Source organism: Amycolatopsis sp. NPDC114484, assembly GCF_055633755.1.
Map to the genome: position 1 here is coordinate 78,620 of NZ_JBVKDQ010000021.1, position 56,010 is coordinate 134,629.

At 69.9% G+C, this 56,010-nt stretch carries 51 protein-coding genes (1 of these 51 running past the window's edge); 24 read left to right on the forward strand and 27 right to left on the reverse strand.

Going from position 1 to position 56,010, the window contains the following annotated elements:
• Positions 1-76: 76 nt before the first annotated feature.
• The 5 genes from ACZ7SW_RS36495 to ACZ7SW_RS36515 form a co-directional block, all read right to left on the reverse strand.
• Complete coding sequence (locus ACZ7SW_RS36495) at positions 77-2,446, reverse strand: glycoside hydrolase family 65 protein (protein WP_470234920.1); 2,370 nt, start codon at positions 2,444-2,446, stop codon at positions 77-79.
• Entirely contained in the window at positions 2,443-3,174 is a 732-nt protein-coding gene (locus tag ACZ7SW_RS36500) for an HAD family hydrolase (protein ID WP_470234921.1), read from the reverse strand. The genes ACZ7SW_RS36495 and ACZ7SW_RS36500 overlap by 4 nt, the downstream gene beginning before the upstream one ends.
• A gap of 221 nt (positions 3,175-3,395) precedes the next feature.
• Positions 3,396-4,553 (reverse strand): ROK family transcriptional regulator, encoded by a 1,158-nt coding sequence (locus ACZ7SW_RS36505; protein ID WP_470234970.1) that lies wholly within the window; start codon positions 4,551-4,553, stop codon positions 3,396-3,398.
• A gap of 228 nt (positions 4,554-4,781) precedes the next feature.
• Positions 4,782-6,086 carry a carotenoid oxygenase family protein gene (locus ACZ7SW_RS36510; protein WP_470234922.1) on the reverse strand — a complete coding sequence of 435 codons (1,305 nt, stop codon included), beginning with the start codon at positions 6,084-6,086 and terminating at the stop codon, positions 4,782-4,784.
• A 4-nt stretch (positions 6,087-6,090) separates the two neighbouring features.
• Positions 6,091-6,648: a hypothetical protein gene (locus ACZ7SW_RS36515; protein ID WP_470234923.1), complete on the reverse strand. Its 558-nt coding sequence runs from the start codon at positions 6,646-6,648 to the stop codon at positions 6,091-6,093.
• A gap of 89 nt (positions 6,649-6,737) precedes the next feature.
• Between ACZ7SW_RS36515 and ACZ7SW_RS36520 the strand changes: the two genes are divergently transcribed.
• Both ACZ7SW_RS36520 and ACZ7SW_RS36525 read left to right on the forward strand, forming a co-directional pair.
• Complete coding sequence (locus ACZ7SW_RS36520; protein ID WP_470234924.1) at positions 6,738-7,262, forward strand: PadR family transcriptional regulator; 525 nt, start codon at positions 6,738-6,740, stop codon at positions 7,260-7,262.
• Entirely contained in the window at positions 7,226-7,822 is a 597-nt protein-coding gene (locus tag ACZ7SW_RS36525) for an NUDIX domain-containing protein (RefSeq protein ID WP_470234971.1), read from the forward strand. The genes ACZ7SW_RS36520 and ACZ7SW_RS36525 overlap by 37 nt, the downstream gene beginning before the upstream one ends.
• Before the next feature lie 28 nt (positions 7,823-7,850).
• On the opposite strand, the gene mgrA is transcribed toward ACZ7SW_RS36525, so the two are convergent.
• Both mgrA and ACZ7SW_RS36535 read right to left on the reverse strand, forming a co-directional pair.
• Positions 7,851-8,879, reverse strand: a complete 1,029-nt coding sequence (gene mgrA / locus ACZ7SW_RS36530; protein ID WP_470234925.1) for an L-glyceraldehyde 3-phosphate reductase — start codon at positions 8,877-8,879, stop codon at positions 7,851-7,853.
• A gap of 405 nt (positions 8,880-9,284) precedes the next feature.
• Complete coding sequence (locus tag ACZ7SW_RS36535; RefSeq protein WP_470234926.1) at positions 9,285-12,185, reverse strand: S53 family peptidase; 2,901 nt, start codon at positions 12,183-12,185, stop codon at positions 9,285-9,287.
• 228 nt (positions 12,186-12,413) lie between these two features.
• Here ACZ7SW_RS36535 and ACZ7SW_RS36540 point away from each other — a divergent pair, with 228 nt between their 5' ends.
• Positions 12,414-13,295 (forward strand): AAA family ATPase, encoded by an 882-nt coding sequence (locus ACZ7SW_RS36540; protein ID WP_116203827.1) that lies wholly within the window; start codon positions 12,414-12,416, stop codon positions 13,293-13,295.
• On the forward strand, positions 13,292-14,665 hold the full coding sequence (locus ACZ7SW_RS36545; protein WP_470234927.1) for a vWA domain-containing protein: 1,374 nt from the start codon (positions 13,292-13,294) through the stop codon (positions 14,663-14,665). The genes ACZ7SW_RS36540 and ACZ7SW_RS36545 overlap by 4 nt, the downstream gene beginning before the upstream one ends.
• On the opposite strand, the gene add is transcribed toward ACZ7SW_RS36545, so the two are convergent.
• The gene (gene add, locus ACZ7SW_RS36550; RefSeq protein ID WP_470234928.1) at positions 14,643-15,626 is read right to left on the reverse strand and encodes an adenosine deaminase; all 984 of its coding nucleotides are present in this window, start codon (positions 15,624-15,626) and stop codon (positions 14,643-14,645) included. The two genes, ACZ7SW_RS36545 and add, sit on opposite strands and share 23 nt — an antisense overlap.
• Positions 15,627-15,745: 119 nt before the next feature.
• Here add and ACZ7SW_RS36555 point away from each other — a divergent pair, with 119 nt between their 5' ends.
• Positions 15,746-15,949 carry an antitoxin gene (locus tag ACZ7SW_RS36555; RefSeq protein WP_378406111.1) on the forward strand — a complete coding sequence of 68 codons (204 nt, stop codon included), beginning with the start codon at positions 15,746-15,748 and terminating at the stop codon, positions 15,947-15,949.
• 664 nt (positions 15,950-16,613) lie between these two features.
• On the opposite strand, the gene recQ is transcribed toward ACZ7SW_RS36555, so the two are convergent.
• Positions 16,614-18,461 (reverse strand): DNA helicase RecQ, encoded by a 1,848-nt coding sequence (gene recQ / locus ACZ7SW_RS36560; protein ID WP_470234929.1) that lies wholly within the window; start codon positions 18,459-18,461, stop codon positions 16,614-16,616.
• Positions 18,462-18,703: 242 nt separating this feature from the next.
• Here recQ and ACZ7SW_RS36565 point away from each other — a divergent pair, with 242 nt between their 5' ends.
• On the forward strand, positions 18,704-19,138 hold the full coding sequence (locus tag ACZ7SW_RS36565; RefSeq protein ID WP_470234930.1) for a DUF6314 family protein: 435 nt from the start codon (positions 18,704-18,706) through the stop codon (positions 19,136-19,138).
• Positions 19,139-19,206: 68 nt separating this feature from the next.
• Here the strand turns inward: ACZ7SW_RS36565 and ACZ7SW_RS36570 are convergent, their stop codons facing one another.
• On the reverse strand, positions 19,207-19,356 hold the full coding sequence (locus ACZ7SW_RS36570) for a hypothetical protein (RefSeq protein ID WP_344284989.1): 150 nt from the start codon (positions 19,354-19,356) through the stop codon (positions 19,207-19,209).
• 251 nt (positions 19,357-19,607) lie between these two features.
• Between ACZ7SW_RS36570 and ACZ7SW_RS36575 the strand changes: the two genes are divergently transcribed.
• Complete coding sequence (locus ACZ7SW_RS36575; RefSeq protein ID WP_470234972.1) at positions 19,608-20,114, forward strand: mycothiol transferase; 507 nt, start codon at positions 19,608-19,610, stop codon at positions 20,112-20,114.
• A gap of 651 nt (positions 20,115-20,765) precedes the next feature.
• Here ACZ7SW_RS36575 and soxR read toward each other — a convergent pair.
• Positions 20,766-21,233 carry a redox-sensitive transcriptional activator SoxR gene (gene soxR / locus ACZ7SW_RS36580; protein WP_470234931.1) on the reverse strand — a complete coding sequence of 156 codons (468 nt, stop codon included), beginning with the start codon at positions 21,231-21,233 and terminating at the stop codon, positions 20,766-20,768.
• 94 nt (positions 21,234-21,327) lie between these two features.
• On the opposite strand from soxR, the gene ACZ7SW_RS36585 reads away from it, so the two are divergent.
• Positions 21,328-21,888, forward strand: coding sequence for an NADPH-dependent FMN reductase (locus tag ACZ7SW_RS36585; RefSeq protein ID WP_470234932.1), 561 nt, complete (start codon positions 21,328-21,330; stop codon positions 21,886-21,888).
• 563 nt (positions 21,889-22,451) lie between these two features.
• Here the strand turns inward: ACZ7SW_RS36585 and ACZ7SW_RS36590 are convergent.
• Positions 22,452-23,687 carry an FAD-dependent oxidoreductase gene (locus ACZ7SW_RS36590; RefSeq protein WP_470234933.1) on the reverse strand — a complete coding sequence of 412 codons (1,236 nt, stop codon included), beginning with the start codon at positions 23,685-23,687 and terminating at the stop codon, positions 22,452-22,454.
• A 56-nt stretch (positions 23,688-23,743) separates the two neighbouring features.
• On the opposite strand from ACZ7SW_RS36590, the gene ACZ7SW_RS36595 reads away from it, so the two are divergent.
• A complete protein-coding gene (locus ACZ7SW_RS36595) occupies positions 23,744-24,343 on the forward strand; it encodes a TetR/AcrR family transcriptional regulator (RefSeq protein ID WP_470234934.1) in 600 nt (199 codons plus the stop codon).
• On the opposite strand, the gene ACZ7SW_RS36600 is transcribed toward ACZ7SW_RS36595, so the two are convergent.
• The 3 genes from ACZ7SW_RS36600 to ACZ7SW_RS36610 all read right to left on the reverse strand — a co-directional run bounded on the left by ACZ7SW_RS36600 (position 24,340) and on the right by ACZ7SW_RS36610 (position 26,922).
• Positions 24,340-24,822 (reverse strand): hypothetical protein, encoded by a 483-nt coding sequence (locus ACZ7SW_RS36600; protein ID WP_470234935.1) that lies wholly within the window; start codon positions 24,820-24,822, stop codon positions 24,340-24,342. The genes ACZ7SW_RS36595 and ACZ7SW_RS36600 overlap by 4 nt on opposite strands.
• A complete protein-coding gene (locus ACZ7SW_RS36605; RefSeq protein WP_470234973.1) occupies positions 24,819-26,165 on the reverse strand; it encodes an ATP-binding protein in 1,347 nt (448 codons plus the stop codon). The genes ACZ7SW_RS36600 and ACZ7SW_RS36605 overlap by 4 nt, the downstream gene beginning before the upstream one ends.
• A 76-nt stretch (positions 26,166-26,241) precedes the next feature.
• Positions 26,242-26,922 (reverse strand): response regulator, encoded by a 681-nt coding sequence (locus ACZ7SW_RS36610; RefSeq protein WP_470234936.1) that lies wholly within the window; start codon positions 26,920-26,922, stop codon positions 26,242-26,244.
• 112 nt (positions 26,923-27,034) lie between these two features.
• Between ACZ7SW_RS36610 and ACZ7SW_RS36615 the strand changes: the two genes are divergently transcribed.
• Complete coding sequence (locus ACZ7SW_RS36615; RefSeq protein ID WP_470234937.1) at positions 27,035-27,946, forward strand: phosphatase PAP2 family protein; 912 nt, start codon at positions 27,035-27,037, stop codon at positions 27,944-27,946.
• A gap of 44 nt (positions 27,947-27,990) precedes the next feature.
• Here ACZ7SW_RS36615 and ACZ7SW_RS36620 read toward each other — a convergent pair whose 3' ends face one another.
• The 3 genes from ACZ7SW_RS36620 to ACZ7SW_RS36630 all read right to left on the reverse strand — a co-directional run bounded on the left by ACZ7SW_RS36620 (position 27,991) and on the right by ACZ7SW_RS36630 (position 30,986).
• On the reverse strand, positions 27,991-28,965 hold the full coding sequence (locus tag ACZ7SW_RS36620; RefSeq protein ID WP_470234938.1) for a pirin family protein: 975 nt from the start codon (positions 28,963-28,965) through the stop codon (positions 27,991-27,993).
• 109 nt (positions 28,966-29,074) lie between these two features.
• Positions 29,075-29,893: an alpha/beta fold hydrolase gene (locus tag ACZ7SW_RS36625; protein ID WP_470234939.1), complete on the reverse strand. Its 819-nt coding sequence runs from the start codon at positions 29,891-29,893 to the stop codon at positions 29,075-29,077.
• Positions 29,894-29,903: 10 nt separating this feature from the next.
• Positions 29,904-30,986, reverse strand: coding sequence for a peptidase dimerization domain-containing protein (locus ACZ7SW_RS36630; RefSeq protein WP_470234940.1), 1,083 nt, complete (start codon positions 30,984-30,986; stop codon positions 29,904-29,906).
• A gap of 72 nt (positions 30,987-31,058) precedes the next feature.
• On the opposite strand from ACZ7SW_RS36630, the gene ACZ7SW_RS36635 reads away from it, so the two are divergent.
• The gene (locus ACZ7SW_RS36635; RefSeq protein WP_470234941.1) at positions 31,059-31,979 is read left to right on the forward strand and encodes a hypothetical protein; all 921 of its coding nucleotides are present in this window, start codon (positions 31,059-31,061) and stop codon (positions 31,977-31,979) included.
• Positions 31,980-31,985: 6 nt separating this feature from the next.
• Here the strand turns inward: ACZ7SW_RS36635 and ACZ7SW_RS36640 are convergent, their stop codons facing one another.
• The gene (locus ACZ7SW_RS36640) at positions 31,986-32,453 is read right to left on the reverse strand and encodes a MarR family winged helix-turn-helix transcriptional regulator (protein WP_470234942.1); all 468 of its coding nucleotides are present in this window, start codon (positions 32,451-32,453) and stop codon (positions 31,986-31,988) included.
• A gap of 134 nt (positions 32,454-32,587) precedes the next feature.
• On the opposite strand from ACZ7SW_RS36640, the gene ACZ7SW_RS36645 reads away from it, so the two are divergent.
• The 5 genes from ACZ7SW_RS36645 to ACZ7SW_RS36665 all read left to right on the forward strand — a co-directional run bounded on the left by ACZ7SW_RS36645 (position 32,588) and on the right by ACZ7SW_RS36665 (position 38,313).
• The gene (locus ACZ7SW_RS36645; RefSeq protein ID WP_470234943.1) at positions 32,588-33,769 is read left to right on the forward strand and encodes an FAD-dependent monooxygenase; all 1,182 of its coding nucleotides are present in this window, start codon (positions 32,588-32,590) and stop codon (positions 33,767-33,769) included.
• A gap of 87 nt (positions 33,770-33,856) precedes the next feature.
• Positions 33,857-35,689 (forward strand): FUSC family protein, encoded by a 1,833-nt coding sequence (locus ACZ7SW_RS36650; protein WP_470234944.1) that lies wholly within the window; start codon positions 33,857-33,859, stop codon positions 35,687-35,689.
• Between the two features lie 72 nt (positions 35,690-35,761).
• Positions 35,762-36,529 carry an NPP1 family protein gene (locus tag ACZ7SW_RS36655; protein ID WP_470234945.1) on the forward strand — a complete coding sequence of 256 codons (768 nt, stop codon included), beginning with the start codon at positions 35,762-35,764 and terminating at the stop codon, positions 36,527-36,529.
• A 128-nt stretch (positions 36,530-36,657) separates the two neighbouring features.
• The gene (locus ACZ7SW_RS36660) at positions 36,658-37,851 is read left to right on the forward strand and encodes a CaiB/BaiF CoA transferase family protein (RefSeq protein ID WP_470234946.1); all 1,194 of its coding nucleotides are present in this window, start codon (positions 36,658-36,660) and stop codon (positions 37,849-37,851) included.
• Between the two features lie 33 nt (positions 37,852-37,884).
• Entirely contained in the window at positions 37,885-38,313 is a 429-nt protein-coding gene (locus ACZ7SW_RS36665) for a MarR family winged helix-turn-helix transcriptional regulator (RefSeq protein ID WP_470234947.1), read from the forward strand.
• A gap of 56 nt (positions 38,314-38,369) precedes the next feature.
• On the opposite strand, the gene ACZ7SW_RS36670 is transcribed toward ACZ7SW_RS36665, so the two are convergent.
• The 4 genes from ACZ7SW_RS36670 to ACZ7SW_RS36685 form a co-directional block, all read right to left on the reverse strand.
• Positions 38,370-39,296 carry a LysR family transcriptional regulator gene (locus ACZ7SW_RS36670; RefSeq protein WP_470234948.1) on the reverse strand — a complete coding sequence of 309 codons (927 nt, stop codon included), beginning with the start codon at positions 39,294-39,296 and terminating at the stop codon, positions 38,370-38,372.
• Between the two features lie 292 nt (positions 39,297-39,588).
• A complete protein-coding gene (locus ACZ7SW_RS36675; protein WP_470234949.1) occupies positions 39,589-41,961 on the reverse strand; it encodes a CaiB/BaiF CoA-transferase family protein in 2,373 nt (790 codons plus the stop codon).
• A 23-nt stretch (positions 41,962-41,984) separates the two neighbouring features.
• Positions 41,985-43,178 (reverse strand): acyl-CoA dehydrogenase family protein, encoded by a 1,194-nt coding sequence (locus tag ACZ7SW_RS36680; RefSeq protein ID WP_470234950.1) that lies wholly within the window; start codon positions 43,176-43,178, stop codon positions 41,985-41,987.
• 2 nt (positions 43,179-43,180) lie between these two features.
• Complete coding sequence (locus tag ACZ7SW_RS36685; RefSeq protein WP_470234951.1) at positions 43,181-44,251, reverse strand: acyl-CoA dehydrogenase family protein; 1,071 nt, start codon at positions 44,249-44,251, stop codon at positions 43,181-43,183.
• A gap of 220 nt (positions 44,252-44,471) precedes the next feature.
• Here ACZ7SW_RS36685 and ACZ7SW_RS36690 point away from each other — a divergent pair, with 220 nt between their 5' ends.
• The 6 genes from ACZ7SW_RS36690 to ACZ7SW_RS36715 all read left to right on the forward strand — a co-directional run bounded on the left by ACZ7SW_RS36690 (position 44,472) and on the right by ACZ7SW_RS36715 (position 50,933).
• Positions 44,472-45,653, forward strand: a complete 1,182-nt coding sequence (locus tag ACZ7SW_RS36690) for a thiolase family protein (protein ID WP_470234952.1) — start codon at positions 44,472-44,474, stop codon at positions 45,651-45,653.
• 14 nt (positions 45,654-45,667) lie between these two features.
• Positions 45,668-46,081, forward strand: a complete 414-nt coding sequence (locus ACZ7SW_RS36695) for a Zn-ribbon domain-containing OB-fold protein (RefSeq protein WP_470234953.1) — start codon at positions 45,668-45,670, stop codon at positions 46,079-46,081.
• Entirely contained in the window at positions 46,071-46,865 is a 795-nt protein-coding gene (locus tag ACZ7SW_RS36700) for a crotonase/enoyl-CoA hydratase family protein (RefSeq protein ID WP_470234954.1), read from the forward strand. The genes ACZ7SW_RS36695 and ACZ7SW_RS36700 overlap by 11 nt, the downstream gene beginning before the upstream one ends.
• A 153-nt stretch (positions 46,866-47,018) precedes the next feature.
• On the forward strand, positions 47,019-49,670 hold the full coding sequence (locus ACZ7SW_RS36705; protein ID WP_470234955.1) for an ABC transporter permease family protein: 2,652 nt from the start codon (positions 47,019-47,021) through the stop codon (positions 49,668-49,670).
• Complete coding sequence (locus tag ACZ7SW_RS36710; protein WP_470234956.1) at positions 49,657-50,319, forward strand: ABC transporter ATP-binding protein; 663 nt, start codon at positions 49,657-49,659, stop codon at positions 50,317-50,319. Before ACZ7SW_RS36705 ends, ACZ7SW_RS36710 begins: the two co-directional genes overlap by 14 nt.
• Entirely contained in the window at positions 50,316-50,933 is a 618-nt protein-coding gene (locus ACZ7SW_RS36715; protein ID WP_470234957.1) for an ABC transporter ATP-binding protein, read from the forward strand. The genes ACZ7SW_RS36710 and ACZ7SW_RS36715 overlap by 4 nt, the downstream gene beginning before the upstream one ends.
• 1 nt (position 50,934) lies before the next feature.
• On the opposite strand, the gene catC is transcribed toward ACZ7SW_RS36715, so the two are convergent.
• The 4 genes from catC to ACZ7SW_RS36735 are packed head-to-tail and all read right to left on the reverse strand — an operon-like array spanning position 50,935 to position 54,112.
• Positions 50,935-51,213 (reverse strand): muconolactone Delta-isomerase, encoded by a 279-nt coding sequence (catC, locus tag ACZ7SW_RS36720; protein WP_406634616.1) that lies wholly within the window; start codon positions 51,211-51,213, stop codon positions 50,935-50,937.
• A gap of 15 nt (positions 51,214-51,228) precedes the next feature.
• On the reverse strand, positions 51,229-52,071 hold the full coding sequence (gene catA / locus ACZ7SW_RS36725) for a catechol 1,2-dioxygenase (protein WP_470234958.1): 843 nt from the start codon (positions 52,069-52,071) through the stop codon (positions 51,229-51,231).
• A gap of 32 nt (positions 52,072-52,103) precedes the next feature.
• Positions 52,104-53,207 carry a mandelate racemase/muconate lactonizing enzyme family protein gene (locus ACZ7SW_RS36730; protein WP_470234959.1) on the reverse strand — a complete coding sequence of 368 codons (1,104 nt, stop codon included), beginning with the start codon at positions 53,205-53,207 and terminating at the stop codon, positions 52,104-52,106.
• Positions 53,204-54,112 (reverse strand): LysR substrate-binding domain-containing protein, encoded by a 909-nt coding sequence (locus tag ACZ7SW_RS36735; RefSeq protein WP_470234960.1) that lies wholly within the window; start codon positions 54,110-54,112, stop codon positions 53,204-53,206. The genes ACZ7SW_RS36730 and ACZ7SW_RS36735 overlap by 4 nt, the downstream gene beginning before the upstream one ends.
• A 226-nt stretch (positions 54,113-54,338) precedes the next feature.
• Here ACZ7SW_RS36735 and benA point away from each other — a divergent pair, with 226 nt between their 5' ends.
• Together benA and benB are read left to right on the forward strand one after the other, a co-directional pair.
• Positions 54,339-55,709: a benzoate 1,2-dioxygenase large subunit gene (benA, locus tag ACZ7SW_RS36740; protein ID WP_470234961.1), complete on the forward strand. Its 1,371-nt coding sequence runs from the start codon at positions 54,339-54,341 to the stop codon at positions 55,707-55,709.
• On the forward strand, positions 55,706-56,010 hold the 5' portion of the coding sequence (benB, locus tag ACZ7SW_RS36745) for a benzoate 1,2-dioxygenase small subunit (RefSeq protein WP_470234962.1). It continues 205 nt past the right edge of the window; the window shows 305 of its 510 coding nt (coding positions 1-305); the start codon lies at positions 55,706-55,708; its stop codon lies off the right edge, out of view. Before benA ends, benB begins: the two co-directional genes overlap by 4 nt.

Consider the following 56,010-nt stretch of genomic DNA (forward strand, 5'->3'; position numbering starts at 1 on the left):
GTCCGGCGGGATTCGGGCGGATGAGCACAGTGGACGAACTGTCGGGCAATGGCAGGTCGCGACCCTCACTCACGAGTCAGCTTCGGTCGAACTGCCGCACCTTCGACGCGTCGCGGCGCGCCGGAGCCCGGCCGATCGGCTGGACCGGCGCGGGGCCCGGGTCCAGCTTCGGGATCGGCAGCTCCACCGGCTCCTCGGCCACGGTGAACCGCTCGCCGTGGTGGACCAGGTCCAGCGGCGGCCCGTTGAGCACCTGATACGTCGCCGCGCCGGGCCGGATCGACACCTGGAACCGGGTTTCGCGGAAGGCGAGGCGGAAGGTGAGGCCGCCGAGTTCGTCCGGCAGCCGCGGCGCGAACGACAGCTGGCCGCCGTAATCGCGCAGGCCGCCGAACCCGGCCACCGCGGCCTGCCAGGCACCGGCCAGCGACGCCATGTGCAGGCCGTTGCGGACGTTGTTGTGCACGTCGTGCAGGTCGGTGAGCGCGGCTTCGGCGAGGTAGTCGTAGGCCAGCCGCAGGTGCCCGACCTCTGCCGCGATGACGGCTTGGGTGCCGGCGGAGAGGGAGGAGTCGCGGACGGTCCGTGCTTCGTAGTAGGCGAAGTCGCGGGCTTTCTCCTCCGGGCTGAACGAATCGCCGCAGAGGTGCAGGGCCAGCACGAGATCCGCCTGCTTGACGACCTGCTTGCGGTACAGGTCGAAGTACGGGTAGTTCAGCAGCAGCGGGTAGAAATCCTCGTCGGTGGCGGCGAAGTCCCACTCGTCGTGCTGCAGGAAGCCTTCCGACTGCGGGTGCACGCCGAGTTCCTGGTCGTAGGGCAGCGCCATCGCCTCCGCCGCGGCGAGCCAGGAATCGATCTCGACACTGTCCACGTCGAACCGTTCGGCGACGTCCGGATGCCTCCGGCACACCTCCGCCGCGGCGAGCAAGTTCTTGCGCGCCATCAGGTTCGTGTAGACGTTGTTGTCCGCCACCGCGGAGTACTCGTCAGGTCCGGTGACGCCGTCGATGCGGAAGTGCCCGTGGTGGTCGAAATGCCCGAGAGACGCCCACAGCCGCCCGGTCTCCAGCAGCAGTTCCGCGCCGCAGGTGCGCTCGAAATGCTCGTCCTGGGTGGCGTTGACGTAGCGCACGACGGCGTCGGCGATGTCCGCGCTCACGTGGAACGCCGCGGTGCCGGCGGGCCAGTACGCGGAGCATTCGGCGCCGTTGACGGACCGCCACGGGAACGCCGCGCCGCGCAGGCCGAGCTGGGTCGCGCGTTCTTTCGCTTTGTCTATGGTGGAGTGTCGCCAGCCGAGGGCGTCGCGGGCGGCGTCCGGCATCGTGTACGTCAGGACCGGCAGCACGAAGGTCTCGCTGTCCCAGAACGCGTGCCCGTCGTACCCCGGCCCGGTGAGCCCTTTCCCGGCGATGGCGCGGGTTTCGCCGCGGGCGCCGGCCTGCAGGAGGTGGAAGAGCGCGAACCGGACGGCCTGCTGGAGTTCCGGATCGCCGTCGATCTCGATGTCGGAGGTGGCCCAGAAGTCGTCGAGGAACCGGCGCTGCTCGGCGGCCAGGCCCTTCCAGCCGGTCTGCCGGGCGCCGGCGAGCGCGGCTTCGACCTGCGCGCGCAGCGCCGGGGCGGAGCGTTGCGCGGACCAGCCGTAGGCGAGGAACTTGGTGACCCGCAGCCGTCCGCCCTTGGGCACGTCGACCGCGGCGGTGAGCCGGGCGAGGTCCTCCTCGGCGTGGATGCGGGTCCGCAGGCCGTCGTCGACCTCGATCTTGTGGTCCATCGCGGCGGCGACCCGCAGCCCGGACATCCGGGTCCGGTGCACCAGCACCGCCTGATAGCCCGCGGCGTGGCTGAACTCGCCGACCAGCGGCGCGTCGAGCGCGGCCGCCACGCGCGGGTCGTGGGTGTCGGACTCGACCGGTTCGTTGGCCAGCAGATCGGACTGCACCACCAGCTGCAGATCCTCGTCCAGCGGTTCGACCTCGTAACGGATCGCGGCGACCGCGCGCTGGGTGAACGACACCAGCCGCTCGGTCGTCACCCGCACCCGCCGCCCCGTCGGGGACGACCACTCGGTGACACGGCGCAGCGTGCCGCGACGGAAGTCGAGCACCCGGTCGTGCGCGGTCGCGATCCCGTAGCGCATGTCCAGCGGCTCGTCCTCCACCAGCAGCCGGATGATCTTGCCGTCCGTCACGTTGACGACGGTCTGGCCCTCCTCCGGATAGCCGTAACCCCCCTCCGCGTAAGGAAGCTCGTGCTGCTCGTAGAAACCGTTGAGATACGTGCCGGGCAGCCCGCGCGGCTCGCCCTCCTCAAGGGTGCCCCGCAGTCCGATGTGCCCGTTCGACACCGCGAAAGCAGACTCGGTGCGCTGCAACGCATCCACGTCGAGGCCGCGCCAGCGCAGCTCCCACGGGGAGCATTCGTAACCGGATTCCGTCACTTGTCCTCCAGCAGGTCGGCGAGGTCGTCCACCACGACGTCGGCGCCGTGCGCGCGCAGGGCGTCCGCCTGGTTCTCGCGGTTCACGCCCACGACGTAACCGAAGCCGCCGGCTTTGCCTGCTTGGACGCCGGATTGTGCGTCCTCGAACACTGCCGCCTGCTTCGGGTCCACCCCGAGTTCCTTGGCCCCGGCCAGGAACGAATCGGGCGCTGGCTTGCCTTTCAGGTGGTCGCGGCGGATGACCAGGCCGTCGACGCGGGCTTCCACGAAGCGGGAGAGGTCTGCTGCGTCGAGGACCTTGGCTCCGTTCGCCGACGAGGTCACTACGGCGATCCTGAGTCCGGCTTCCTTCGCTGCTTCCAGGTAGCGCACGGAACCCTGGTACGGGTTTACGCCGCGTTCGTCGATGATTTTCAGGACGAGTTCGTTCTTGCGGTTGCCGATGCCGTTCACGGTCGGCGCGTCGACGGCGTCGTCCGGGGTGCCTTCGGGGAGTTCGATTCCGCGTGAGCGAAGGAATTCCCGGACGCCGTCGGCCCTTGGGCGGCCGTCTACGTAGGTCGCGTAGTCGGCGTCGGTGAATTCTTGGAAGTCGGCGGCGTCGCGGGTGTGGAGGTATTCGTCGAACGTCCGTTTCCACGCCTCGCGGTGGAGCACGGCCGTCCCGGTCAGTACGCCGTCCAGGTCGAAGAGGCAGGCGGTGATGGTGTCGGGCAGTCCGATCATGCCTGCAACGTACCGGTCGGGGGGCGGGTGGGCTCGTCGCCTGGCGGCGACATTGCGCCTCGCTTGGTTGCGTGGGGCACCCCGAAGCTTGATTGTGCTGACGGTTCGGGGGTGCGGGGGAGGGCTGGGCGCCTCATGGGTGGGGTGCGTTGGTGGCGGTTTAGGGCTGTGAGGGGAACCCTGAGGGAATCAGATTCCGTGAGGGTTCCCCTCACGGAATGTCAGGCGGCGCCTACGCGGCGGTCGAAGACCAGGCGTTCGGCGGCGCGCAGGCCGACGCTGATCGCGCCGGTGAGGACGCCGTCGTCGCCTAGTTCGCCTTGCACCACAGTCGTTGTGAGCGGGGTGAACGCGCGGAGCGCCCGGTCGATCGGTTCCAGCAGCAGATCCGCCGCCGTTCCGACGCCGCCGCCTAGCACGATCAGTTCGGGGTCGATCACGGCGGCCACCGAAGCGACTGTGTACGCGAGCCGGTCGGCCTCCGCGGACACCGCGCGCTGCGCCAATTCGTCACCCTCTCGGGCGAGGCGGAAGACTTCGCGCGCGGATCTCGCTGTGCCCAGGCCGAGTTCGCGGGCACCTCGGACCACCGACTGTGCGGCGGTGGCTTCCTCCAGGTGTCCGCGCGCGGGCGGTTCGCTGGGTTCGTCGGCGACGTGCGTGCGGCCGTAAGGCAGGTAGCCGATCTCACCCGCGGCTCCGGTGGCTCCGCGGAAAACCCGGCCGTCGACCATGAGTCCCATGCCGACGCCGGTGCCGATGGTGATGCAGCCGACCACCGAAGCCCCCCGCGCGGCGCCGCTTTCCCATTCGCCGACCGCGGTGAGGTTCGCGTCGTTCTCCACGACCAGCTCCGGCCCGAGAACCTGCTCCAGGTCGTCGAGCAGGCCGGGGCGGCCCCAGCCGGGCAGGTTCGGCGCGTGCCGGAAGCAGCGTTTCACCGGGTCCGCCACGCCGGGGGAGCCCAGCACGCGGACCACGATGTCGTCGTTCGTCAGGCCCGCCTCGGCCACGATGTCCGCGGCCAGTTTGCCCAGCGCGGAGATCAGCGCGCTGCCGGAGCGGGCCGTGTTGCGCACGTCGCGCCGGGCGACCGTGGTGCGGCCGAGATCGGCGACCGCGACCCGGATGTGCTCGCGGCCGATGTCCAGGCCCAGCACGTATCCCGCGGTCGGGTCCGCCTCGTAGAGCACTGCCGAGCGGCCGGTGCCGGTGGACGTGTGCCCGGTCGCCCGCGCGAGCCCGGCGGCCTCCAGCGCCAGCAGCGCCTGGCTCACCGTGGGCTTCGACAGCCCGGTGTCCTTCGCCACCTGCGGCCGCGTCGCGGGCCCGCCGCGGCGCAGCAGGTCGAGCACCGCCCGCTGGTTGATCATGCGCATCCCGGCCGGGGTGCCGACCGGTGGTGTACCCGACCCTGCCACCTGCTGAGTTTCCTTCCCGTTCGGACTTCCGTCCTGCCACGGTAACCGGATTCGCCCCGCTTTGGCAGGAAAGTTTCTTTTCTTCCGGCTCGGGAGGGGCAGGCGGAGGTCTCAGTCCGACGATACGGGCTGAGCGCGCGGAACCCGGGGACGGCGCGCAGAGTTCGCCCTCCGCTGGTTGACGGCTCAGGCGTCGGGCAGCCAGTTGCCGTGGAAGCCGGCGGGCACGCGGCCGGGCAGATGGACGGTCGCGACCGGATCCGCCTCGATGTCCTGCGCGTCGAGCACCACCAAGTCGCTGCGGTCGTTCGGTCCGTCGTAGACGTACGTGAGCAGCCAGCCGGCGCCGCCCGGACGGTCGTCCGCCGGAACGAACGCCGCCTCGCCCGGGATGTGTCCTTCCGGGAACAGATGCTCGCGCGCGGCGTTCGTGCGCAGGTCATAGCGACGGAGCACGAGCGGGCCCTCCGGACTGTGCCGTCCGGTCACGTGCCCGAAGCGAGCGTCCAGCCCGGCGAGCCGGTCGTCGATGCGCGGGAACTCGCCCTCGCGGTCGTCGACGAGATCCTCGGACACCGTGCCCGCGCGCGGGTCGATCGTCCACCGCCACAACACGCCCTTGGGATCGGGGACACCGGGCCGGTACAGGTGCTCGTACCGCACGACGTGCACCACGATCCGGCCGTCGGCGGTGTCGTGCGCGTTGAGGGTGTGGAAGACGTAACACGGATCGACCTCGAACCAGCGCACGCCGTCCTCCGGACGGTCACGGCTGAGCAGGCCGAGCCGCGCGCCGTACGTGTCGCTCCACCGGAACGGCATGCCGCCGTCGGACGCGTGGTCGAACACCACTGGCAGGTCGAAGAACACCGCGTGCCGCCGGGTGAGCGCGAAGTCGTGCATCATCGTCAGGCCGGGCACGTCGATCGGCTGGCGCAGCACGAGTTCCCCGGCGGCGTCGGCGCGGTAATAGCTCACGTGCGGGGCGGTGACGCTGCCGTAGCCGAAGAAATGCAACTCGCCGGTTTCCGGGCAGATCTTGGGATGCGCGGTCATCGAATCGGCGAGCTTGCCGTCGAAATCGTAGACGCCGACGGTGTCGAGATCGGTCGTGATTTCGTATGGCAGCGAGGATTCCACGAGCGCGAGCGTGCGTCCCGCGTGATTGACGACGTGGGTGTTGGCGACGCTCCGCCGGAGATTTCTGGTTCCGTCGGCGTTGTAGAGCGCCGGATTAGAGAGGTCGAAGCTCTCGGTGCGCACCCAGCGGTTGCGATACCAAGCCGCGCGGCCGTTTTCGAGCCGTACGCCGTGCACCATTCCGTCGCCGGTGAACCAATGCGCGCTGTCCTGCCGCGGGTTCGGCCCGTTGCGCAGATACCAGCCGGTGAGCTCGGGCGGCAGCGCACCGCTGACCGGCAGGTCGTAGGCAGTGAGTTCGTCGTGGACCGGGGCGTAGTGGCCCTTGAGGTGGAAATCTGTGGTGGTCATTGATTCACGCTTTCTGGGCGCGAGCCCGGACGAGGCGCGGATAGCGGATGGTGAACGAGATCGGAATCGCGAAGCCGAGCACCTTGAGAACGATCAACGCGACAGTGGCGTGCGGCGCGAAATGCAGCAGTACGGCTTCGGCGATCCCGGCGACCGTGAAGCTGGCCGCCCAGACAGCGGTGATGACGACGTTGACCCGGCGGAACACCGCCGTCGCGGCGATTTCCGGCGGGACCATGGTTTTCGCGATCCCGAGCGTGAACGGCCGCTTCGCGGCGATCGAACCCCAGGCGGTCAGCGCCAGCCAGAAATCGGTGAGCGCGCCGACGTAGTCCCTGAGCGGCGAGGCCGGGTCGCTGAACGACCAGATCGAAAGCGCCACGAAGAAAACGACCGCGGAGACCTCGATGAACAGGGTGTCCCAGCCCTTGCCGCGCCGGCGTTCGAGCAGGAGCAGCCCGCCCGCGAGCACCAGCCCGGTCAGCCCGGACCACCGCCAGTCGGCCTGGGTGGACACGACCGCGAAGGCGATCCACGGAAGGAAACTCTTCAGGTAGTTCATCGGTGCCCCTCGCTCACATTCCTATGCTGACAGGTCAAAGCTAGAACGTGCGGACTGGACATGTCAATAGTGGAAGGTAGGGTGGGCGCATGACTTTGCGACACGCGGTGCTGGGGCTGCTCGCCACTGCCCCTGGAAGCGGCTACGACCTGCTGAAACGCTTCGAAACGGCGATGTCGAGCGTCTGGACGGCCACGCAGAGCCAGCTGTACGGGGAACTGGGCAAGCTCGAGGGCGCCGACCTGATCGAGGTGTCCGCCGAGGGCCCGCGCGGGCGCAAGGAGTACGCGATCACCGACGCCGGGCGGTCGGAATTGCGCAAGTGGCTGCTGGAGGAGAGGCCGCCGGCCGCGCGGCGGAACGAGATGCTGCTGCGGGTGTACTTCCTGGGCGAGGTCACGCCGGAGGAGGCCCGCGGATTTCTGCGCAGGCACGGTGCTTTCGCCGAGGGGCTGGTCGACGAACTGGCGGCGATCGACGCGTCAGTGGACTGGGACGACAGCGACCCGTCGCTGTACGGCCGCCTCGCGCTGGAATGGGGCAAACGGTACGCGGCGATGGAACGGGATTGGGCGGAGTGGGCGGCGGAGACGATCCGCGCGGCCCGCGGCTGATCATGACCGGCAGCCAGGCCCGCCACTGCGGCGACGATGCCGTATTCGCGCAAGACCTTAGGGACGAGGGCGAGCCGGAGGCCGAGTTCAATCCCGGCATCGCCGCGCGGTTTCCGCGCAAGAACGCGGCCGCCGGCGTCCTCGCCCGCGACGAACACGGCCGGATCCTGTTCGTCTGCCCGACCTACAAGCCGTTCCTGGAGATTCCCGGCGGTTTGGTCGAAGACGACGAGTCACCGCTGGCGGCGTGCCGTCGAGAGGTCCGCGAAGAACTCGGCATCGACCTGACGGTGGGGCGTCTTCTCCTCGTTGACTGGCTGCCTTCGCACGGCGTTTGGCGGGACAGCCTCCAGTTCATTTTCGACGGCGGTGTGCTGAACCGCGAGCAGATCGGTGCCATTCGCCTGCCAGGGGAAGAGCTGAGCCGGTTCGAGTTCCTGGGACTTGAGGCCGCGCGCCCGCGATTGCGGCCGTCCAAGGCGCGGCGAGTCGCTCTGGCATGTCAAGCGTTTCTGGACGGGGAGACCGTTTACGGCGAGTTCGGCCGGAGGCTCGGGTAGTCCGCGCTTCCGGCCGAGTCACCTGGTTTCATCCGTCAGAAGAGCGCTTCCAGAGATTGATTCCCTCTTCGACCGCGTACTGGTCGATTTCCGCCAGCTCCTCGTCGGTGAACGAGAGATTCCCCAGCGCGGCCACGTTGTCCTCCAGCTGCTTCACGCTGCTGGCCCCGATCACGAGCGACGTCATCCGCGGATCCCGCAACGCCCAGGCCAGCGCCAGCTGCGCCAGCGTCTGCCCCCGCCGCTCAGCGATCTCGCCGAGCGCCCGGATCTTGCCGAGCTTCTCCTCGGTGATCGTGTCCGGATTCAGCGACTTCCCTTGCGCCGCGCGGGAATCCGAAGGCACCCCGGAAAGGTACTTGTTCGTCAGCAACCCCTGCGCCAGCGGCGAAAACGCGATGCACCCGGCCCCGGCCTGCTCCAGCGTCCCGAGCAAATCGTCCGCCTCGGTCCAGCGATTGAACATCGAATACGACGGCTGGTGAATCAGCAACGGCGTACCCAGTTCCCGCAGCAGCTGCGCGGCCTCCGCGGTCCGCGCGGAGTTGTAGGACGAGATCCCGACATACAGCGCCTTGCCCGAGCGGACCGCCCGGTCGAGCGCCCCGACGGTCTCCTCCAGCGGCGTCTCCGGGTCGAACCGGTGCGAGTAGAAGATGTCGACGTAGTCCAGCCCCATCCGCCCCAGCGACTGGTCGAGGCTGGCCAGCAGGTACTTGCGCGAACCCCACTCGCCGTACGGACCGGGCCACATGTCGTAGCCGGCCTTGGTCGAGACGATCAGCTCGTCCCGGTACGGCTTCAGGTCGCTCGCCAGCAGCCGGCCGAAGTTCTCCTCGGCGCTGCCGTAGGGCGGGCCGTAGTTGTTGGCCAGGTCGAAATGCGTGATGCCCAGGTCAAAGGCCCGCCGGACGATGTCGCGCTGGACGGTGAGCGGGCGGTCGTTCCCGAAGTTGTGCCACAGTCCGAGCGAGATCGCGGGCAGCTTCAGTCCGCTGCGCCCGCAGCGGCGGTAGGGCATCGAGTCGTAACGGGCATCAGCGGCAGCGTAAGTCACGCCGCGATGCTAGCCCGGGAGGCGTCGCCGGGGCCCGTGCACGGTGGGTGACATCCAGGTTGGTGCTCTAAATCCGGTTTTGCGCGGGATATCCTATTCGGCTATGTATCCCGGAGCTGGAACCGCCGCGCGATGATCTCCGCGACCCCGAACACCGGCAAGCTGACCGGCGGTGACCTGGCCGCGACCCTGGACCTGCCCGGTCGCGAAACGATTGGTGGACCAGGTCATTCCGAGCTTGCCGTGACCGGTTCCGGCGCTCGCCTCGCGAACCGGCTGCCGCGGCGCACGGGGTTCCGTCGAAGAGAAGGCGAACGCTCGTAACGGTGGTCTGCGGCAACGTAGTTCACCGCCCGACGCTAACGGCTGCCCGGGCGGCTCTCAGCTCACCCGGGCAGCCGCGGTTCACAGTGCGCCGAGGCCGTTCGGCGTGCCGAGCCCGGTCGGCGCGTCGTAGCCCTTGCCCGCGGTGCACAGGTAGTCGCCACCGCAGTCCCAGTGCGCGTTGCTGCCGGCGGTGACGTCGTTGAGCGCCGAAGCGTGCTGGTAGACGTACTGCGCGGACGAGAGTGCCGCTGAGTTGCCCTTGAGCGCGATCATCGCGGCGATGATCGGCGACGACGCGCTCGTCCCGCCCGCTGTACCCCAGCTGCCCTGGTCGTAGACCGCGACGCCGGTCGCCGGATCGGCGACCGCCGCGAGATCCGCTTCGGTGCGGCCCCCGCAGCGCGTGTCCTTCTGCCACGTGGGTTTGGCGGTGTACGCGGAACAACCTGAGCCGCTTCCGCGCCATGCCGTCTCGCTCCAGCCGCGGGCGTTGGACGCCTTCTTCAGCGACGTCCCGCCGACGGCGAGGACGGTGGACAGCGTGGCCGGCCAGCTGGCCTGCCGGTAGCCGCGGTCGCCGGTGGACGCGGTGACCGCGACGCCAGGATGGCTGAACGCGGCGGCGTAGGGTTCGTTTCCGCTGGTCTCGTCGCCGCCCCAGCTGTTGGACACCGCGACCGCGCCGGACGTCGTGGCGGTCTTCTCCGCGGCCGCCATCGCCGCGGTGCTGGCGTCGTCGGCTTCCACGAGTTCGATCCGGCAGTCGGGGCAGACCGCCGAGATCATGTCGAGGTCGAGCGAGATCTCCGAACTCCAGCCCTCGTCGGCTTTCGGCAGCGGGGCGGTTTCGCCGCGGCCGTTCACCTTCTTGAAGCAGCCGTTGGCGGTTGTGCATTCCGGGAGCCCGTAGGCCTTGCGATAGACGGCGAGGTCGGCTTCGGCGGCCGGATCGTCAAAGGCGTCCACGATGGCGACTGTCCGGCCTTTTCCGCCTGACGCGGGCAGCTTGTAAGCAGACAGGAAATCCGTGCGGGACAATCCGTCCGGAAGTGCTTTCGCCTGGGCGGATTTGAGGACGTAACAGCCGACGTGACCAGGTTCCGGCGTGGGGCAGGCGGCGCGGGTGCCCGGCGGAGTGTCCGAAGTGGACGTCGAGCTCGTCGCGATCCCGTTCGGCGCGTTGACCAGTGCTGCCTTGTCGACGGTTTCGTCCACAGTGGAACCGTTCGTGTCTTGGCCGCGCAGCTTGATCGAGAGGTAGCCGGGATTGGCGCCGGCGGGAACGGTGAACGCGGCTCGCGCGTGGTGTGCGTCCGGACGGGTGAGGGCGGTGTTCTGCCAGGTTTTGCCTCCGTCGAAGGAGACTTGCGCGCTCGCGGCGGTGACCTTGCCGCCATGGAAGGCGATCGTCATCGCGGCCGCACCGGGGGCGAGGGAGTTGTGCCGGTCAGTGCCGAAGTCCGCGCTCGCCCACAGTAAACCGACCGGAGTGGACGACTTCGTGGTAGCGGAGTCGAAACCCCAGGAAATCGTGGAATGGTCGGACAACGCGGTCCGGGCATCACTGTGGCTCGCGTCCATTGTGTACACATAGCGGTGCTTCCCGGAAGCCGCCTTCTGGTCGAAGACGTAACCGAGAATGCCGCCGGAGTAGATCTTCTTGCCGTCCTCGGTCAGCGTGGCGGTGCCGTCGCTCCATTGGCCGAGCGCGCCGCCGAAGTCCGCGTCCATCGCACCGGCTTCGTGCAGGGTGTCGCCTTCGCGGCAGAGGTAGCAGGAACCGTCGTAGGTCAACGGCGCGGGCGCGATAAGCCCGGTGCGCCAGTTCAGCGTGGTGTGCTGGCCGGCGGCCGGGGTCAGGGAACGCTGCAGTTCGCCCTCGATCGAACCGTCGCCGAGGTCCGGTCGCATCAAGGTCTGATATCCCTCACCGGCCGGGACGTTCGTGTACAGAGTGTCCGAGGTGGGCGCGTTCCGTTCGAAGTACGGCAGGTCCGGCGGATACGGATTGTCCGGGCCTTCGTTCGGAATCGTCCACTGGTCCCACGCGATCAGATGTTGAGAGGGCTGATCTGTCGGATAGTTGATGTCCACAGTGGACATCTTCGACGACTCGATGGCGTACGCCTGGTTCGCCGGAATGTGGTCGGTTTTGGGCAGGCCGAAGAGATACCGGTACGTCGGCGACACCGATCGAGCGGAAACGGAGAAGGAGAGCTTGCCGGTAACCGCCTTGCCCGCGCTGCCGACGTAAAGCGGGACATCGCCGAGCGCGCCGATGTTCAGCGCGGAGACTTTCGTGCTGCTGCCGCGTTCCCAGCCGACGGTGATCGCGTCGGGGGTGCTCGGCCGCGGGGTGGCGAGGGTGACCCGCTGCGCTTTGCGGCCGTCGAGCGAGACTTCGGCCCCGGTGCTCGGCACGGTGACCTCGGTCTGGCTGAGCAACTCGGTGTCGGTCGCGTTGCCGTCGGCGTCGGTGTTGAAGACGGCGACCGCGACACCGTAATGACCGGTTGGCAGCTGGATCTTGGCCTCTCCGCCGAGCAGCAGCCCGTCCCAGGTGGCGCGGGCCGGATCGTCGGCGTTGACCACGAGGATCTCGGCCGCGGCGACCGGTTTGCCCGCGTGGTCGAGCGCTTTCACGTCCAGCAGGCCTTGCGGGTAGTGCGGCTGCGCGGCGGCAGCGGGGGCTTGGCCTAGCCGGTATCCGTCCAAAGAGGACAGATGGCGCAGCTGCCCGGCGGGGACGACGGTGTGCTGTCCGTTCACCGTCGAGGTGAACGCCAGCGGCGAATGTCCGGGAGCGGGCAGGAAATGCGGGACGCCGTCGTGGACGAGCACGTGGTCGCCGCTGGGCAGGGCATAGGTGTGGTCTCTAACGCTTGAGGATGGCGGGGCGGCAGTGGCCGCCGGGGCGCTGGGCGGGGAGGCGACGGCGAACGCCAGCGAGGCAGCCGTCAGAGAGATGACGAAACGCAAGTCCGACTCCGTTTCGGGGCAAGGGACGGGACTCTCTGCGGCGTGCTCCCAGCTTTCTGGCCGGGGGATGCCTTGTCAACCCATACATCGGATGACTATTCGCCGCATTGGGGACAATCACGGCAGGTGCGGTCTCTTCAGGGAGATAGGTCCGATGTCCGGTCGGTGGTATCCGACTTGCTGGTCCCGGCCAGTACAGTGCGGGTGAGCGATTGCTTAGGAGGCGACGTGGGCACCGGGTTCTTCTCGTCCGTCGACGATGTGTCGGCGCAGCTGGCCGAGGCCGGGTATCTCGCGTCGACCGCGGTCGCGACCACGGTGTTCCTCGCCGACCGGCTGGGGAAGCCGCTGCTGGTCGAGGGGCCGGCCGGGGTCGGCAAGACCGCGCTGGCCACGGCGGTCGCCGAGGTCACCGGCTCACGGCTCGTGCGATTGCAGTGCTACGAAGGCATCGACGAGGCCCGCGCGCTGTACGAGTGGAACCACGCGAAGCAGCTGCTGCGGATCACCGCGGGCCGCGACGAGACGTGGGACGAGGCGCGCACCGACATTTTCGGCGAGGAGTTCCTGCTTCGCCGCCCGCTGCTCACCGCGATCTCCGGCACGGAGCCGACCGTGCTGCTGATCGACGAAACGGACAAGGCCGACGTCGAGATCGAGGGTCTGCTGCTGGAGGTGCTCGGCGATTTCCAGGTGACGGTGCCCGAACTCGGCACCATCACCGCGACGCAGCAGCCGTTCGTGGTGCTGACGTCGAACGCGACGCGCGAGCTGTCCGAGGCGCTGCGGCGGCGGTGCCTGTTCCTGCACATCGATTTCCCGGACGAGGACCTCGAACGCGAGATCGTCCGGCTGAAGGTGCCCGGGATCGAGGCCGCGCTGGCCGATTCGGTGGTGCGGGTGATCGCCGCGCTGCGGGCGATGGACCTGCGGAAACTGCCGTCGGTGGCGGAGACCGTCGACTGGGCGCGCACGTTGCTGGAGCTGGGCGCGGGCGCGCTCGACGAGCGGGTGGTGCGCGAAAGCCTCGGCGTTGTGCTGAAGCATCAGGACGACATCGCGAAGGCCGGGGCCGGGCTGAGTCTCGACCAGGTGCTGGACGCGTCGTGACCGCCGCGCCGGGCCTGACCGGGCGGCTCGCCGAGTTCGTGCGGGCCTTGCGGGCACAAGGCATCCCGGCCGGTCCGGGCGAGACGGCCGACGCGGCGGCCGCGCTGGAGATGCTCGGCCTGGACGACCGCGAGCTGGTCCGCGAAGGGCTTGCCGCCGCGCTGGTCCGCCGGGGCGGGCAGCGGACGGTGTTCGACGCCGCCTTCGACCTGTACTTCCCGGCCGGGGTCGGCGCTCCGGAGCTGGCGCGCGAAAACCCGCCGCAGGACCGGGCGGAACTGCGGGAAGCGCTCGCCGCCGCCCTGGCCGAGGGCGACGACCAGGCGTTGGACCAGCTAGCCGGAATCGCCGTGGACCTGCTGGGCCAATACGGCGTCGGAACCGGCCCGGGCGGCGGGTACTCCGCGCACCAGACGCTGGACCGCCTGCAGCCGCAGACGCTCATCGCCCAGGTGCTCGCCGCGATGCGCGCCTCCGGCACGCCGGACGAGTTCACCGACCGGCTCACCCGCGACGAAATCCGCCGCCGCGTCGAGGGTTTCCGCGGCCGGGTGCGTACCGAGGCGCGCCGCCGAGCCGCCGAACTCCGGGGCCGCGAACGGATCGCCAAGCACGCGATCGCCCCCGCCGCGGATCGCGTCGACTTCCTCATCGCCAGCCGCACGCAATTGACCGAACTGCGGCGCACCATCCAGCCGCTGTCCCGCAAACTCGCCACCAGGCTTGCCGCGCGCCGCAAGCGCACCACTCGCGGCCGGATCGACTTGCGCCGAACGCTGCGTCGTTCACTCTCTACTGGCGGCGTGCCCTTGCGTCCAGCCTACCGGCATCGGCGCCCCGGCCGCCCGGAAATCATCCTCCTGTGCGATCTTTCCGGTTCGGTAGCGGGTTTCGCGAACTTCACGATGCTGTTGGTGCAAGCGCTGCGGGACCAGTTCAGCAAGATTCGCGTCTTCGGTTTCGTCGACAGCACCGACGAGGTAACGCACCTCGTCGACACCGGTGCCGCCGATCCCGAACAACTGGGCGCGCGAATGCTCAGCGAAGCGGCGGTAGTCCGCTGGGACGGCCACAGCGATTACGGCCGCGCGCTGGGTCAGTTCACTTCGCACTGGTTAGACGCCGTCGGCCCGCGAACGTCAGTCCTCATCCTGGGCGACGCCCGAACGAACGGCGGCGACCCGAATCTCGACGCCGTCCGCGCGATCCGGTCCCGCGCGCGGCACGTTCATTGGCTGAACCCCGAACGCCGATCCCTGTGGGGGACCGGCGATTCGGCCGCGCCGGACTACGCGGAGCTGGTGGAGATGCACGAATGCCGGACCGCGCAACAGCTGGGCGTGCTGGTCACGCGCCTTCTGCCGACCTGAGCCAGCCGTCAATCTCTTTATGCAGCAACGTTTTCGCTTCCTCGGGTGCGAACGATGCGGTCACTGCGTTGCTTGCCAGCTTAGCCAACATCGTGTCGTCGTAACCAAAAACCTCGCGCGCACGGGTGAATTCGCCGGTGATCGTGGTGCCGGTGACGTCCGGGACATCCGTGTTGAGCGTGACTCGCAACCCCGCCTCGACCAACCGGGGCAGCGGGTGTTCCGGGAGCGTCGGAACCAACCCGAGCGCGACGTTCGACGAGGGACACACCTCAAGCGCGATCCCGCTCTCCGCGGTGCGAACGGTCAGATCCGGGTCCTCCAGGATGCGGATCCCGTGCCCGATGCGCTCGGCTCCGCCGATTTCGATCGCCTCACGGATGCTGTCCGGCCCGGCGTCCTCGCCCGCGTGGTGAATGAGGTGCAACCCAGCCTCCCTCGCCCGGACGAACACCTCCCGAAACGGGGTTAGCGAGTACTTTTCCTCGCCAGCCATCCCGATCCCGATGATCTCTTCGTGCCGCTTGGCCAGCTCCAGCGTCTTCTCGGCGCGCTCGATCGACCTCCGCCGCGAGTGGTCGAGGATCAGCCGCCATTGCAGCCCTTGCTCTTTCCCGCCTTCGGACAGTCCTTTAAGGACTGAAGCGAGGGGAAGCTCGAGATCCCCGACCCGTTCCCCGTGCGAGGCGGCGGTGAACGTAACCTCGACGTACCGGGTCCCCTGAGCGGCTTCGTCCGCACAGAACTCGCGCGCGATCCGCTCGAAGTCCTCGGCTTTCTGGAGGCACGATCGAGTGAGACTGTTGCGATCGGCGAACGCCCGGAACCCTTCGAACGCTGCGGGCTTCTCTGGCAGCTGGATGCCGTGGACAGCCGCGAGCTCCTTGAGCGTACCGGGACGAATGGTGCTCTCGAGGTGGACGTGGAGGTGCACCTTGGGAAGGGCCGAAAGATCGCGCACGCGTGGATGATGCCTGCTGCGCGCGCCCCCTGTCACCCAGGTTTCGCCGGGAACCCTCGGGGGTTGGGTGACGTTGGGGTAGGTGACGGAGGATTCCGCAGGGGAAGGGACTTTGCGAGATGGCTTTGATGAAGAAACTCACCGTGCTGGCCGGTGCCGCGAGCGCGGTGTCGTACGTGCGGAAGAACCCACAGAAGGTCAACGAGGCGGTGGGCAAGGCGGCGCGTTTCGTAGACGAGAAGACCAACGGCCGGTACCACTCGCAGATCTCGGGAGCGGTGCGGAAGGTCGCGGATACGACCCGTCCTCGGACGGCTGAGTGAGGCCTGGTCCTGACTGGATGCTAGAGGGTGGGCTCGCGGGCTTGGGGCGGGTGACCGGGGCTCGCGGGCCGAAGCATGCTGCGTCGACGGCGGGGCGGGACGAGTGATCGGTTTCGAGACTGGTCGGTTTCAGGGCTGAGCAGTTGCGGGGCCGGGGGCGCGGGGCGCGGCCAGTTGCGGCTGGTCTTGGCTGATCATTTTCCGTGTCGCCGGGTCGGCACAGTTCCGGTGCGGCTGAACGCCTCGGTTGATCTGCGTAACCCGGTCGCTTTGCTTCGCCTGGCGCACCGGCCTCGGCAACGCCGAGATTTCCCGCGCACTGGAAATCAGCCTCCCTGTCGAGCCTTGGCTGGCCATTCCGCCCAGCTCGGTTTGCCGACTTTGCGTCGGCTTCCGGTGCTAAAATCGAGCCGCTCGCTCTGCGTTGGCTCCAATTGCCGTGCGCGACTCGGCTCGGTGAGTGTTCCTGGTCAGGCAACTCCGGTCCAGATTGTCGTGCGCGACTCACCTCGGCGAGCGTCCCCGGCCAAGCAACTCCGGCCGCAGCTGTCGCGCGCGACTCGGCCCGGCGAGTGTGCCCGGCAGGACAACCCCGGCCCTGCCGTCCGCAACCCGGCCCGGCGAGCGTGCCCAGCCAAGCAACCGGCCCCAACTCCGCCCAGCCTCACTCCTCGGCCAGCGTTGCCAGCACTCCCTCCCCGTACTTGGCCAGCTTGCTCTCGCCCACTCCGCTCACCGTGCCCAGTGCGTCGAGCGTTGTCGGCATCAGCGTGGCGATTTGGCGCAGCGTGGCGTCGTGGAAGATCACGTATGCCGGGACGCCCTGTTCCTTCGCCGTGGCCCCGCGCCAGGCGCGCAGGCGCTCGAACACCGGGGCCGCTTCCGCGGGCATGTCGACTGGGGCGGCGGCCGGCGTGCGGCGGGACGTTCGCGGGGCTCGCGGTGCGCGTTCGGGTTCGCGGCGCAGCTGTACTTCTAGGGAGCCGTTCAGCACCGCGGTCGAACCTTCGGTCAGTACCAGCGATCCGTAATCCCCTTCGACCGCAAGCAGGTTGCGCGCCAGCAGCTGCCGCACTACCGCGCGCCACTCCGGTTCGCGCAGTTCGGTGCCGATGCCGAAGACCTTCAGCGTGTCGTGCTGGAACTGGGTGACCTTCGGGGTCGTCTTGCCCAGCAGGATGTCGATGATCTGGCCGGCGCCGAACTTCTGCCGCCGTTCGTTGCGCAGACGGACCACTGTGGACAGCAGTTTCTGTGCGGGAATGGTGCCGTCCCAGCGTTCCGGCGGGGTAAGGCAGGTGTCGCAGTTCCCGCACGCCTGGCCGGACTGCCCGAAGTAAGCGAGGATCTGCGTGCGCCGGCATTCGACCGTTTCGCAGAGCGCCAGCATCGCGTTCAGGTGCTGGGCCTGCAGACGACGGTGCATCTCGTCGCCCTCGGAATTGTCGATCATTTTGCGCTGCTGCACCACGTCTTGCAGCCCGTACGCGAGCCAGGCGGTGGACGGCTGCCCGTCGCGGCCCGCGCGGCCGGTTTCCTGGTAGTAGCCTTCCACGGACTTCGGCAGGTCCAGGTGCGCGACAAACCGGACGTCCGGTTTGTCGATGCCCATGCCGAACGCGATCGTGGCGACCACGACGAGCCCTTCCTCGCGCAGGAACCTCGATTGGTTCGCCGCGCGGGTCGACTTGTCGAGCCCGGCGTGGTACGGCAGCGCCGGGATTCCGTTCTGCACCAGGAAATCCGCTGTCTTCTCCACCGACGCGCGGGACAGGCAGTAGACGATTCCGGCGTCGCCCTGGTGCTCGGTGCGCAGGAGGTCGAGCAGCTGTTTCTGCGGTGAGTTCTTCGGCACGATCCGGTACTGGATGTTCGGCCGGTCGAAGCTCGCGACGAAATGCTTCGCGTCGTCCAGGCCGAGCCGCTGCGAGATTTCCTTGTGCGTGGCCTCGGTCGCGGTGGCGGTGAGCGCGATCCGGGGCACGTCCGGCCAGCGTTCGTGCAGCGACGACAGCATCAGGTAATCCGGCCGGAAATCGTGGCCCCACTGGGAGACGCAGTGTGCCTCGTCGATCGCGAACAGCGCGATTTTGCCGCGGTCGAGCAGGCGCACGGTGGATTCGACCGACAGCCGTTCGGGCGCGAGGTAGAGCAGGTCCAGTTCGCCCGCGACGAACGCGTTCTCGACCTCCTGCCGCTGCGCGAAATCCTGGGTGGAGTTGAGGAATCCGGCGCGCACGCCGACGTTGCGCAGCGCGTCGACCTGATCCTGCATCAGCGCGATGAGCGGCGAGATCACCACGCCGACGCCCGGCCGCACCAGCGACGGGATCTGGTAGCACAGCGATTTCCCGCCGCCGGTGGGCATGAGCACCAGCGCGTCGCCGCCGGAGATCACGTGCTCGACGATCTCCGCCTGGTCGCCGCGGAACGCGTCGTAGCCGAAGACGCGCTGCAAGGTCTCGAGAGCGGGGGAACGGGTGGCCTGCTCGGCCAGGTCGGGGTGCGCCACGCGGCCGATTCTAGGGCGGCGGGCCGTCCGGGCGAGCCTGCCCCGCCGGGTTCGGCGCGAGAGTCCCCCTCGCACCGGTCGTTTCCGGGCGCCGCGGCGGGTCTGGTCGCACAGGGTGAACAGCAAGGCGACTGGTGACAGCCGGGATGACGGGACCCTTCGCGCGACCCTCGTGACAGACCGTGCCGAGTCGGCCGTCCCAGTGCCGTTCGCGTGCGGTCCGGAGGCGCACAATGGGATCCGTGGCTTTTCCGATCAATGACCTGACCGGGTACTTCTCCGGCGAATGGCAGCTCGCGCGCGAAATCGTCGACGTCGACGGGGCACCGATGGGAGAGGCGAGCGGCCGCGCGACGTTCACCTTCGACGACGGGGTGCTTGTCTACCGCGAGTCGGGAGAGCTGCAGCTCGGAGCGCATCGCGGACCGTTCGTCCGGACGCTGCACTACCGGTCGGCCGACGGTTCGCGTGCCGCGGTGCACTTCGACCACGGCGGGTTTTTCCACGATCTGGACCTGGCGACCGGGGAGTGGACGGCCGATCACCCCTGTGCTGCCGACTGGTACCGAGGGGCGTACCGCGTGCTCGACGATCGCCGGTGGGAACAGGAATGGGTCGTGACCGGGCCGGCCAAGGACCATGTGATCACCAGCCGGTTCACCCGCGTGGACAGCTGACCCTCGATCATGATTCCGCGCTGTCTCGCAAAAAAGCGGCGGATATCGAAGCGAGCGTCCCGCGTGGACTACTTGCGCCGGTTGCGCAGGATCACCAGCAGAACCACTATCGCGGAGACCGCGCAGGCGGCGGTGATCACCATGCCCGCCCAGGCGGGAATCGCGATACCGGCGATGTTGTCGAAGCCGGGCAGGGCGCGGGGCGCGGTGATCGCCACTGGGCCCTCCGTTCGCGTCGTCGGCGTGCAGATCGCTTTCGCGCCGGATTTTACCCGACACGGGGCGAAGCTGTCAGGTCCGAAGTGGACGGTCCCGGTCACCGCGGGTGATGGGCGGGTTTTCCCGTGCTGAAGCCGGTTCCGCGGGCGCGAGTGGACCCCTTGTGCCCGCTGGAGTCACGATGCTGGGCAGCGGCGGATCTTCGGGGCATGATCGAGGCAAGCGCACGACGACGGAAGAGGAGCGCGAGATGAAGGTGGCCGATCTGCTCGTGGACGGATTCGGCCGGGTGCGGGAAGTGGTGCACCAGGCAGTCGACGGGCTGACCGCGGAGCAGCTGGCGGCGCGACCCGGCCCGGAGGCCAACTCGATCGGCTGGCTGGTCTGGCATCTGGCGAGGGTGCAGGACGACCATGTCGCCGACGCCGCGGGCACCGACCAGCTCTGGACGGCAGCGGACTGGCGCGAGAAATTCGACCTGCCGTTCCCGGCCGGCGACATCGGCTACGGGCACAGCAGCGAGGACGTGGCCCAGGTGCGGCCCGAGTCGCCGGATTTGCTCACCGGCTACTACGACGCCGTGCACGAGCACACGGTGTCCTGGGTGGCTGGCCTGGACGCGGCGGCGCTGGACCGCGTGGTCGACGAAGGCTGGGACCCGCCGGTGACGCTGGGAGTGCGGCTGGTCAGCGTGTTGTCTGACGACCTCCAGCACGCGGGACAGGCCGCCTACGTGAGGGGGTTGCTGCTGGGGTGACGATGCTGGGCGGCTGACGTGCCGGGTGAGTGACGCGGCGGGCGAGTGTGGAGTCGGGCGGCCTGACGAGCCGGGCGAGGCGACTGGCGCGCTGGGCGACTGGCGCGCTGGGCGACTGGCGCGCTGGACGACTGGCGTTTTGGGCGGCCCTGACGCGCTGGGGCAGCTGGCGTGCTGGGCAACCTGACGTGCTGGGCAACCTGACGTGCTGGGCGAGTGATGCTCGGGGCGACCGACGTGCCGGGCGACCGATGTGCCGGGCGAGTGACCGGTCTCGCTCGGACGGTGGCGGTTGGCTGCGGAAGCGGAGTGCCGGACTGTCGTCGGCAGGTGAGGCGGTGCGGTTTGTGGCGGTGTGTAGCGGAAGGTGGTGGGTAGCGGAAGGCAAGGCCTGGGCGGCGAGTCACGGTTGGGGAGAACCGGGCGGACTGGGGCAGCCGGCGTGGTGCACCCGCGCGGCGCGTGGTGCCGTTCCGCGGGCGACTCTCGGCGCTGCACGCAGTGAAACTCGCAGCGCTGAAACTCGCAGCGCTGAAACTCGCAGCGCTGACACCGGCAGCGTTGAAACCTCTCAGTGCTGCGCGCGTTGAGCCTCTGGGAAACCTCAGTTGCCGCGAAGGTCGCTCGTACCCGTTCCCGTGTCGCGAGGCCTCACCCGTACTCCGTTCCCCGGTGGTCCGGCAGCCGCCGTGGGCCGGGGCCGTCTTGGCCTAGTTGGTCGTTCGGGTTGGCCAGGCGGCATTTGGCCAGGGACATGCAGCCGCAGCCGATGCAGTCGTTCAGTTGGTCCCGGAGTTGTTCCAGCTGGCGGATGCGCTGGTCCAGGTCGGAGCGCCAGCAGGACGAGATGCGGGACCAGTCGGCGCGGGTCGGGGTCCGGTCGTCCGGCAGGAGTGCCAGCACCTCGCGGATCTGCGCCAGCGGCATGCCCACTCGCTGCGACATGCGGATGAACGTGACCCGCCGGAGGGCGTCGCGGCGGTAGCGGCGCTGGTTGCCCGCGGTGCGCCTGCTGCGGATCAGGTTTTCGTCCTCGTAGAACCGCAGGGCCGACGCTGGTACGCCGCTGCGGTGGGAGAGTTCGCCCACGGTCAGTTCGGGCAGCTCCGTCTTCGCCATACGCTCAGCATAACTTGACTTAAAGGGAGGTTGAAGTTCGAGACTCCTTCCGGAGGCGGGAAACCTGTTCCGCCCCGGGAAAAAGGAGAAAAACGTGTCCGAAGCTCCCGTCCGGCTCGCTGTGCTCGTCGGCAGCGCCAGGGAAGGGCGGTTCGCCCCCACGGTCGTGCGCTGGTTCGCCCGCCAGGCCGACCGGCACGGCGGGTTCGCGGTCGACGTCGTCGACGTCGCCGAGATCTCGTTGCCGCTCGCCATGAACGGAGAGGGGGCCGCGCCCGTCGCCGCCCGGCTCGAGGCGGCGGACGCGTTCGTCGTGGTCACGCCGGAGTACAACCACAGTTACCCGGCCGCGCTCAAGAACGTCCTCGACTGGTTCCGCGGCGAATGGCACGCCAAGCCGGTCGCCTTCGTGTCCTACGGCGGGATTTCCGGCGGGCTGCGCGCGGTCGAGCACCTCCGTCCGGTCTTCGCTGAGCTGCACGCGGTCACCATCCGCGAGACCGTGAGCTTCCACGGGGTGCACGGCCGGTTCGGGGAGGACGGCGAACCGGTCGACCCGAGCGTCGAGACCGCGGCGAAGGCGTTGCTTGACCAGCTCGAATGGTGGGCCCGCGCGTTGCAGGACGCTCGGTTGGTGCGGGCTTATCCGGCGTAACCGGGCTGCGGAATGGCGCGGGTCGCGCATGTGCCGCTTGGGTGAGCGCTGAGTCGGGGGCGCTGCGGGAAGCCTGTTAGCTGCGGGAAGCCGGTTGACGGTGCGGCTGCCGTGGGGCTGGACCGTTGTCCGGCACGGCTCTCCGTCCGCGGAACGGGGGAGGCCGGAGCATGTTCCGAGCCGACGCTGCTTTGGGACGGTGAAGAGCCGACGCTGTCCTGGTGCGGCGACCAGTTGAGGCTGCCTTGGGCGGCGAGGAGCTGACGCTATCTTGGTGCGGCGAGGAGCTGACGCTGTCTGGGGACGGCGACCAGCCGATGCTGGCTTGACGCAGCGAAGAACTCCCGCTGGCTTCGCGCAGTGAGGATCCGATGCCTTCTTGCGGCGGTGAAGAGCCGAGACCGTCCTGAATCGAGTGAATCCGCCGAAGCGGCTCAACGCTCCACTGTGGAACCACGCAGCCCTGGTGCATGGTCCGGCCGACATCGGCGAGCTGAGCAGTATCTCCGGGGCGCTGTCGCAAACCAGTGCTGGCAAGCGACACCGCCCCGGAGGCCGAAAGCTCAACCGGCGTAACTGTCCACAGTAGACCTCCGCGCAAAGGCAGGCGCATGCTCCGGCCGCAACCCAACTCCACCCAGATAAGCCGTGACCCCGGAAAGCGCCGGAAACCGTTGCAGTGCCCGCATCGGCGCGGGCAAGCGGTCCAGGGTCCCGGCGAGCGCCGGGCGGAGCAGCATTTCGTGTTCGCCCTTCTGGCTGGACTGCACCGCGACAGTCGGCAGCAATCGGCGGCGGCGTACGGCGGCCAGGCGGGACACCGGGATCTCCCCGTGCCGCAACGGTTTCGCGAGAAGGCGTGCGGTGGCGACGGCGTCCTGCACGGCCAGGTTCACCCCGACACCGCCCACCGGCGACATTGGGTGTGCTGCGTCCCCGATGCACAGCGCGCCCGGTGCGTGCCACTGTGGCAGGAGGCCCATGGTCACTTCGAGCAGCTTGACGTCGTCCCAGGAACGCACGGCGGACAGTTGCGCGGGGGTCCAGCCGAACAACTCGCCGAGCCGCGAGCGGAATCCGTCGATCGGGCCGGAACGCAGGGCGGCGTCTTGGCCGCGGGGGATGAGATACGAGGTCTGGTAGTAATCGCCGCGGTCCATGGTCACCGAGGCGTATCCGGGGCCGAACCGGGCGAACACCCCCTGTTCGCCCGGTCCGGCTTTCGGCACCCGCACCTGCCAGACGTCCATCGGGACCTCTGTCTCCCGCAGTGCGAGGCCGAGTTCTCGGCGTACCGTCGACCAGCGTCCGTCGCAGCCGACCGTGAGGGGGGCGGCTAGTTCGCGGTCCGTGCCGGTGTCGTCGCGGTAGCGGACTCCGGTGACGCGTCCGCCTTCTCGGCGCAGCGAAACGACGGACGCGCCCATGCGCAGGGAGAATTTCGGCTCGGCGGCACCGGCTTCGGCCAGCAGGCCAAGGAATTCGGCTTGCGGGACCATCGCGATGTGCCGGTGCGGGCCGCGCAGTCTGCTGAAGTCGGCGGCTACCACGGTTTCCCCGCCGATGTTCATCTTCATCCGTTCCAGGACCGAACGGGACAGGGCGGCGAACTGCGTGCCAAGGCCCAGTTCGTCCAGCAGCCGCAGGGTCGACGGGTGCACGGTGTCGCCGCGGAAGTCGCGCAGGAAGTCCCGGTGCTTCTCCAGCACCACCACCTCGACCCCGGCCCGCGCCAGCAGCAGGCCCAGCATCACGCCGGCCGGGCCGCCCCCGGCGACCACGCATCCGGTCCGTTCCATCGGGACCTCCAATCTTAGAGACTCTCTAAGTTTAGAGTAACGCTAAGATCCATGCCATGACCGGGTTGCGGGAAGAGAAGAAGCGGCGGACCCGCCAGGCGCTGATCGAGGCCGCGCTCACGCTGTTCGACGAGCAGGGCTACGACGGCACGACCGTCGCCGAGATCTCCGCGCGGGCGAAGGTCTCCCCGGCGACGTTTTTCAACTACTTCGCCACCAAAGAGGACGTCGTCTTCGCTGACCAGCATCTTTACGACGAGGTGGTGGACGGGGTGTTCGCCGCGGCGAAGCCCGGCGAGCAGGTCGCCGAGCTCGTGACCCGGACCGTGCACGCGCTGGCGACGGCGGACGCGTGGAGTTTCCCGCTGGACCATCCGCTCACCGAGGTGCGCACCCGGCTGCTCGCCGCGGTGCCCGCGTTGCGCGCGGGATATCTGCTGCGCAACGCCATAGTGGGCGATCGGTGGGCGGAGAAGCTCTACAAGACCTGCGCGCCGCAGCTGGATCGGGTCGAGGCCGCCGCGTTGACCGGCGCGGTGCTGGGCGCGCTGGAGGCGGCGTTGCGGCAGGCACCGGACGGAAGCAACGCGACGGAAGTCGTCCTGGCGACCGTCGACCGGGTCGTGCACGGGTTTCTGCCCAAGACGAAAAGCTAGTTGCAGTAAAGGGATTCGAGCTTCGTGTCCGAGGCGACCACGGTGATCCCCTTGCCGATCGACTGCCCGGAAGCCGCCAGCGACGCGGACACCGTGCAGACCACCTGCTGCAGGCCGATCGGGTAGAGCAGTTTCATCGATTCGGAGACGGTCACGGTCACCGGCTGGGCCGAAGTGTCGACCGTGACGTGCCTGCCGGGCGAGAGCATCGAGTAGAAACCCTCTTGTTCTTCGACGCGCGTCGGGCCGCCGAACAGTTCCGTCAGCACCGTCGTGGGGGTCGCGTCCCTCGCCCAGGCGCGCTGCACCGGGCTGAGCTGTCCCGCGTAGACGAAGTAGAGCGTGATTTGCGGACGCGGCGTGCCCAGCTGGAATCCGCCGGGCGCTTCGCCCGCGGGGACCACTCCGGTCGGCTGGACGCCGCAACCGGCGAGGAGCAGGACGGAAATCAGCGCGAGGAAGAGCCGGGGAAGTTTCATCGCTCCTCCTGCGCGGCGCGGGGCAGCCGGAGCGTGAACCGCGCCCCGTCGCCGGTGTTTTCCGCTTCGATGTCGCCGCCGTGCAGCCGGGCGTTCTCCAGCGCGATCGACAATCCGAGGCCGCTGCCGTCGGACCGGGCCCGCGAGGTGTCGGCCTTGGCGAAGCGGTCGAACACCTTCGGCAGCACCTCCTCGGGGATCCCCGGGCCGTGGTCGGTGACAGTCAAGGAGACGGTCGTGTCGTCAGCGCTCAGCCCGATTTCGACTGGCGGAGCGCCGTGGTGCAGGGCGTTGCCGACGAGATTCGCGATGACCAGGTCGAGCCGTCGCGGGTCGGCGGGCACGGGGACGCTGGGCAGATCGGCCGCCACGGAGCCGGTCCAGCCCCGGGCGGCGAGGCTGTTCGTCACCGCCTCGGCCAGGTCGACCTCTTCGACCCGCAGCTCGGCCCGTCCGGCGTCGAAGCGGGAGATCTCGACCAGGTCCTGCACGAGCCGGGTCAGCCGGCGCGTTTCGGACGACACCAGCCGCGCGGCCACGGCGGTGTCCGAGGGCAGCTGGTCGGCGTCCTCGTCGAGGACGTCGGTGACCACGTTCATCGCCGCCAGCGGCGTGCGCAGTTCGTGGGAGACGTCCGCGACGAACCGGCGCGCGTCGGCCTCCATCTCGCGCAGCGAGCCGACGGTGCGTTCCAGCTCCGCCGCGGTGTGGTTGAACGTGGTGACCAGCTGGGCCAGTTCGTCGGAACCCTTGGCGGGCAGGCGCACGTCGAGCTGCCCGTCGCCGAGTTTGCGGGCCGCCGAGTTCAGCGCGCGCACCGGCTGCAGCACCTGCCGCGCGGCCAGCAGCGCCAGCGCGACCGCGATCGGCAGGGCCAGCGCGGTCATCTGCCACGCGCGCGTCGCCAGCTGCTCGATCGCGGCCTGCTGGGCGGCCAGCGGCACCGTTTTGTAGACCTCGATGCCGGTGTGTTCCCCCTTCGCCGCGCCGTAGCGCAGCAGCGGCATCCCGATGTAGAGCACCGGACGCCCGCCCTCGACGACCCGCTGGAACTGGATGCTGGTCCCGCCCGCGACCGCGGTGCGCAGCCCGGCGGGCAGCTCCGCCGGATTCAGCCCGACGCGCGAATGCAGCGACCCGAACACCACGGTCGTGACGCCTTTGAGCGAACTCGCCATGTTGTCGAGCTGCCGCTGGTCGGGCGGGAGCGTCAGCTGCGGCAGGTACGTCCTGACCTCGTCGCGCAGCTGCACCATCGCCGGGTCCTGCACGCCGGCCAGGATCGTGTTGCGCGCGGACACGTAGCTCGCGCCCGCCGCCGCGCCCGCGCCGACCAGGGTCATCGCCGCGAACGCCAGCACCAGCCGCAGACGCAGCCCGGAAGCCCACGACCGGAGCCGCTTCACGGCCCGGCCCGCCTCACGAGCGACCGAACCGGTAGCCGAAGCCGCGCACGGTCTGCACGTGGTCCGGCCGCGCCGGGACGTCCTCGATCTTCGAGCGCAGCCGCTGCACACACGCGTCGACCAGGCGGGAATCGCCGAGATAGTCGTGCCCCCACACCGCGGCGAGAAGCTGGCTGCGGCTGTACACCTGGCCTGGCGTGCGCGAGATCTCCAGCAGCAGCTTCAGCTCGGTCGGGGTGAGCGAGACGTGCTCGCCGTGCTTGCGCACCAGCATCCCGGCCCGGTCGATCACCAGGTCGCCGTGCTGTTCGGGGCCGGCGGCGCCCGGTTCGGGAGCGGTGCGCCGCAGCACCGCGCGGATGCGGGCGTCGAGCACGCGCGGCTCGATCGGCTTCACGACGTAGTCGTCCGCGCCCGCTTCGAGGCCGGCGACGATGTCGAAATCGTCGCTGCGCGCGGTGAGCATGATGATCGGCACCTGGCCGAGCGCGCGGATCCGGCGGCAGGTCTCGAACCCGTCGATGCCGGGCAGCATCAGGTCGAGCACCACGAGGTCCGGCGCGCGTTCGCGTAGCTGCGCGACACCGTCCTCGCCGGTCGCGGCGGTGTGCACCGTATGTCCCTGACGGCGCAGCGCCAGCTCCATGCCCTCGCGCACGGACGCGTCGTCCTCGACCACCAACACCACAGCCACAGGGGCCATTATTCGGAATACCCGCGGATTCGCGCGAGCCGGGCGGATCTTGTAGCGAAACCATGACACGGCCCTGACGAGATCCCGAAATCCCGGGGCCAGGCTCGAAGGCATGGCAGTGCTGACTCCTGAAACGCCGACCGTGCCCTTGTCCGCGCCCCGGCACGCGCTCGCCCCTCCGCGGCGTTCGCGGACCGCCGTGCTGGTCGCGGCCGCGATCGGGTTCGCGGGCGCGTTCGTCGTCGCCTACCTGCTGTTCGTGCGGACCGAGGCCGGGCAGCGCGCGGAGGACGGGGTCGTCCGCTTCGCGCAGAACCTTCCGCGGTCCACTGTGGACTGGGCGCGGCCGCTCGCCGGGATCGACGGGGTCGAGGTGTTCGGCGCGGCCGGGATCGTCATCGTGGCGCTCGCGGTGCTGCGCAAGCGGTTCGCGCTCGGGGTGACCGCGCTGGTGCTGTACTTGCTGCCGCTGGCCGCCGCGCAGCTCCTCAAGATCTACCTGCTGGACCGGCCGGACGTCGGTTCGGCCGGAGCGCCGCACCACAACAGTTTCCCGAGCGGGCACGTGAGCGCGGCCACCGCCGTGCTGCTGGCACTGGCCGTGGTGCTGCCCGCGCGGTTCCGGACCTGGGTGCTCGCCGTGGGTGCGCCCGGCGTCGCCTGGGTGGCCGCGGCGACCGTCGCGCTCAGCTGGCACCGCCTGTCGGACACCGTGGGCGCGTGCCTGCTGGTGGCCGCGGTGGTGTCGGCGGGCGCGGCGGTCGTCTCGGCGAGACGACCGGACGGCGGGCGGATCCCGGTGGTGCTGACGGGGGTCGTGCTCCTCGGGCCGACCGTGGTGGTGCTGGCCGGGTACGCGGTGCTGGCGTCGGCGACGTCGGTCCCGGCCAGGTTCGTGGCCGCGCTGGTGCTGGCCGCGTTGAGCGCGGTGGCGGTGGTGCTGCTGGCGGCTGGACCACTCCGGCGGGTGAACTTCGACCCGTCCGGGGCACGGAACCGGCTGAGCGGGAAGGAAGGCCGGTAGCGAAAAGCCGGTAGCGAAAAGCCGGTTCTCCCCGCGATCGCCGCTCAGGAGGGATTGCGGCGCGGTTTGATCCGCACCGCGGGCAGCGGGGGAGCGGGCAGCCGCGCCGGGCCGCCGGGGTACGGGTCGATCGCGCCGAACTGGTCGGAGTTCGCCTCCCACGCCTCGCGGTACTCGGCGATCTCGTCGTGGCTGCGGCCGACGAAGTTCCACCACATCAGGATTTCCTCGCCGAACGGCGGCCCGCCGAGCACGATCGCCCGGGCCGGGGAGGACCCGGGGTTGTGCAGGCGGAGCGTGGTCGCGCCGATGCCGAGGTAGCCGAGCTGAGCCTGCTGCAGCGGAGTGCCCGCGAAGGAGACCTCTCCGGTGTCGAGCAGGACGCCGTGCTCGAAGGACGGGTCCGCGTCGAGGCGGAGCTCCGCGCCCGGAGCGAGGACGATTTCCGCGCCCAGCAACGGAGTGAAGGTCTTCACCGGCGAGGTTTCCCCGGCCAGTGTGCCGAGGAAGACGCGTGCGGTGGCCCCGTCGAGTTGGGCGGTCGGCGGGACGTAATGCTGGAAGTCGCGTGCGGTGTGCCGGTGCTCGTCCGGGAGCGCGACCCACAGCTGGACCCCGTGCAGTGTGGTGGTTTCCGGCGTCGACACCTCTTCGTGGCAGATGCCGTGCCCGCCGGTCATCAGGTTGAGCTCGCCGGGCCGGACCATCGCGTGCGAGCCGAGGCTGTCGCGGTGGTCGATCTCGCCGGTGAACAGCCAGCTCACCGTCTGCAGCCCGGTGTGCGGATGCGGGCCGACGGACATGCCGCCGCTGACGGAGGTGTCGTTGGGACCGTAGTGGTCGGCGAAGCACCACGCGCCGATGAGCGAGCGCTGGCGTTGCGGCAGGGTGCGGCGGACCGGCATGGCTCGCGGGCCGCCGAGCGGCACGGAACGGGCGTCGAGAACCTCGACCTTGCCGGGTCCGGCGGGGTCGCCGCCGCACGCTAGTTCGGCCGGGTCGGTCTCGACGTTGCTCATGCCCGACACGATAACCGGCTGCGCGCGAGTTCCTGCCCCGCTGTCCGTGAGGGGAACCCTGAGGGAATCAGAGTCCCTCAGGGTTCCCTTCACGGACAGTTGGCATCGGTCAGCGGGCGAGGAGGTTGCGCAGCCAGTCGAGCGCGGTCGGGAGCGCGTTCAGCACCGAGATGTGCCCGTCCCGCGGACGCGACCACAGTTCGGCGTCCGGGAGGTTCCGCAGGAGCCATTCGCTGTGGCTGACCGGGACGATCCGATCCTCGCCGCCGTGCACCAGCAGCACCGGAACCCGCACGTCGGCCGCGGAGAATCCCCATGGCGCCGCGTACGCGAGATCGTCGTCGGCTTCGGCGGCCACGTCGGAGGCGGCACCGGCGTCCTGCCCCAGCGGACCCCACGTGCCGCGCAACGCCGTCCAGTCCGCTTCGGTGAAGCTCGTCGGGTCGAATTCTTGCGTTTCTCCGTGCTGCAGCCGGGTTTCGCGGCCCTTGCGGGCGGCACGCAACGAGCTGTCGTCGACCATCCCGCCGTACCAGTCGTAGTCCTCGGAGTACGGCGCCAACCCGGCGAGGCACACCGCCGCCGCCACTCGATCCGGCAGCCCCGCGGCGCAGGCCAGCGCGTGCGGCCCGCCGCCGGAAGCCCCCATCACCGCGAACCGCGGCAGGTCCAGCGCATCCGCCAGCTGACGCACGTCCTCGGCGGCCGAGCCCACCGTCCGCCCGACGTTCGGAGTGGACCCGCCATACCCGGGCCGACCGTAGGAAACCACCCGGAATCCGCGTGCGGCCGCAGCCTCCACCACCGGCGGCAGCAGGCGGCCGGATTGCGGAGTGCCGTGGTGCCACACCAGCGGAAAGCCGTCGCCCTCGCTGTCGTGGACCCGAAGGTTCCGGCCGTCGGGCAGCGGCAAATCAGTCGTCCCCATGGAGAGGACTCTAGCCACTCCGGCGCGCGCGATCGGCGAAATTGTCCCAAGCCTGCCGCACCAGCGCGGGGTGCGCGAGAAGGTCCGAGGCGGTCCGGGCCAGCGCCGACGCCGCCGCGAGCAGCACCGTCCGGGCCCGTGGCGATCCGGTCGCCTCGGCGAACGCCCGGCTGCCGACGGCGCGTACCGGATCGTGAAGCGCGACCGACGGGTGGATCGTCGGTATCCGCACGCTCACATCGCCCACCTCGGCGCGGCCGGGCACCGCCGCCGCACCTGAGGGGGACGCGTGGATCCCGCACGCCGCGAGATGCCGGGCGAAATGCCCGGACAGCACCGGATTGTCCTGGAACCGCGCGTGAATCGGGCCGAAGCGTTCGACGTTCGCCTTCGTCCCGGTCGCCATCGCGGCGCCTTCGGCGGCTGCGGTCACTTCGGCGACCACCCGGCCGAGCGCCTCCGAATCCGGCGCGCGCAACCCGAAGCGGGCTTCGGCGAAATCGGGTACCACGTCGGTGGATTCCCCGCCGTGCGTCACGATTCCCTGCACCGCGGCCCCGGCGGGCAACCGGGCCCGCAGCGCCGCGATCGCGGTGAAGACCTGCACCAGCGAGGCGACCGCGTCGGTGCTGTCCTCGGGCGCCGGACCGGAATTCCCGTGCACGGTCACCCGCAGTTCGGTCCGCGCGGCGAGCGGCGCGGCGGCCCAGGTGTGCACGCCGGGCTGGAAAGTCAGCACCGCGTCGATGCCGTCGGCGGGACGGTCGGTGACGACGACGGAACCGGATTCCAGCGTCCGGACGGTGGCGAGCGCCGCGCCGATGACCGCCGCCGCGACGAGGTTGTGCCCGAATTCCCGGTGCCGGTCGGACGGAAGCAGCAGGGCGACGCACGGACGTCCGGCGCCGTACCGCGCGGTGCGGCCGGCGATCTCGAAACCGGCGTGCGCGAGCTGCCCGAGATCCGGCTCCTGGTCGCTGGCCGGTTCGCGGGACCGGGCCCAGAGCCGCTCGGCGAGCAGCTCGATCTCGTGGTCGGTCCGGTCGTGCCGGTCCTCGTCGGACTCCATGCCGCCCAGGTACCCAGCGGGCACGGATTCGATCCCATGCGAAAGTGGGTAATTCGGCCGTGGGCGCGGCGACCAGGGTGCGCGATCGTCACTGGTATGACAGCGGGAACCTACCGGGTGCTGCCGGCCGAGGTGTCGGCGATCGTGAAGAACGTGGAAGGCCTCGGCTCAGCGGCGTTCTCGGCCGTGCGCGACCTCGAGACGCTCGTGATCGACGCCTTGTCGTTCGCGGGAATCGGCAGCGGGGTCGCGGCGGCGAACACGTTGCTGCAGTCGAAACTCGTGTCGTCGCTCGGCGATTTCGTGAAGCTGATCGAACAGGTCAACGGCAAGGTGCAGCACGCGGCGCAGAACTACGCCGACGCCGACGCCGCGGTGGCACAGGGCTACGGCGGCGGGACGGGCGGCGGGGGAGCCGGGGCCGGCGGCGGCGGTGCGGCTGCTGGGGGTGCCGCACCGCAGCAGCTGGACGACCGGGTCGTCGATTCGATCATGCGTTCCGAGGGCGCGACCGGCGAACAGGGCGGAGTGCCGGAGGCGTACGGCTTCCGGCGGAACATGCACAACGGCTACGACCAGATCATGGCCGCCCGCCAGCAGTACGGCATCGGCAGCGCCGAGGAGCACGCCGTGGTCGCGCAGCTGATGACCGCGAACGCGCGCCACGCCGGGGCGCTGGAGTTCACCGACGCGGGCACGCAGGCAGCGATCATGTCCGGCGCGCACATGCGCGGCGCGGGCGGCGTCCGGGCGATCCTGAACCACATGGGCGGCGCGGACATCGTGCAGAGCGCGCGCACCCTCGACCCGGCCGCGGTGCGGCAGCTGCAGGACCTGTCTCCGCAGGAATTCCAGCAGCAGTTCCACGACGCCCGGATCGAGTACGACCGGCAGGTCTACGGCGACACGACCACCCGCCAGAACGGGCACACGCAGAACTGGTGGGACCGTTACGGAAACGGCCTCACCCAGCGCTACGACCGCGAGCAGCAGGAGTTCCTGCGGCTGTCGCGGTAGAACGTTTCAGTCCAGATCGGACAACCGGGCCGTCAGGTCCTCGACCAGCCGGGTCATCAGCCGGTCGAGGAGCTGGCGGTCTTCCTCGCTCCAGCCGCTCATCGCGCCGGCGAACCAGCCCTCGATGACCGCGACGTAGCGTTCGGCCGCGGTCTTTCCTTCCGGGGTCAGCTCGATCAGCCGGGCCCGCTGGTCGTCCGGGTCGGCCACGCGCCGCACCAGCCCCCGGCTTTCCAGCCCCTGCACCTGCCGCGTCACGTGCGGGCCGACGACGTTCATCCGGGTGGCGATCTCGCCGATCCGCAGCGGTTCGCCCTCGAGGTGGAGGATGCCGAGCACGCTCATCGCCGGCCGTTCCAGCGGCAGCCCGGTGGCCTCGACCGCGCGCTCGAAGAGCTTTCCCCGGCGCAGCGACCCGCTCAGCTCGTTCAGCCGGGGCAGCAGGTCCCGGAACAGGGAAGGGACGGCGGACATCGCGGGCTCCTTGATTAGATACCTAACTTAGGTATACAGTCGGGTCACCGGGATCGCACGAGGCGGTTCCGGCCGGTCTCGAAAATGATACCTAAGGTAGGCATCTACCGCCTGCCGAGGCGAGGGGGAGAACCATGAGCAGGAGTGTGCTGATCTCGGGGGCGAGCATCGCGGGCCCGGCGCTGGCGTACTGGCTGAACCGGTACGGCTTCGCGGTCACCGTGGTGGAGAAGGCGGCCGCAGTGCGCGGCGGCGGGTACCCGATCGACATGCGCGGCCCGGCGGTCGAGGTGCTGCGGCGGATGGGGCTGGAGGAGACGGCGCGGGCGCGGCACGTCGCCACCCGGCGGCTGTCGTTCCTCGACGCGGACGGCGGCGTCCTGAACAGCTTCGCACCGACCGCGATTACCGGCGACGAGGCCGGGTACGACATCGAACTGGCCCGCGGCGACCTCACCGGCCTGCTGTACGACGCGGTCCGCGACGACGTCGAGTTCCGCTTCTCGGAGTCGGTCGCCACGCTGGACGACCGCGGCGACCGGGTCGACGTGACCTTCTCCAGCGGCCGGAGCCAGACGTTCGACCTGGTCATCGGCGCGGACGGGCTGCACTCGAAGACCCGCTCGCTGGTGCTCGGGCCGGAGGAGCGGTTCCACCGCTACCTCGGCTACTGCTTCGCCGGATTCACCATGCCGAACTACCTCGGCCTGTCGCACGAGGGCGCGTCCTGGGCGGTCGCGGGCCGGTCGGCGTCGCTCTACGCCGCGGGCGGCAACGACCAGGTGCACGGCTTCCTGGTGTTCACCCACGCCGAGGCGCCGTTCTACGCGTTCGCCGACCCGGCCGCGCAGCGCGATCTGGTCGCCAGCCGCTTCGAGGGCTACGGCTGGGAGGTGCCGCGGATGGTCGAGGCGATGCGCTCGGCCGACGACCTGTTCTTCGACGTGGTCAGCCAGATCCACCTGCCGGTGTGGTCGAAGGGCCGCGTCGCGCTGGCCGGGGACGCCGCGCACGCGACGTCGTTCCTGTCCGGGCAGGGGTCGAGCCTCGCGATGGTCGGTGCGTACCTGCTGGCCTACGAGCTGGCGGACGCTCCGCACGACGTCGCGTTCGCGGCGTACGAGAAGCGGTCGCGGGAGTTCGTGGAGCGCAACCAGGCGCTCGCCACGGCCGGAGCGATGGTGATGTCGCCGCGCACCGAGGAGGAACTGGAAGCGCGGAACGCGGCGTTGCGGTCGACGGAAGGGCTGCCGGGGGCGGCGCACAGCGAGGTGCACAACCTGGTGACCTTGCCGCCGGCGCGCGCGACCGTCTGACCTGCTGCTGGCGAGTCGGTGCCCGGTGTGCAGCCGCGGCGTGCGAGGCTACCCGGCGGCATTGCGCGGTGAGGGGAACGAGGCGGGATGAACGCGATTGCGCGCGGCGGCGGGATGCTCGTGGCGATCCTGGTGGTCGTCGGGGGCACGGCCGGGCTCGGGGTGGCGCTCGGGCTCGGCGGGACGGCGGTGCTGGCCGGGCTGACCGCGTTGTTCTGCTTCATCGCCGCCACCGGCGGGCCGTTGCGACCGGACCTGTGGCTGCTCGCCGCGTTCGCCCCGGCGGTGGTGATCGGCGGGGCCGGGCCGCGGTTGCTGGGCGAGGCGTCGCCGGTCGCGTCGATCGCGCTGCTCGCGCTGGTGGTGTTCGTGGCGGCGCTGGTGCCCGCGCTCGGGCCGCGGTATGTGACGGTCGGGCTCGGACTCGGCATGGCTTCGGTGTTCGGGTACGGCTTTCAGCTCAGCGGTGCGGCCAGCCCGGTGCAGATCGTCTGCGCGCCGGCGCTGGCCGTCGGGGTCGTGTTCGTGCTGCGGCTGGTGATGGGGCTGCGCGATCCCGGCAAGCCGACCCGCACCGCGCTGGCCGACGCGCTCGCCGGACCGGATCGCGCGAGCGCGGAGCGGGCGGTGCGGTTGTGGGTGACCGACCGGCCGCGGGCGTGGCAGGCGCGGGTTCTCGCGGGCGGCGCGCGGTATCACGGCACGGCCGCGGTGCTGCGGGACCGGCTGCGCGCGTTCGACGAACAGCAGGCGGCAGCGGTTTCCGGCGTGCTCGACGCCGCGGACGAACAGGTGGCGGCGCTCGCGGAAGCCGTGCGGGCCAAGACGGTGGCGGATCCGCCGGAGATCGAGCGGATCGACCCGGATGTCGCGCTGCCCGGGGATACCGGCGCGCTGCTCGACGAGGCCTGGGCCGGGCTGTTCGCGATCCGGGAAGCGGTGCTGGCCCGCGACGAGTCCATTGTGGACTTCCCGCGGCATCTCGTCCGCGAGGCATTGAGGCGCGAGGCGGCCGGGGTGTTCTCGTGGCGGTCCGCGCAATTGCGGCACGCGGTGCGGTGTGCGCTGGGAATGCTGGTCGCGGCGGTGATCGCGACGTTCCGGCCCGGCGACCCGCTCACGGTGTCGTTCCTGATGACGACCTTCGCGCTCATGCAGCCGGAATGGCGGGACACGCTGGCGAAGGCGTGGCAGCGCGCGGCCGGTGCGGTGGCCGGTGCCGTCGTGCTGGCGATCGCGCTGTGGCTGTTGCCGCCGGGTGCGTTGCTGCCGCTGGGGATTGTCGCGCTGCTCGCCGGGTTCCCGTTCATGCAGGTGAAACCCATGGTGTTCAACGGTTGCATGGTGCTGATGAGCGTCGGGATGAACGCCACGACGCGACATCTGGACGCGCTCTCGGTGCTCGTGGAGTACCTGCTGCTGGTGGTGCTCGCGGTGGTGATCGGACTGCTGTTCGGCTTCGCCGCGGTGCCAGGGGTGCCGAAACCGTCGGTGGCGCAACGGTTTTCCGACGCCGTCGAGGAGACTGGCGAACTGCTCGCCTCGGTGGCGGAACGGTTGCGCGGCGGAGGAGGTCGCCGTGAGGTCGGGCTGCGGTTCCGTGCTGCGGCTCGGACACATCAGGATCTGCTGAGCCCCGAGCCGGGCAGCCGGGAGCCTTCGCCGGAACAGCGAGAAGCTTTGGAGGAAGCCGGACAGGGCTTGCGCGGTCTCGCGGCGTCGGCTGGCGCCCTGCTGCAGCGGGACGAACAGTCGCCGACGATGGCGTCCTTCGCTTCGGCGGCTGCGAGTGCCTTGGCGGGCAGTGGAGAACTACCCGCACGTCCGGCCGACGTGGACGAGGAGGAGCGCCTGCTGGCCGACCTCGTACGGGCTGACCTGCTGCGCGTGCATCGCGGCGCCGAGATGCTAGCGAGCTGAAGGGCCGTGCGGCCACCGGATGCTTCCCTTGCATCCCTTCACCTTCCGCGTTCGCGGTGTCACCATCCGAACATGAGGAAACTCCCGATCGCCCGCGTCGCGACGGTGGCGGTGTCCGTGGCGCTGCTGTTCCCGGTGTCCGCGGCGTACGCCGACCCGCCGCACAACCTGCCGCAGAACGCCAACGGGTACGAGCAGTCCTTCTCTCCCGCCTACGACTACGACGGCGACGGTTGCTACGCCACGCCAGCGATCGGCCCGGACGGCACGCTCGCGCCCGGCCTCAAAACCACCGGCGCGGTCAACGGCAACTGCCACGACAAGTCCGACCTGGACAACTCCCAGACCTACTCGCGCTCGACCTGCAACCACGGCTGGTGCGCGGTCGTCTACGCGAGCTACTTCGAGAAGGACCAGGCAGTCGACGGCAGCGGCCTCGGCGGGCACCGGCACGACTGGGAGCACGTGATCTCGTGGATCGACCAGTCCTCGAACCAGGTCGAGTACGTGACGACCACCCAGCATTCCTCGCAGGTGACCTACCCAAGGTCAAAGGTGAGCTTCGACGGCACCCACCCGAAGACGGTGTACCACAAGGACGGCCCCGGCACGCACTTCTTCCGCCTGGCCGACGCCCACGACGAGCCGCCGGAAAACCACTACCACGCTTGGCGGTACCCACCCCTGGTCGGCTGGGACGGCTGGCCGACGACCGCCCTGCGCGACCGTCTGATGGCCGCCGACTTCGGCGCCGCGACGATCAAGATCAGCGAAGGCCGCTACCAGGACCTGCTGGAAAAGTCGAAACCAGCCGAAATCCCTTTCGCCCCACGCGGCTGACTAGTTCCGTGAGGGGAACCCTCACAGCCCCTGATTCCCTCAGGGTTCCCTTCACAGCCACCACCTGACCGCACCAGCGCACCCACGCAACACAGCACCCCCGCGAAATCCGAGTAATAGTAAGCAGCATGCACCCGGATCCCGCGCTCCCCTTGGACGGATTCACCGTCGTCTCCATCGAACAAGCAGTAGCCGCCCCGCTGGCCACCCGCACCCTCGCCGACCTAGGCGCCCGGGTAATCAAGGTAGAACGCGCGGACGGCGGAGACTTCGCCCGCGAATACGACCACGTAGTCCACGGCACCGGCGCCCACTTCGTCTGGCTCAACCGGGGCAAAGAATCCCTGGCCGTAGACCTGAAAACGCCCGAAGGCCGCGACGTCGTAAAACGACTGGCCGCCCAAGCCGACGTCTTCGTCCAAAACCTGGCCCCAGGCGCGGCCGCCCGCCTGGGCTTCAGCGCCGCCGAACTCCGAGCCGACCACCCGGAACTGGTCGCAGTGGACCTCTCCGGCTACGGCACCGGCGGCCCGAGGGAACAGCGCAAGGCCTATGACATGCTGGTCCAGGCCGAAGCCGGCCTGATCGGCATCACCGGCACCCCGGACACCCCGGTCAAGACCGGCATCCCGACGTCCGACATCGCCTCCGGAATGTACTGCGCACAAGCGGTCCTGGCCGCCCTCCTGCGCCGCCTGCGAACCGGCCAGGGCGCGACGGTCGAGGTGTCGATGCTGGAGGCGACCGTCGAATGGATGGGCTACGCGATGTACAGCCAGATGTACTCCGGACGCCAGCCCGCGCGCATGGGGTTGAGCCACGCGTCGATCGCCCCCTACGACGCGTACCCGACGAAAGACGGTCAGATGCTGATCGGCGTCCAGAACGACAGCGGCTGGCGAGCCCTGGTCACCTCGGTCCTCGAAGCCCCGCAACTGGCCGATGACCCGCGATTCACCACGAACGTGCAGCGGGTGGAACACCGCGCGGAATGCGACGCGGCAGTCGCCGCCGAGACCGCGAAATGGTCCACAGTGGACCTGGACGAGCGGCTGGCGGCAGCGGGAATCCCTGCCGCGCAAGTGAAACAGGTCGCCGACGTCGTGGCCGACCCGCAGCTGCGCGCCCGCGACCGCTGGCGCACGATCGGCACCGAACACGCGACCGTCGACGCGCTGCTGCCGCCGGTGACGTTCGCGGACGTCGAGGCGCGGATGGGCGACGTTCCGGCGTTCGGCGCGCATACCCGTGCGCTGCTTGAGGAAGCCGGGGCGGACGCGGACGATCTGCTGGGCCGGGGGATCGCCGCCGGGCCGCGTTGACAGTTGTATGGTGCATCTCTAGCATGCGGGGACATGCCGGGAGAAGACCGCGACGGCGATGCCCTGGACGCTATCCACCGCGCGATGATCCTGTTTTCCCGCGGGTCGAGGGTGCGCGCGAACGAACTGTACGAGGGGCTCGGGTTCGTGCAGTACACGATGCTGTCCTCGATCGACCTCGCGGACTGCGCGCACGCCGCGGATCTCGCCCAGGAGTACGGGCTCGACCCCTCGACGGTGAGCAGGCAGCTGGCGGAACTGGAGCACGCCGGGCTGCTGGTCCGTAGCCCGGATCCGCGGCATTCGCGCAGGCAGCGGCTCGAATTGACCGAGGACGGGCATCGCGCGCTGGCGATTACCCGTGCGGCGCAACGGGAACGGCTCGAAGACCGGTTGCGGGACTGGCCGCGCCGCGACGTGCTCGAATTCGGGCGGTTGCTGACCAGGTTCGTCGAGTCCTAGCGGTCCACAGTGGACGATTCGCCGGGCGGCGAGCACGCGGACGCCACGGATCGCGGTCACCCGCGGCGGATCGGGCCCAGCTTCGCGGAAAGGTCCTCGGCGAGATCGGCCGGACGGGGCGGTCCGGCAGCACGGTCGGCGGCCCAGGCGAGCGCGAGCCGGGACGGCTCCCAGCCGTCCTCGTCGATCCGGACCAGCTTGAACTCCGGCGGCGAGAACATCCGGCCGATGAACGACGCCGGCGCGTAGGACACCAGGGCGACGAGGCGCCGGTTGAACACCTGCGCGGCCATTTCGAGTTCGCCGCCGCGTCCGCTGACCGCGCGGACGATGTTGCGGACGCCCTGTTTCGCGAGCCGCCGGGTCAGCGCGGCGAGGATGACCGGGTTCGGCCGGGCGAAGTCGATGACCACCTCGCGGTCGCGCAGTTCCTCGATGTGGACGAGGTCGCGGCAGGCGAGCGGATCGTCCGCGCGGACCGCGATCGCGCCCTGGTACTCGGCGACGGTGCGGGCGCGCAGCCGCTGGTCCTCGACGGAGAGGTGGATCAGCCCGAGTTCCAGATGCCCGGACACGAGTTTCGCGGTGACCTCGGCCGCCGAACCGGCCACCTCGAAGGTCGCCGGAGCGGCCAGCCCGCCGACCGCGGTTTCGAGGTCTTCGAGCAGATCCGACGGCGCGTACGCGGTGGCCCCGATCCGGATCGGCGTGCCGTCTTCGAGGACGCCCGCCGCGATGTCCTTCAGGCCGTCGACCTGGCGCAGGATCGCCCGCGCGGGGCCGAGAAGCGCTTCGCCGAGCGGGGTGAGCCGGACCTCGTGGTAATGCCGTTCGAACAGCGGGCCGCCGAGTTCGCGTTCGAGCAGCTTGATCTGCTTGCTGAGCGGCGGAGGGGTGATCCGCAGCCGGTCCGCCGCGCGCTTGAAGTGAAGCTCGTCGGCGACCGCGACGAAGTACTTGAGCCGGGTGAAGTCGATCTCCATCGTCCAATGTCCAGCGGGGCGGGCGGGTTTCGGCGATCATACGGCCGGGGAGGGGAGTTCGGCCGGTTGTCGAGGCGACGGCGACGCGGGGCAGGTTCGCGGCCAGGGCGGGCGGTGCTGCGGGCTTCGGGGTGGGTGGCCGGGGTTCGGGGCTACTGGGCGGGTAGGGAGAGCCTCGTGGCTACCGGGCGGGGACCGGTGCTTCGCAGAGCGGCCGCGGTGCGCAGCGGGCTTCGGTCGCCGGTTCACTCAGCACTGCCGGAATCCAGCAGGCGAAGAGACCGCCGAAACGTCACCCCGCGCGAGCGGCCCGCCCCCGTTCCTCCGGTGCCTCCAACACCCCGCGCGCGACCAGCCCAGCCGTCTCCGCGACCCCCAACCCGAGCAATTCCTCCGCGATCTCGAACGTCTGCTCGCCCAGCAACGGCGCCTGCCCCACCGGCGGATCGGCGACGTGCGCGGCGTGGATCTGCACGTTCTCCAGCACGTACGGCTCCTCCGCGTACGGATGCAGCTCCTCCCGAAACGCGCGCCGCTCGCGATATTGCTCCCATTCCGGCAGGTCGGCCGCCCGCAGCAGGGCCCCGGCGGGGACGCCAGCGGCCTGCAGCAGTTCCATCGCCGCGAACGGGGAACGCCGCTCCGTCCACTCGGTCACTGCCGCGTCGATCCGGGCCCGCGAAGACGCCCGGCCGGCGCGCGTGGCCAAACCAGGGTCGGCGGCCAGGTCGGGACGGTCCAGCACCGCGCACAACGCACCCCAATCCGCGTCGTCGCGGACGGTGAGAGCCAGCCAGTCGTCGTCGCCAGCGGCCGGGAACACGCCCCACGGCGCGTCGTGGGCCGGTTCGGTGAGGTGGTGTCCTCGGCGAGCCAGGTCTTCGGCGGCGATCCGGTCCGCGAAGTGGCTCAGCATCACCTCGGACTGCGCGACGCTCACCGCCCCGCCCTCAGCGCTGCGTTCGCGGCGGACGAGCAGCGCCAGCGCGGCCAGCGCGCCGATCCGGGCGCACACATGATCCGGGTAGACCGTGACGGCGTCGCTGAACGTGCCCGGTTCGCCCGGATAGATCCACTCGCTGGTGAGTCCGGTCGCGGCGCGCACGAGCGGACCGTAGCCGAGCCGTTTCGCCCACGGGCCGGTCGGACCGAACGCCGAGCTGTCCACGACCACGATGCCCGGGTTCACTTCGGACAGCGCGGCCCGGTCGAGCCCGAGCGAGGCGATGACGCCGGGTTTGAAGTTGGTCAGCACGACGTCCGACCGCGCGACCAGCCGCCGCACCAGCGCCTGGCCTTCGGGATCCCGCAGGTTGACGCCGATGGCGCGTTTGTTGCGGTGCCCGGCGGCGAATCCCTGCGACATCGGGCCCGGCAGCGCGGCGCGGGAACCGTCGGGGAAGGCGGAGTTCTCGATCTTGATGACGTCCGCGCCGAGGTCGCCGAAGAGCCGTCCGGTGTCGCCGCCGACCACGATCACGCCGAGGTCCAGCACGCGGATTCCCTCCAGCGGACGCCCTTCTCCGCGACGGGTTCGCGCGGCCAGGATCGGCGCGGAGGTGACGCGCGCGCCGGTGTCCGGGGCGGCGACGGCTCGGTGCCCGTCGATTTCGGTGATTCCGGCCGGGACCGGCGCGATCAGGCCGGGCGACAGTTCGGTGTCGCGGAAGAAGCCCCTGGCGGTGAGCTGGTCGGTGTGCAGTGCCTCGGCGAGGGTGAGCACCGCGGCGGTCGGCACGCCGTGGCGCTGGCCCTCGCACTCCAGCGAAGCCCGGGTGCGGTCGGCGAAGAACCGGCCGATCGAGGGAAGCAGGTCCGGCGAGGCATAGCGTTCGCGCACTTGGTCGTACTTCGGGTCGGCGAACGCGGCCGGGCTGCCCATCCATTCGAACATCCCGCGCCACTGCCGCCGCGACAGCAGGCAGATCCGGATATATCCGTCCTGGCAAGGGAAAATCGGGTACCGGTGGCGTTCTTCGGTGCGTCCGCGCGGAAGGTCGCTCAACGGCACTCCGGCGGCGGCGCTGCCGACCATGCCGAAAGCCGGGTCCAGCGCCTGCATCGCGCCGTCGAGGAGGGAGAAGTCGATGCGGTCGCCGCGTCCCGTGCGCAGCCGGTCCAGGTACAGGCTCACCGCTTGGAACGCGGCTTGCGCGGCGGCGACGTGATAAGGCAGCTCGCCGGGTGGCAGCAACGGCGCGCGGCCGGGGATGCCGGACCGGGAGAGTTCGCCGGTCAGCGCGTGGAACACCGGCGTGGTGGCGTGCCAGCGGCGGCGGGTCGTGGCGCGGCCGAAGTCGCTGATCGACAGGATGACCAGTGCGGGATAGCGGGTGCGCAGGCCGGGGACGTCGAGGAGTTCTTCGGCGGGCGAACCCGGCGGAGTGGTCTCGATCAGCAGGTCGGCGTCGGCCAGCAGCTGTTCCCAGCCGTGCGAGCCGGGTTCGGCGGTGGCGTGGGCGAAGCCGTGCCGGTCGAGGGCGGTGCCGATCGCGACGCCGTCCACGACCGGACCGGTGGTGCGTTCGTCGGTGACGCCGGGCAGGACGACCCGGGTGACGCGCGCGCCGAGATCGGCCAGCAGCCGCCCGGTCGCGGTCATCGGGCCGGAGGACAGATCGAGCACGCGGACCCCGGACAGCGGCGGGTCGTAGGTGTCGGACAAGGGAACCAGCCTCCTCGAAGTGCTCAGCTGCGGCGGACGGCGCGGAAGGGGAGGTCGCGGTCGACCTCGGGTTCCTTGGGAAGGCCGAGGACGCGTTCGGCGATGATCGTGCGCTGGATCTGGTCGGTGCCGCCGCCGATGGAGGTGAAGAAAGCGTTGAGAGCCAGGAAGTTCACGTCGTCGGCGACCGGGTTCTCGTCCCCGGCGAGCAACGTTTCCGGACCGGCGATGTCAGTGCGCAGGCGGCCTTCGGCGTGCAGGATTCCGGACATCGCCAGCTTTCCCAGCGACATCGCCGAACTCGACGTGCCCTGTTCGGCGGCGGCCTTCGCCCGGGCGTTGTTCAACGCGTTCAGCTCGCGCACCGCGAGCACGGTGGCCAGCTTGTCCCGGACGACCGGGTCGGCGAGGCGGCCCCGTTCCCGGGCCAGTTCGACGAGGTCGTCGGCGATCGATCCGTGCCGCGACGCCCGCGCGCCGTCGCCCATGATGGAGCGTTCGTACGCGAGCGCGGTCTGCAGGACGCGCCAGCCCTTGCCCTCGGCGCCGACCAGGTAGTCCGCCGGGATTTCGACGTCGGTCAGGAAGACCTCGTTGAAGTGCGCCTCGCCGGTGATCTGCACCAGCGGCCGGATGTCGACGCCGGGCTGGTGCATCGGCACGACGAAGTAGCTCAAGCCCTGGTGCTTCGGGACATCCCAGTCGGTGCGCGCGATCAGCAGCGCGTAGTCCGCGGTTTTCGCGCCGGACGTCCAGACTTTCTGGCCGTTGACGATCCAGCGGTCGCCGTCGCGGACCGCGGTGGTGCGGACGCCGGCGAGGTCGGATCCCGCGCCGGGTTCGCTGTAGAACAGGCAGGTACGGGAGTGTTCGGTGAGGACGGCGTGCAGCAGGTCGTTCTTGAGTTTCTCGGTGCCGAACGCGAGGACGGTGTTGGCGGGGATGCTGTACTTGTCCTGCCGGGCACCGGGGGCGCCGACCGCCTCGAACTCCGAAGCGATCGCGTCGGCCAGTTCGGCCGGGTAGGCGCGGCCGAACCATTCGACCGGCCAGGTCGGCACTGCGTATCCGGCGGCGACGACCTTTTCCAGCCAGGCCACGCGTTCCGGGGTGGTATCCCAGCGGTCTTCGGGCGGAGTGAGCCCGGTCCATTCCGCGGCGAGCCACGCGCGGACTTCTTCGCGGAGCTGGTCCACTGTGGGCAGGGTGGTGGTCATGGTCAGGCCCCCTTCGAGACGAGGTAGCGCTCCCGGTGCAGCCGCGGGACGCCGAACAGCTGTGCGCCGGAGCGGGCGCGGCGCAGGTACAGGTGCGCCGGGTGTTCCCAGGTGAAGCCGATCCCGCCGTGCATCTGGATCGCTGACAGGGCAACGGTTTCATACGCTTCCGCGCAGGCGAACCCGGCGAGCGCGATCGCGCCCGGGCTGCCGTCGGCCGCGGCGTGCCGGGCGGCGGACGTCGCGGATTCGACGTCCAGCAGCCGGTCCGCGGCGAGGTGCTTCATCGCCTGGAAACTGCCGATCGCGCGGCCGAACTGGACCCGGGTCTTGAGATATTCGACGGTCGTCTCAAAGATCTTGCGAGCGCCGCCTGCTTGTTCGCCGGCCAGCGCGACGATGCTGGTATCCAAGGCTTTCCGCACAGCTGCCCAGCCTGAAGTGCCAAACCGTCGCGCTGGTGTATCAGCGAAGGTGAACTGAGATAGCCGCACGGTCGGGTCGAATACCGACAGGGGCGTGCGGGTGAAGCCAGAGGCGTCCGGGGAGACCTCGAAGACGCCGATGTCGTCGCCAGTGCGAGCAACTACGAGAATGACGTCCGCGAGCTGGCCGAATGTCACGTAGGAGGCGGTACCGGTGAGAGTCCCGTTCGCTTGCACCGCAACATCTTCGGGTGTCCAAGTGCCGGTTGGGCCAGTAATGGCAACGGTTCCGATCGAGGATCCGTCGGCGAGCGCGGGCAGCAGGCGGCGTTTGTCCTCTTCGGTCCCGGCTGCGTCGATGAGCGTCGCGGTCAGCACGGCGCTCGACAGGAATGGCGACGGCACCAGCGCCGCCCCGATTTCCTCCGAAACCGCTTCGAGTTCTTCCGCGCCCAGACCGACTCCGCCGTATTCGGTCGCGATCACCAGCCCGGGCAAGCCCAGCTCAGCCAGTTGTTTCCACAGTTCGGGGTCGTAGCCGGAGCCGGTCGCCAGCACGCGGCGCACGTCCGCCTCCGTGCAGCGGTCCGCGAGCAGGTCGCGCACCGCCTCCCGCAGCTGTTCGGTTTCCGCGGCGCTGATCGCCATCACCGGACCGCCTTTCCCGTCGTCGGGTCCCGATTTCCATGCTGGGCGCGGGAAACGGCGATGTACATCACGGATTCCGACACCGGCAGGTTTCCGGGAGCGACATCGGCGCACGTGTCGCGGGCGCTCATCTGCCGGTGTGCCGACCGGTCGTTTACGCCGCGTCAGCGGGATGCGAACGTGGAGGTGCGACCACCGGTCGGGAACGGAGTGCGACGAGATGACGAGCAGGCGGGAGACCCCGGCGCGCCGGAGGGCGGCAATCGCCGGTCTCGGGCTCACTGAGCTGGGCAAAGTCTACGGTCCGAGCGCGCGGCAGTTCGCCGCGCAGGCGGTGCGGCGAGCGGCGGACGACGCCGGGATCGGGCTGTCCGGCATCGACGGGCTGCTGGTGTCCGCTGGCACGACGCCCGGAGTGGACCTGAGCCTGCAAGTCGACTTAGGACTGCGGGACCTGCGGCTGTTCACCCAAATGCAGGCGTTCGGCTCGACAGCGGGCGCGATGGTGCAGTACGCCGCGATGGCCGTCGAAGCGGGCATGGCCGACACTGTCGCCTGTGTGTTCGCGGACGCGCCGCTAAAGCAGGGCAAAGCGACCGGCGCGGCGTACGGCGGCCGACGCGTGACGCCGACCGGCTGGGGAAGTCTGCTGGGCTCCAGCGGTTTCGCCGGACCGAATTCGTTCTACGCGCTCGCCGCGCGACGGCACATGAAGACTTACGGAACCACGAGCGAGCAACTCGGCGCGATCGCGGTCGCCCAGCGCGCGTGGGCGGCGAAGAACCCGCTGGCGCAGCTGCGCGACCCGATCACCCTGGCCGACCATCAAGCGTCCCGGTTCATCGCGGAACCGTTTCACCTGCTGGACTGCTGCCTGGTGTCGAACGGCGGCGCGGCGGTGATCGTGACTTCCGCGGAACGCGCGGCGACGTTGGCCCAGCCCGCCGTCCAGGTGCTCGGCTGGGGCCAGGCGCACCCCGGGAACTCGTTCCGCCGCAACGACAATCTCGGTCTCGTGAGCGGTGCGGCGCAGTCCGGTCCGGCGGCGATGGAGATGGCCGGAGTGACCATCGAGGACATCGACGTCGCCGAGATCTACGACTGCTACACCTTCACCGCGCTGCTCACCCTGGAGGACTACGGGTTCTGCGGCAAGGGCGAAGGCGGCGAGTTCGTCGCGACGCCGGGCATGCTCGGCCCGGACGGCAAGCTCGCGGTGAACACCGGCGGCGGCCAGCTGTCGTCGTACTACCTGTGGGGCATGACCCCGCTGTCCGAGGCGATCATCCAGGCCCGCGGCCAGGGCGGTGAACGCCAGGTGCCGAAGCACGACACCGTGCTGGTCTCCGGCAACGGCGGCATTCTGGACCACCACAGCACGCTCGTGCTCGGCGCGGCGTGAGCGGAGGGATGACGATGCGTATCAACCCAGTCGCCCGCGACGAAGAGTCCGCGGCGTTCTTCGACGGAACCGCGATCGGCGAGTTCCGGCTGTTGCGGCGGCGCGGCACCGGCGAATACCTGGACCCGCGCACGGTCCCGGACCCCGAGGACGATCTGGAGTGGACGGCCGCGGCCGGAACCGGCACGGTGGTGTCGTGGTCGGTGGTGCACAAGCGAGCGCGCGACGGCGGCGAGCCGGAGCGCGTGGTCGTCGGCATCGTGGAGCTGGCCGAGGGACCGTGGTGGTGGTGCCGGCTCGACGCCGAGCCGGACGCGGACCTCTGGCAGCTGCCGGTGCGGGCAGTCTTCGTGCCCTCCGGCCCCGATCCCGACCACGAGAAGGTGCCGGTCTTCGCACCGGCGGAGGAGGACGGCAATGCCCGCTGACGCCCCGGCCGCGCTCGTCGAACAGCGCGGACACGTCCTGGTCATCACGCTCAACCGGCCGCACGCGATGAACGCGGTCAACGCCGAGCTGAGCGAACTCGTCGGCACCGCGCTGGAGCGGGCCGAGCAGGATCCGGAAACGCGCGTCGTCGTGCTGACCGGCGCGGGGGAGCGGGCGTTCTGCGCCGGAGCCGACCTGAAAGCCGTGTCGCGCGGCGAATCGCTCGCCGCGCCGGGCAACGAGGAATGGGGATTCGCCGGCTACGCGCGGCACCCGATCTCGAAGCCGACGATCGCCGCGGTGAACGGGTTCGCCCTCGGCGGCGGCACCGAACTCGCGCTGGCCAGCGACCTGGTGGTGGCGGCCGAATCGGCGAAATTCGGGCTGCCCGAGGTCAAGCGCGGCCTCTTCGCCGCGGCGGGCGGGGTGTTCCGGCTGCCGCGGCAGATCCCGCAGAAGATCGCGATGGAGATGATGTTCACCGGCGAACCGCTGGACGCCGCCCGCGCGGCGACGCTGGGCCTGGTGAACCACGTGGTCCCGGACGCCGACGTGCTGGCCGAGGCACTGGCGCTGGCGGAGAAGATCGCCGCGAACGCGCCGTTGGCGGTGCAGGCCAGCAAACGCGTCGCACTGGGCATTGTGGACGGTGCGATCACGGCCGAGGACAGCGCGTGGGACAACACCCGCGAGAACGCCGTCGGGGTCATGACGAGCGAGGACGTCCGCGAGGGGACGCTGGCGTTCGTCGAGAAGCGCGCGCCGGTCTGGCAGGCGAAGTAAGCGTTCTGTACTCAGGAAAACGCGCTCTGTTCGCATTGGGTTCGCGAACGTCCGTGAAGGGAACCCTGCGGGAATCAGAGTCCCTCAGGGTTCCCCTCACGGACATCGGGCAGCGCCGCACCGCCGACCCCGGGATCGTGGCAGAATCGGTAGATGCGTGGGTGGGGGGCGACGCCGTGGACGCGGGCGCCGAAAACGGGGTGGCGGCAACCTGCGGTCGTAGTGGCCGCTGTCGCGGCGGCAGTGCTCGTCGCGTTGCCTGCCGCGGCAGTGGCGTTGTTCCTGTCCTCGGCCGGGAACGCGACCCTGCACGACCAGATGGACCGGGCGTGCCAGTGGGCGGTCGGAGCCGAGTGGTCCGGCGGGCTGCCGATGTCCCAGCCGTATCCGGGGGACACCGGGCCGACCGGCAAGGCGCTCGACGACGCCCGGCTCGCCTTCGCCCGCGACGCGGTCAAGGACGTGCCGCGGCTGTCCGGCGTGGCCTCGACGCTCACCAGCTCCGCGAAGGTCAACCCGGTCCGGCCGGGTTCGCCGAATCCGGAGCAAGCCGGGACGTGGCTGGTCGCCCAGGAGGATTTCGCCGCGCACCTGCAGGTCCTGGAGGGCGGCTCGGGCCAGGGCATCTGGGTGTCCAGCCAGTTCGCGCGGGCGCGCGGACTGCACGCGGGCGACCGGGTGGCGATCCAGGGCGGCTGGTCCCCGAAGGGAGGCGTGCCGCCGGGCGCTCCGGTGGCGACGATGCCGGTCGCCGCGGTGTACCGGGACCTGCGCGAGCTGCCTGACCAGCCGTTCTGGTGTCATCTGCAGTCGCTGTACCGGCCGAATCCGCTGAGCGAGGCTCCGGTCTTCCCGGTGGCGTTCGTGTCGCGGGACGCGCTGTTCGGGCTCACCCCGGCCGAATCGGGTGTCGGCAGTTCCCTCGAAGCGTCGGTCGACCAGAAAGGGCTGACCACCGCGGACGCGCCTGCCGCTGTCGCCGGCCTGGAGCGGGTCCGAGCGCGCACGGAGAACGCGCCGGACCTGTTCGCGCAGCGTGGCCGGATGCAGTTCACCTCGTCGCTGCGCGGTATCGCCGACCGGGCTGACCAGGTCGAATCCTCGCTGGCCGCGACGGTCGTGCCGATCGGTGTCGCCGGGTCGCTGACCGGGCTGGTCATCTCGGTGACGGTCGGGTCGTTCTGGGTCGAACGCCGCCGGGCGGAGCTGGCGGTGTTGTCCGCACGCGGGGCGGGGCCGGGTGCGCTGGCCGGGAAAGCGTTGCTGGAGCTGGGTTCTATCGCGCTGCTCGGCACGATCGGCGGCTGGTTCGCCGCGCGCGGACTCGTCGGCGCGCTGGGGCCGAGTCCGCTGGTGACGCCGTCCGCGCTCGGCTATTCGATCGGCGGCGCGGCGGTCGCGTTCCTGGCGACGCTCGCCGGGATCGCCGGTTCGGTCGTCTTCCGCACGCGAGCGCTGTTCGACGCGCGCATGTCGCGGATCCGGCATCTGCCCTGGGAAATCCTCCCGCTGGTCGCCGCGGTGGTCTGCTACTTCGCGCTCGGTGACGGGACGCAGACCGGGCTGGGCCAAGCCGGTTCGGTCGCGCGGATCCCGCCGCGGCTGATCGTCGTGCCGTTGTTGCTGGTCTTGGGGCTGGCGATGCTGGTGACCCGGGTCGTGCGGCTGACGTTGCCCCGGATGCGGGCAGTGCGGCGAGAACGGGCGGTGGCGTTCCTGGCCTGGCGGCGGCTCGCTTCGGCGCCCGCTGCGGCAGCCGTGCTGATCGGCGCGACTGCGGTGCCGGTCGCGCTTTCGATCTTCGCCACCACCGTCACCGGCTCCGTCCAGCGCACGCTCGACGACGAGGGCCAATTCCTGGTCGGCTCAGATGTCGTGGTGCGTTTGACCGGCCCCGCCGCGATCCCGTCCGGCCTCAGTGGACAGTCCGCGCTGGTCGACCGCTACGACTCGGCGTATCTGGGCAGCAAGACCGTGAACGTGCTCGGCGTCGACCCGGCGACGTTCGGCTCAGCCGCGTTCTGGGACGACGACGTCAGCGGGCCGACCTTGCCGGAGCTGCTCGATCAGCTGTCCGGCGACACCCCGGTCGGCATCGTCGCCGGGGTCCCGGACGCGCCCGCGCAGGCGACGCTCAGCATCGGGGGCAAGGACCTCCCGCTGCGCGTCGTCACAGTCGCGCAGCTGCCCGGCAAGAGCGCGGGGTTCCCGGAATTGCTGCTGCGCAAGGACATTCTCGCCAAGTTCGCCGGAGAGAGCGTGCACCGCGAGCTGTGGGCGCGCGGCGATCCGGCGCAGGTACTGCCGGAACTGGGCAAAGCCGGGATTCCGGCCGGGACGGTGAGCCGCGCGACGGACGTCACCGCGCACGGCGTGTACGGCGGGATCACCTACACCTTCTCGTTTTTGACTGCAGTGTCCGCTTTGGTCGGTGTCGTAGTCCTAGTTGGACTTTTGCTGTACCTCAACGCTCGTGCGCGCGCCCGGCGCGGAGCGTATGTACTGCTGCGCCGGATGGGCATCACCTCCGCCGCGCATTGGCGGGCGCTCGCCTACGAAGTCGGCGGGTTGCTGGCGGCCGGATTCGTTTTGGGCGTCGGGTTCGCGGCGGTCGCCGTCTCGGTGACCTACCAGGGCTACGATCTCGATCCGGCTACTCCGCCGGACACCGTGGTCCCGGTGCCGTGGGGGCCGGGCGGGCAGCTGCTGCTCGCGGCGGTGGCCATCGCGCTTGTCGTTACTTACGCGGCCCAGCGCGCGGCTGCGCGGGCACTGCCTTCGGAGGTGTTGCGTGACACTGCCTGACGCTGTCCGGGGTACTGGATTGACGCACAGCTACCGCACCGCCGGTCGTTCGCTGACCGCTTTGCACGAGGTGTCGATCGCCGCCGCGCGCGGTCGGATCACCGCGCTGGTCGGGCCTTCCGGGTCGGGCAAATCGACCTTGCTGCGTTTGCTGGCCTGCCTGGAACGACCGGACGAGGGCCGGGTCGAGGTCGGCGGCACGGACGTCACCGCGTTGTCCGCACGGGCTCGCCGGGCCGTTCGGCGGCGGCGGATCGGTTACGTGTTCCAGAATCCCGTCGACAACCTGCTGGACTACCTGACGGTGCAAGAACATCTGGAGCTGGCGGCGAAAATGCGCGGCACCGGTCTTTCGCTGTCCTTGCTCGACCGGCTGGGCCTGGACCACCGCCGCGGCCACCACCCCCGCCAGCTCTCCGGCGGCGAACAGCAACGAACCGCGCTCGCCTTCGCCGCGGTCGGCGACCCGGACGCGGTGCTGGCGGACGAACCGACCGCGCAACTGGACCGTTCCTCGGCCCGGCTGGTCGCGGAGGCGTTCCGTGCGCTGGCGGAGGCGGGGCAGACCGTCGTGGTCGCGACCCACGACGCGGTGCTCGCGGAGGCGGCGGACGACGTGGTGGAACTCGTGGACGGGAGGATCCGGTGAGTGTGCTGCTCAGCCTGTCCGAGGTGAGCCGGTCGCACGGCGGGATGCCAGTGCTGCGGCACACGAGCCTGGACCTGACCGCGGGCGAACTGGTCGCGCTGACCGGTCCGTCGGGCTCGGGAAAGAGCACCTTGCTGATGATCGCGGGCGGCTGGGACACGCCGGACAGCGGGTCAGTGACTGCGCACCCGCCGATGCCGGACGTGCCGGTTTCCGAGCAGCCGTGGCACGCGCTGGCTTTTGTTCCGCAATCGATCGCGTTGTTCGAAGAGCTGACGGTCGCGGACAACCTCGCATTCGCCGCGCGGACCGCGGTGGAGCCGCCGGATCAGTCGAAGCTGCTGGAAACCCTGGACTTGGCGAAACTGGCCGACCGATTGCCGAGCGAGGTGTCGCGCGGGGAACAGCAACGGGGCGCGGTGGCGCGTGCTTTGGCGGCGGGGCCGTTGGTGCTGCTGGCGGATGAGCCGACGTCGCATCAGGACCGCGCGCACGCGGAGATGGTGCTGACGGCTCTGCGCCGGGCAGCGGATCGAGGGACGGCGGTGCTGGTGGCGTCCCACGATCCGCTGCTGGCCGAGCACGCGGACCGCGTAGTCGCGGTCGGCGAGTGAGTCAGTCCACTTTGGACGGATGCCGCGCCAGCGCGGTCACCTGGATGTCCATGTACGGGAACAGCGGCAGGTTCGACAGGATCTGGTGCAGCTCGTCGTGGTCGGCGACGTCCAGCACCGAGTAGTTCGCGTACTCGCCCGCGATCCGCCAGATGTGCGGCCATTTCCCGCTGCGCTGCAGCTGCTGGCTGTACTCCTTCTCGCGCGCGATGAGGGCGTCGCGGACCGCCGGGTCCAGGTCCGCGGGAAGGCGGACGTCCATCCGCACGTGGTAGAGCATGGTTCTCCGATCGAATCAGGCCGGGTCGAGGACGAAGTTGTACTCGATGGTCTCGCCGTCGCCGGACGGCCGGGGGTCGAGCAGCAGTTCCGGCTTCACCGCGGACGCGATGTCGTCGTCGTTGTGCTCGTCGCCCGGGAAGTACAGCTGCGCGGTGAGCAGTTCGTGCCCCGGCGCGGACACCTTGACGTGCAGGTGCGCCGGACGCCAGGCGTGCCAGCCCGCCGCCGCGATCAGTTTGCCGCACGCGCCGTCGGTCGGGATCTGGTACGGCGCGGGGCGCACGGTGTGGATTTCGAAGCGGCCTTCGTCGTCCGCGGTGAAGGTGCCGCGCAGGTTCCACTCCGGGATGTCCGGCGCGAACTGCGAGTACAGCCCGTCCGCGTCCGCGTGCCACAGTTCGACCTTCGCGCCGCCCAGCGCCGCGCCGGTGGTCGAGGTGACCTGCCCGGTCCAGGTGAGCGGGGTGCCCGGCTCGTTTTCCCGCGAGGGCACCGAACCGCGCGCGCCCTGCTCGGGGGCGTCCGGCACGTAGTAGGGGCCCTCGATGGTGCCCTTGTTGCCCTGGCGGTGCTCGGTGGCTACGTCCTCGACGACGTGCTCGACCCAGACGTCCAGGAACAGCGGCCATTCGCCGTCCTCGCCGACGCTGATCAGCCACGATTTGAGCGCGTTGTACTCCTCGTAGGTCACCTTGTGCTTGCGGATCGTCGAGTGCACGGCTTCGAGCACCTCGCGGGCGAGCAGGCTGACCCGTTCCTTCGGGGTGCCCGCGACGCCGGCGAGCTTGTCGCTTTTGAACCGTTCGGTGGCGTTGGCTCCGGACGCGGCGGCGGTGGGGGAATGCGTGGCAGTCATGAATCCTCCTTGATCCATCGGGGGTTTCCGGCTCAGCGGTCCTGCCGGTAGTGCCGGAGCTTGCCGGGGTCGAGTGCGGCGCCGAGGCCGGCGCCGGGGCGGATGACCAGTTCGCCGTCCGCGATGCACAGCGGTTCGGCGAGCAGGTCGTCGGTCATGTCGAGAAAATTGGACAGTTCGCCCGGACGGCGCGAGGTCAGTTCGTACGCCGATCCAAACGCGACAGTGCACAGTGAACCGAGCTGGCCGTCGATCTGGTTGCCCATCACCACTTCCAGCCCGAGCCCGGCCGCGAGGTGGTGTGTGCGCTGCGAACGCGTGAACCCGGTGCGGGCGGTCTTGATGCTGATCGCGGTGGCCGATCCGGAAAGGATCTCGCGGGTCACGTCGGCCGGGGTCACCGCGGATTCGTCGGCGATGAACGGAATGTCCAACCGGGACACCAGCCAGCGGCGGCCCAGCACGTCGTCGGCGGGGCACAGCTCCTCGGCGAACAGCAGGTCGAGGTCGGCCATTTCCTGCATCGCGCGGGCGGATTCCGCGGCGGTCCAGCCGCGGTTGCCGTCCACGTAAAGGTCGACCTCGGCGCCGAACCGTTCCCGCAACGCGCGAACCACCGCGGTGTCAAGGGAAACCGGACGGCGGCCGACCTTCACCTTGAACGTGGTGATGCCGTAGCTGTCGCGAATCCGCTCCGCTTCGGCGACCATCGCGGCCGGCTCGTCGAAGCCGAGCATGTGCGACACCTTCATGCGGTCGGTGTAGCCGCCGAGCAATTCGGTGACCGAGACGTCGAGGCTTTGCCCCAGCGCGTCCCAGATCGCCATGTCCAAAGCGGACTTCGCGGCCGGATTGCCGACGGTGCGGGAGAGGCGGGCGTGCACCGTCTCGCGTTCGAGCAGGCTCAGGCCCACCACCTGCGGGGCGAACACGGTCTCCAGCACAGCCACGATCCCGGCTTGGGTCTCGCCATAGGTGAACGGCCGCGGTGGCGCCTCGGCGACGCCGACCACTCCGTCGTCGGTGTGCACGCGGACCAGCACGTGCTCGGCCGCGTGCACCTCGCCGGAAGCGAAACGCAGCGGTTTGCGGTAGGGGATGGCGAACGGGATCGCCTCCACCCGGGTGATCTTCATCGTGTCCTCCCTGACACGGGCACTTCGACGGGGAACAGCTCGCCGAGCGCGTCGAGCACGGCCGGGACCAGTGCCGAGGCCCGGTCGCGGTGCCAGGCGAGCGCGAGCTGGACGGTGGCGGCCCCGGCGAGGTCGCGGAACACGACCCCGGCCAGCGGCAGCGCCCGCGCGGACGCGGGGACGACGCCGACGCCGAGACCGCCGGCGACCAGGGCGAGCAGCACCGCGGTACCGGCCGCTTCGTGCTCGCGTTGCGGGGTGAATCCGGCGTCGCGGCAGCTGCGCAGCACCGCTTCGTTGACGACGGAGTAGCTGGCCGGGTAGGTGACGAAGGCTTCGGCGCGCAGATCGGCCATCGCCACGACCGGTTCGACCGCGAGCCGGTGGTCGGCCGGGACGGCGAGCACCAGCGGCTCGGTCTCGATGACGTGCAGGTCGAGGTCGCCGCCGGTGACCGGCGGACGCAGCACACCGATGTCGAGCGTGCCGTCGCGCAGCTGTGCGCACTGCTCGCCGGTGAGCAGATCGGCGTGCACCTCGAGTTCGACCTCGGGCAGCCGGTGCTGCAGCGCGCGGGCGACCTGCGGCAGGTGCGACAGCGCGGCGGTGCCGGTGAAGCCGATCCGGGCGAGCCCGCGCCGGCCGTCGGCGATGCGCCGGGCTCCGCGCGCACCCGCCTCGACGGCGTCCAGGATCCGCTGGGCCTCGGCGAGGAAGAACCGGCCGGCCGGGGTGACCTGCACCTGCCGGGTCGTGCGGCTGAGCAGGGCGACGCCCAGCTCGTCCTCCAGCTGCCGGATCGCGTGCGAAAGCGCGGGCTGGGCGAGGTGCAGGCGTTCGGCGGCGCGGCCGAAGTGGCAGGTCTCGGCGACGGCGGCGAAGTACCGCAGGTGGCGCAGTTCCATCGGGGCTGCCTCCTCACCGGCTCCTCGTCCCGCTCACCGTAAGTTCCGGCATTGAGTGAAGACAAGGAGCGGTTTGCGTGCGATTGATAAACGGCATCGATTAATCACACCCTAGGTCAGGACTGGGTCTTGCCCTGGTGTGGCGGCGGCCACGGACTGGCACAGTGCGGTCAACGTCCTGCTCAGGAGCCGATCAGCGCAGATCGCCAGGCCCGTTGGAGGAGTCATGACCGAGCCGCTGGACCACGCCGCTTCCGTTGTCGCGGACGCGGTGGTGGAGGACCCGGAGGCGGGCGTCTACCGCGCGAACCGCCGGATCTTCACCGACGAGGAGATCTTCGAACTCGAAATGAAGCACATCTTCGAGGGCAACTGGATCTACCTCGCGCACGAGAGCCAGCTGCCGGACCCGGGCGACTACTTCACCACCACGATCGGCCGCCAGCCCGTCGTCCTCACCCGCGACAAGACCGGCGAGCTGCACTGCCTGATCAACGCCTGCGCGCACCGCGGCGCGATGATCTGCCGCCGCAAACGCGACAACCGGCCCACGCTGACCTGCCCGTTCCACGGCTGGACCTTCCGCAACGACGGCAAGCTGCTGAAGGTCAAGGACCCGGACGGCGCGGGCTACCCGGAGTCGTTCGACACCGGCGGCTCGCACGACCTGACGAAGGTCGCCCGGTTCGAGTCCTACCGCGGGTTCCTGTTCGGCAGCCTCAACCCGGACGTCGTGCCGTTGGAGGAGCACCTCGGCGACGCCACGAAGGTGATCGACATGCTCGTGGACCAGTCGCCGGACGGACTTGAAGTACTGCGCGGCGCGTCCACGTATACCTACGACGGCAACTGGAAGGTCCAGGCGGAGAACGGCGCGGACGGCTACCACGTCACCGCGACGCACTGGAACTACGCGGCCACCACGGCCCGGCGCAACACCGGCGAATCGGCCAACGACACGAAGACCCTCGACGCCGGTTCGTGGGGCAAGTCCGGCGGCGGCTACTGGTCGTTCCCGCACGGGCACCTGTGCCTGTGGACCTGGGCGGGCAATCCGCAGGACCGTCCACTGTGGCCGCGGATGGCGGAGCTGAAGGAGAAGTACGGCGCCGCCAAGGGCGAGTTCATGGTGCGCGGGTCGCGGAACCTGTGCGTGTATCCCAACGTGTACCTGATGGACCAGTTCTCGACGCAGATCCGGCATTTCCGGCCGATCGCGCCGGACAAGACCGAGGTCACCATCTACTGCATCGCGCCGAAGGGTGAAAGCGCCGAATCGCGGGCGTGGCGGATCCGGCAGTACGAGGACTTCTTCAACGCTTCGGGCATGGCGACGCCGGACGACCTGGAGGAATTCCGGTCCTGCCAGCTTACTTTCCGCGCGACGGCCGCGCCCTGGAACGACATGAGCCGCGGTGCGCGGCATTGGCTCACCGGGCCGGACGAGGTCGCGTCGTCGCTCGGGCTCGACGGTGTCGTGTCGGCTGGGCAGAAGAACGAGGACGAGGGGCTTTACCCGGTGCAGCACGGGTATTGGCAGGAAACCATGCGCGCGGCGATCGCCCGCGAGCAGGCCGTTCGAGGAGAAGCCCGATGACCGTCGCCGCCGAGAAGACCATCACCCAGCACGATGTCGAACAGTTCCTCTATCGCGAGGCGCGGTATCTGGACGACCGCGAATTCGAGAAGTGGCTGGAATGCTACGCCGACGACGTCGTGTACTGGATGCCTTCCTGGGGCGACGACGATCTGCTCACCGAGGACCCGCAGCGCGACATTTCGCTGATCTACTACCCGAACAAGGGCGGCCTCGAGGACCGCGTCTTCCGGATCCGCACCGAACGGTCGAGCGCGACGTCCATCCCGGAGCCGCGGACCAGTCACAACATCTCGAATGT

Bases quoted from the DNA above. Each gene is read 5' to 3' on its own strand.
- ACZ7SW_RS36590 (WP_470234933.1), bottom strand. From the start codon at position 23,687: ATGGAACGGACCGGATGCGTGGTCGCCGGGGGCGGCCCGGCCGGCGTG.
- ACZ7SW_RS36635 (WP_470234941.1), top strand. From the start codon at position 31,059: ATGACAGCGGGAACCTACCGGGTGCTGCCGGCCGAGGTGTCGGCGATC.
- ACZ7SW_RS36680 (WP_470234950.1), bottom strand. From the start codon at position 43,178: ATGACCACCACCCTGCCCACAGTGGACCAGCTCCGCGAAGAAGTCCGC.
- ACZ7SW_RS36500 (WP_470234921.1), bottom strand. From the start codon at position 3,174: ATGATCGGACTGCCCGACACCATCACCGCCTGCCTCTTCGACCTGGAC.
- soxR (WP_470234931.1), bottom strand. From the start codon at position 21,233: ATGGCGAAGACGGAGCTGCCCGAACTGACCGTGGGCGAACTCTCCCAC.
- ACZ7SW_RS36700 (WP_470234954.1), top strand. From the start codon at position 46,071: ATGCCCGCTGACGCCCCGGCCGCGCTCGTCGAACAGCGCGGACACGTC.
- ACZ7SW_RS36555 (WP_378406111.1), top strand. From the start codon at position 15,746: ATGGCTTTGATGAAGAAACTCACCGTGCTGGCCGGTGCCGCGAGCGCG.
- ACZ7SW_RS36695 (WP_470234953.1), top strand. From the start codon at position 45,668: ATGCGTATCAACCCAGTCGCCCGCGACGAAGAGTCCGCGGCGTTCTTC.
- ACZ7SW_RS36655 (WP_470234945.1), top strand. From the start codon at position 35,762: ATGAGGAAACTCCCGATCGCCCGCGTCGCGACGGTGGCGGTGTCCGTG.
- ACZ7SW_RS36520 (WP_470234924.1), top strand. From the start codon at position 6,738: ATGACTTTGCGACACGCGGTGCTGGGGCTGCTCGCCACTGCCCCTGGA.
- ACZ7SW_RS36510 (WP_470234922.1), bottom strand. From the start codon at position 6,086: ATGACCACCACAGATTTCCACCTCAAGGGCCACTACGCCCCGGTCCAC.
- catC (WP_406634616.1), bottom strand. From the start codon at position 51,213: ATGCTCTACCACGTGCGGATGGACGTCCGCCTTCCCGCGGACCTGGAC.
- ACZ7SW_RS36600 (WP_470234935.1), bottom strand. From the start codon at position 24,822: ATGAAACTTCCCCGGCTCTTCCTCGCGCTGATTTCCGTCCTGCTCCTC.
- ACZ7SW_RS36730 (WP_470234959.1), bottom strand. From the start codon at position 53,207: ATGAAGATCACCCGGGTGGAGGCGATCCCGTTCGCCATCCCCTACCGC.
- ACZ7SW_RS36735 (WP_470234960.1), bottom strand. From the start codon at position 54,112: ATGGAACTGCGCCACCTGCGGTACTTCGCCGCCGTCGCCGAGACCTGC.
- ACZ7SW_RS36705 (WP_470234955.1), top strand. From the start codon at position 47,019: ATGCGTGGGTGGGGGGCGACGCCGTGGACGCGGGCGCCGAAAACGGGG.
- benA (WP_470234961.1), top strand. From the start codon at position 54,339: ATGACCGAGCCGCTGGACCACGCCGCTTCCGTTGTCGCGGACGCGGTG.
- ACZ7SW_RS36660 (WP_470234946.1), top strand. From the start codon at position 36,658: ATGCACCCGGATCCCGCGCTCCCCTTGGACGGATTCACCGTCGTCTCC.
- ACZ7SW_RS36625 (WP_470234939.1), bottom strand. From the start codon at position 29,893: ATGGGGACGACTGATTTGCCGCTGCCCGACGGCCGGAACCTTCGGGTC.
- ACZ7SW_RS36650 (WP_470234944.1), top strand. From the start codon at position 33,857: ATGAACGCGATTGCGCGCGGCGGCGGGATGCTCGTGGCGATCCTGGTG.
- ACZ7SW_RS36685 (WP_470234951.1), bottom strand. From the start codon at position 44,251: ATGGCGATCAGCGCCGCGGAAACCGAACAGCTGCGGGAGGCGGTGCGC.
- ACZ7SW_RS36575 (WP_470234972.1), top strand. From the start codon at position 19,608: ATGAAGGTGGCCGATCTGCTCGTGGACGGATTCGGCCGGGTGCGGGAA.
- ACZ7SW_RS36665 (WP_470234947.1), top strand. From the start codon at position 37,885: ATGCCGGGAGAAGACCGCGACGGCGATGCCCTGGACGCTATCCACCGC.
- ACZ7SW_RS36645 (WP_470234943.1), top strand. From the start codon at position 32,588: ATGAGCAGGAGTGTGCTGATCTCGGGGGCGAGCATCGCGGGCCCGGCG.
- ACZ7SW_RS36690 (WP_470234952.1), top strand. From the start codon at position 44,472: ATGACGAGCAGGCGGGAGACCCCGGCGCGCCGGAGGGCGGCAATCGCC.
- ACZ7SW_RS36605 (WP_470234973.1), bottom strand. From the start codon at position 26,165: ATGACCCTGGTCGGCGCGGGCGCGGCGGCGGGCGCGAGCTACGTGTCC.
- ACZ7SW_RS36615 (WP_470234937.1), top strand. From the start codon at position 27,035: ATGGCAGTGCTGACTCCTGAAACGCCGACCGTGCCCTTGTCCGCGCCC.
- catA (WP_470234958.1), bottom strand. From the start codon at position 52,071: ATGACTGCCACGCATTCCCCCACCGCCGCCGCGTCCGGAGCCAACGCC.
- ACZ7SW_RS36505 (WP_470234970.1), bottom strand. From the start codon at position 4,553: ATGCGCATGATCAACCAGCGGGCGGTGCTCGACCTGCTGCGCCGCGGC.
- ACZ7SW_RS36595 (WP_470234934.1), top strand. From the start codon at position 23,744: ATGACCGGGTTGCGGGAAGAGAAGAAGCGGCGGACCCGCCAGGCGCTG.
- ACZ7SW_RS36670 (WP_470234948.1), bottom strand. From the start codon at position 39,296: ATGGAGATCGACTTCACCCGGCTCAAGTACTTCGTCGCGGTCGCCGAC.
- ACZ7SW_RS36620 (WP_470234938.1), bottom strand. From the start codon at position 28,965: ATGAGCAACGTCGAGACCGACCCGGCCGAACTAGCGTGCGGCGGCGAC.
- ACZ7SW_RS36515 (WP_470234923.1), bottom strand. From the start codon at position 6,648: ATGAACTACCTGAAGAGTTTCCTTCCGTGGATCGCCTTCGCGGTCGTG.
- ACZ7SW_RS36640 (WP_470234942.1), bottom strand. From the start codon at position 32,453: ATGTCCGCCGTCCCTTCCCTGTTCCGGGACCTGCTGCCCCGGCTGAAC.